Annotated in this window: 51 protein-coding genes, 1 other RNA gene and 1 pseudogene (1 of these 53 only partly in view); 51 read left to right on the top strand and 2 right to left on the bottom strand. The window is 52.6% G+C overall.

Annotated features, from left to right (window positions below; genetic code table 11):
• A protein-coding gene (locus LQ229_RS10545) for a 6-phospho-beta-glucosidase (protein WP_230191673.1) crosses the window boundary here: on the bottom strand, positions 1-556 show its beginning. It extends 749 nt beyond the left edge of the window; the window shows 556 of its 1,305 coding nt (coding positions 1-556); it begins with the start codon at positions 554-556; its stop codon lies beyond the left edge, outside the window.
• Positions 557-824: 268 nt separating this feature from the next.
• Here LQ229_RS10545 and LQ229_RS10540 point away from each other — a divergent pair, with 268 nt between their 5' ends.
• From LQ229_RS10540 to LQ229_RS10450, 19 genes and pseudogenes are all read left to right on the top strand, one after another.
• On the top strand, positions 825-1,688 hold the full coding sequence (locus LQ229_RS10540) for a MurR/RpiR family transcriptional regulator (protein ID WP_216536176.1): 864 nt from the start codon (positions 825-827) through the stop codon (positions 1,686-1,688).
• 201 nt (positions 1,689-1,889) lie between these two features.
• Positions 1,890-2,804: an N-acetylmuramic acid 6-phosphate etherase gene (murQ, locus tag LQ229_RS10535; RefSeq protein WP_216536177.1), complete on the top strand. Its 915-nt coding sequence runs from the start codon at positions 1,890-1,892 to the stop codon at positions 2,802-2,804.
• Between the two features lie 51 nt (positions 2,805-2,855).
• On the top strand, positions 2,856-4,343 hold the full coding sequence (locus tag LQ229_RS10530; protein ID WP_230191672.1) for an extracellular solute-binding protein: 1,488 nt from the start codon (positions 2,856-2,858) through the stop codon (positions 4,341-4,343).
• An 82-nt stretch (positions 4,344-4,425) separates the two neighbouring features.
• Positions 4,426-5,328 carry a sugar ABC transporter permease gene (locus LQ229_RS10525; protein ID WP_216536179.1) on the top strand — a complete coding sequence of 301 codons (903 nt, stop codon included), beginning with the start codon at positions 4,426-4,428 and terminating at the stop codon, positions 5,326-5,328.
• 25 nt (positions 5,329-5,353) lie between these two features.
• Positions 5,354-6,214 (top strand): carbohydrate ABC transporter permease, encoded by an 861-nt coding sequence (locus tag LQ229_RS10520; protein WP_230191671.1) that lies wholly within the window; start codon positions 5,354-5,356, stop codon positions 6,212-6,214.
• 147 nt (positions 6,215-6,361) lie between these two features.
• Complete coding sequence (gene hrcA / locus LQ229_RS10515) at positions 6,362-7,387, top strand: heat-inducible transcriptional repressor HrcA (protein WP_216536181.1); 1,026 nt, start codon at positions 6,362-6,364, stop codon at positions 7,385-7,387.
• Positions 7,388-7,409: 22 nt separating this feature from the next.
• A complete protein-coding gene (locus tag LQ229_RS10510) occupies positions 7,410-8,966 on the top strand; it encodes a TCP-1/cpn60 chaperonin family protein (protein WP_230191670.1) in 1,557 nt (518 codons plus the stop codon).
• A gap of 24 nt (positions 8,967-8,990) precedes the next feature.
• Positions 8,991-9,572, top strand: coding sequence for a nucleotide exchange factor GrpE (gene grpE, locus LQ229_RS10505; RefSeq protein ID WP_216536354.1), 582 nt, complete (start codon positions 8,991-8,993; stop codon positions 9,570-9,572).
• Positions 9,573-9,616: 44 nt separating this feature from the next.
• Positions 9,617-11,470 carry a molecular chaperone DnaK gene (gene dnaK / locus LQ229_RS10500; RefSeq protein WP_216536183.1) on the top strand — a complete coding sequence of 618 codons (1,854 nt, stop codon included), beginning with the start codon at positions 9,617-9,619 and terminating at the stop codon, positions 11,468-11,470.
• A gap of 99 nt (positions 11,471-11,569) precedes the next feature.
• Positions 11,570-12,688, top strand: a complete 1,119-nt coding sequence (gene dnaJ, locus LQ229_RS10495; protein ID WP_216536184.1) for a molecular chaperone DnaJ — start codon at positions 11,570-11,572, stop codon at positions 12,686-12,688.
• A 157-nt stretch (positions 12,689-12,845) separates the two neighbouring features.
• Entirely contained in the window at positions 12,846-14,039 is a 1,194-nt protein-coding gene (locus tag LQ229_RS10490; protein ID WP_216536185.1) for an MFS transporter, read from the top strand.
• A 525-nt stretch (positions 14,040-14,564) separates the two neighbouring features.
• Positions 14,565-14,723 carry a YfhD family protein gene (locus LQ229_RS10485; protein ID WP_216536186.1) on the top strand — a complete coding sequence of 53 codons (159 nt, stop codon included), beginning with the start codon at positions 14,565-14,567 and terminating at the stop codon, positions 14,721-14,723.
• Positions 14,724-14,728: 5 nt separating this feature from the next.
• A complete protein-coding gene (locus tag LQ229_RS10480) occupies positions 14,729-15,109 on the top strand; it encodes a hypothetical protein (protein WP_216536187.1) in 381 nt (126 codons plus the stop codon).
• Between the two features lie 120 nt (positions 15,110-15,229).
• Positions 15,230-16,207, top strand: coding sequence for a 50S ribosomal protein L11 methyltransferase (gene prmA / locus LQ229_RS10475; protein WP_230191669.1), 978 nt, complete (start codon positions 15,230-15,232; stop codon positions 16,205-16,207).
• An 8-nt stretch (positions 16,208-16,215) separates the two neighbouring features.
• Positions 16,216-16,905, top strand: coding sequence for a site-2 protease family protein (locus LQ229_RS10470; RefSeq protein WP_216536189.1), 690 nt, complete (start codon positions 16,216-16,218; stop codon positions 16,903-16,905).
• Positions 16,906-17,000: 95 nt separating this feature from the next.
• Positions 17,001-17,765 carry an RsmE family RNA methyltransferase gene (locus tag LQ229_RS10465; protein WP_216536190.1) on the top strand — a complete coding sequence of 255 codons (765 nt, stop codon included), beginning with the start codon at positions 17,001-17,003 and terminating at the stop codon, positions 17,763-17,765.
• A gap of 4 nt (positions 17,766-17,769) precedes the next feature.
• Positions 17,770-19,122: a tRNA (N(6)-L-threonylcarbamoyladenosine(37)-C(2))-methylthiotransferase MtaB gene (mtaB, locus tag LQ229_RS10460; RefSeq protein WP_216536191.1), complete on the top strand. Its 1,353-nt coding sequence runs from the start codon at positions 17,770-17,772 to the stop codon at positions 19,120-19,122.
• Between the two features lie 72 nt (positions 19,123-19,194).
• Complete coding sequence (locus LQ229_RS10455) at positions 19,195-19,626, top strand: NUDIX hydrolase (protein WP_216536192.1); 432 nt, start codon at positions 19,195-19,197, stop codon at positions 19,624-19,626.
• Positions 19,627-19,781: 155 nt separating this feature from the next.
• Positions 19,782-19,940: pseudogene (locus tag LQ229_RS10450) on the top strand (2-deoxyribose-5-phosphate aldolase); the annotation flags it as partial.
• On the opposite strand, the gene LQ229_RS10445 reads toward LQ229_RS10450, so the two are convergent.
• Entirely contained in the window at positions 19,873-20,838 is a 966-nt protein-coding gene (locus LQ229_RS10445) for a Na/Pi symporter (RefSeq protein ID WP_216536193.1), read from the bottom strand. The pseudogene LQ229_RS10450 and the gene LQ229_RS10445 overlap by 68 nt on opposite strands.
• A gap of 100 nt (positions 20,839-20,938) precedes the next feature.
• On the opposite strand from LQ229_RS10445, the gene LQ229_RS10440 reads away from it, so the two are divergent.
• The 32 genes from LQ229_RS10440 to rnpB all read left to right on the top strand — a co-directional run bounded on the left by LQ229_RS10440 (position 20,939) and on the right by rnpB (position 56,400).
• The gene (locus LQ229_RS10440) at positions 20,939-22,309 is read left to right on the top strand and encodes a class I SAM-dependent rRNA methyltransferase (protein ID WP_216536194.1); all 1,371 of its coding nucleotides are present in this window, start codon (positions 20,939-20,941) and stop codon (positions 22,307-22,309) included.
• A gap of 106 nt (positions 22,310-22,415) precedes the next feature.
• Complete coding sequence (locus LQ229_RS10435; protein ID WP_216536195.1) at positions 22,416-23,237, top strand: radical SAM protein; 822 nt, start codon at positions 22,416-22,418, stop codon at positions 23,235-23,237.
• A 727-nt stretch (positions 23,238-23,964) separates the two neighbouring features.
• On the top strand, positions 23,965-27,531 hold the full coding sequence (gene addB / locus LQ229_RS10430) for a helicase-exonuclease AddAB subunit AddB (protein WP_230191668.1): 3,567 nt from the start codon (positions 23,965-23,967) through the stop codon (positions 27,529-27,531).
• Positions 27,532-27,571: 40 nt separating this feature from the next.
• Positions 27,572-31,696 carry a helicase-exonuclease AddAB subunit AddA gene (gene addA, locus LQ229_RS10425; RefSeq protein ID WP_216536196.1) on the top strand — a complete coding sequence of 1,375 codons (4,125 nt, stop codon included), beginning with the start codon at positions 27,572-27,574 and terminating at the stop codon, positions 31,694-31,696.
• Between the two features lie 101 nt (positions 31,697-31,797).
• Entirely contained in the window at positions 31,798-32,073 is a 276-nt protein-coding gene (locus LQ229_RS10420) for a hypothetical protein (RefSeq protein WP_216536197.1), read from the top strand.
• Positions 32,074-32,596: 523 nt separating this feature from the next.
• Positions 32,597-32,959 (top strand): histidine triad nucleotide-binding protein, encoded by a 363-nt coding sequence (locus LQ229_RS10415; protein WP_216536198.1) that lies wholly within the window; start codon positions 32,597-32,599, stop codon positions 32,957-32,959.
• A 121-nt stretch (positions 32,960-33,080) separates the two neighbouring features.
• Positions 33,081-33,254 carry a 30S ribosomal protein S21 gene (rpsU, locus tag LQ229_RS10410; protein ID WP_005547957.1) on the top strand — a complete coding sequence of 58 codons (174 nt, stop codon included), beginning with the start codon at positions 33,081-33,083 and terminating at the stop codon, positions 33,252-33,254.
• A 16-nt stretch (positions 33,255-33,270) separates the two neighbouring features.
• The gene (locus LQ229_RS10405; RefSeq protein WP_216536199.1) at positions 33,271-33,714 is read left to right on the top strand and encodes a GatB/YqeY domain-containing protein; all 444 of its coding nucleotides are present in this window, start codon (positions 33,271-33,273) and stop codon (positions 33,712-33,714) included.
• A 160-nt stretch (positions 33,715-33,874) separates the two neighbouring features.
• On the top strand, positions 33,875-35,242 hold the full coding sequence (locus LQ229_RS10400) for a nodulation protein NfeD (RefSeq protein ID WP_230191667.1): 1,368 nt from the start codon (positions 33,875-33,877) through the stop codon (positions 35,240-35,242).
• Between the two features lie 47 nt (positions 35,243-35,289).
• Positions 35,290-36,291: a flotillin-like protein FloA gene (gene floA / locus LQ229_RS10395; RefSeq protein WP_216536200.1), complete on the top strand. Its 1,002-nt coding sequence runs from the start codon at positions 35,290-35,292 to the stop codon at positions 36,289-36,291.
• A gap of 8 nt (positions 36,292-36,299) precedes the next feature.
• On the top strand, positions 36,300-36,773 hold the full coding sequence (locus LQ229_RS10390; protein WP_230191666.1) for a hypothetical protein: 474 nt from the start codon (positions 36,300-36,302) through the stop codon (positions 36,771-36,773).
• A 91-nt stretch (positions 36,774-36,864) separates the two neighbouring features.
• Complete coding sequence (locus LQ229_RS10385; protein WP_230191665.1) at positions 36,865-37,539, top strand: endonuclease domain-containing protein; 675 nt, start codon at positions 36,865-36,867, stop codon at positions 37,537-37,539.
• A 596-nt stretch (positions 37,540-38,135) separates the two neighbouring features.
• The gene (gene yqfC, locus LQ229_RS10380; RefSeq protein WP_216536203.1) at positions 38,136-38,429 is read left to right on the top strand and encodes a sporulation protein YqfC; all 294 of its coding nucleotides are present in this window, start codon (positions 38,136-38,138) and stop codon (positions 38,427-38,429) included.
• Positions 38,426-39,610, top strand: coding sequence for a sporulation protein YqfD (yqfD, locus tag LQ229_RS10375; RefSeq protein WP_216536204.1), 1,185 nt, complete (start codon positions 38,426-38,428; stop codon positions 39,608-39,610). The genes yqfC and yqfD overlap by 4 nt, the downstream gene beginning before the upstream one ends.
• Positions 39,611-39,641: 31 nt before the next feature.
• On the top strand, positions 39,642-40,610 hold the full coding sequence (locus LQ229_RS10370) for a PhoH family protein (protein WP_216536205.1): 969 nt from the start codon (positions 39,642-39,644) through the stop codon (positions 40,608-40,610).
• Between the two features lie 63 nt (positions 40,611-40,673).
• On the top strand, positions 40,674-42,872 hold the full coding sequence (locus LQ229_RS10365) for an HDIG domain-containing metalloprotein (RefSeq protein WP_216536357.1): 2,199 nt from the start codon (positions 40,674-40,676) through the stop codon (positions 42,870-42,872).
• A complete protein-coding gene (ybeY, locus tag LQ229_RS10360) occupies positions 42,869-43,366 on the top strand; it encodes an rRNA maturation RNase YbeY (RefSeq protein ID WP_216536206.1) in 498 nt (165 codons plus the stop codon). Before LQ229_RS10365 ends, ybeY begins: the two co-directional genes overlap by 4 nt.
• Positions 43,366-43,737, top strand: a complete 372-nt coding sequence (locus LQ229_RS10355; RefSeq protein ID WP_216536207.1) for a diacylglycerol kinase family protein — start codon at positions 43,366-43,368, stop codon at positions 43,735-43,737. Before ybeY ends, LQ229_RS10355 begins: the two co-directional genes overlap by 1 nt.
• Positions 43,737-44,150 (top strand): cytidine deaminase, encoded by a 414-nt coding sequence (cdd, locus tag LQ229_RS10350; protein WP_216536358.1) that lies wholly within the window; start codon positions 43,737-43,739, stop codon positions 44,148-44,150. The genes LQ229_RS10355 and cdd overlap by 1 nt, the downstream gene beginning before the upstream one ends.
• A gap of 23 nt (positions 44,151-44,173) precedes the next feature.
• A complete protein-coding gene (gene era, locus LQ229_RS10345) occupies positions 44,174-45,079 on the top strand; it encodes a GTPase Era (protein WP_230191664.1) in 906 nt (301 codons plus the stop codon).
• A gap of 96 nt (positions 45,080-45,175) precedes the next feature.
• Positions 45,176-45,316, top strand: coding sequence for a YqzL family protein (locus tag LQ229_RS10340; protein WP_216536209.1), 141 nt, complete (start codon positions 45,176-45,178; stop codon positions 45,314-45,316).
• Between the two features lie 33 nt (positions 45,317-45,349).
• Positions 45,350-46,096 carry a DNA repair protein RecO gene (recO, locus tag LQ229_RS10335; RefSeq protein ID WP_216536210.1) on the top strand — a complete coding sequence of 249 codons (747 nt, stop codon included), beginning with the start codon at positions 45,350-45,352 and terminating at the stop codon, positions 46,094-46,096.
• 95 nt (positions 46,097-46,191) lie between these two features.
• On the top strand, positions 46,192-46,317 hold the full coding sequence (locus tag LQ229_RS27100) for a hypothetical protein (protein ID WP_290370024.1): 126 nt from the start codon (positions 46,192-46,194) through the stop codon (positions 46,315-46,317).
• Between the two features lie 221 nt (positions 46,318-46,538).
• The gene (gene glyQ / locus LQ229_RS10330) at positions 46,539-47,426 is read left to right on the top strand and encodes a glycine--tRNA ligase subunit alpha (RefSeq protein ID WP_230191685.1); all 888 of its coding nucleotides are present in this window, start codon (positions 46,539-46,541) and stop codon (positions 47,424-47,426) included.
• A complete protein-coding gene (gene glyS, locus LQ229_RS10325) occupies positions 47,419-49,497 on the top strand; it encodes a glycine--tRNA ligase subunit beta (RefSeq protein WP_230191663.1) in 2,079 nt (692 codons plus the stop codon). The genes glyQ and glyS overlap by 8 nt, the downstream gene beginning before the upstream one ends.
• Before the next feature lie 127 nt (positions 49,498-49,624).
• Positions 49,625-50,095, top strand: coding sequence for a YaiI/YqxD family protein (locus LQ229_RS10320; protein WP_216536360.1), 471 nt, complete (start codon positions 49,625-49,627; stop codon positions 50,093-50,095).
• 45 nt (positions 50,096-50,140) lie between these two features.
• Positions 50,141-51,964 (top strand): DNA primase, encoded by a 1,824-nt coding sequence (gene dnaG / locus LQ229_RS10315; protein WP_230191661.1) that lies wholly within the window; start codon positions 50,141-50,143, stop codon positions 51,962-51,964.
• Positions 51,965-52,003: 39 nt separating this feature from the next.
• On the top strand, positions 52,004-53,128 hold the full coding sequence (rpoD, locus tag LQ229_RS10310; RefSeq protein WP_216536213.1) for an RNA polymerase sigma factor RpoD: 1,125 nt from the start codon (positions 52,004-52,006) through the stop codon (positions 53,126-53,128).
• An 89-nt stretch (positions 53,129-53,217) separates the two neighbouring features.
• A complete protein-coding gene (locus LQ229_RS10305; RefSeq protein ID WP_230191660.1) occupies positions 53,218-54,042 on the top strand; it encodes a hypothetical protein in 825 nt (274 codons plus the stop codon).
• Between the two features lie 3 nt (positions 54,043-54,045).
• A complete protein-coding gene (locus tag LQ229_RS10300) occupies positions 54,046-54,816 on the top strand; it encodes a class I SAM-dependent methyltransferase (RefSeq protein WP_230191659.1) in 771 nt (256 codons plus the stop codon).
• Positions 54,792-55,907, top strand: a complete 1,116-nt coding sequence (locus LQ229_RS10295; RefSeq protein WP_216536216.1) for a Nif3-like dinuclear metal center hexameric protein — start codon at positions 54,792-54,794, stop codon at positions 55,905-55,907. Before LQ229_RS10300 ends, LQ229_RS10295 begins: the two co-directional genes overlap by 25 nt.
• Before the next feature lie 91 nt (positions 55,908-55,998).
• An RNA gene (rnpB, locus tag LQ229_RS10290) (RNase P RNA component class A) lies at positions 55,999-56,400 on the top strand.
• Positions 56,401-57,671 lie beyond the last annotated feature (1,271 nt).

Below are 57,671 nucleotides of genomic sequence, written 5' to 3'. Positions count from 1 at the left end.
ACTGAAGTTTTTCGCGAATGCTTTTGAACATATTGAACGGAACGTTGCATAGCCCGAGCATCTTCACTTCGGTATGATTCAGCAGCGCTTCCGTAATGATTCCGGCCGGGTTGGAGAAATTAATGAGCCACGCTTCCGGACATAACGCTTTCATCCGTTCCGCGATTTGCAGCATGACCGGGATGGTGCGCATCGCTTTGAAGAAGCCGCCGATGCCGCAAGTTTCCTGGCCGATCAAGCCGTATTTGAGCGGGATTTTCTCGTCGAGAACTCTCGCGGGCAGCTTGCCTACGCGAATCTGACCCAGCACAAAATCGGCATCCCGGAGCGCTTCGTCCAAGCTTTGCGTCATCACGACGCGGCAAGGGATCTGTTCCGCCCGGATCATGCGCTCGCATAATTTGCCGACGATTTCCTGCTTTCTCTCATCGATATCCATAAGCGCCAATTCGCCTATCGGAAGCGAGCCTTTGCGTTTGATCATGCCTTCGATCAACTCCGGCGTATAGGTGCTGCCCGAGCCGATAATGGCGATCTTCAATTTATTGTTCTTCATCACGTCCACCCTCATGCCCCTTTAGACTGGAATTCCATATCGATTTGGCGCTATTATAGCATGGCGGCCGAATCCTTTACAATAAAATTCAGAATAAAATTTTATTATGATTGATATATTTTGAAATAAAAATTCGGAATCGATGCATATTTTCTTTATTTATTCAACTTTCTCTATCTTGTCATTTGCGAGAAATACGCTTAATATAAAATAGAATTTCAGTTCGGTACGGAAGCGGGGAAATATTCTATGCAAATAGGAGGAAGCTATGGCGATACACGATAATATTTTGATCAAAATTCGGGACATGAAGGATAGCTTGACGCCGGTAGAGAGAATGGTGGCCGAGTATATATTGGCCAATTTGGAGGAAATTCCGCATCTGTCGATTAAAAGCTTGGCGCAATTGAGCAAGACGAGCGACGCGTCCGTCCTTCGTTTCTGCAAAACGATGGGTTACAGCGGTTACCGCAGTTTTATCGTCAGCATTTCCGCTTCTTTAGGTTCGATGGACGAGGAACATAAGAACCAGTACACGGACATCCAGCCGGGAGACGATCTGTCCACGATCATCGCCAATATTTCTCTTAACAATATCAAGTCTATCGAAGATACGCTTAGCGTTATGAATCGCAATGAAGTGGCTCGCGCGGTGAAGATACTGCGAACTTGCAACCGCATCGTCTTTTTCGGCGTCGGCGCTTCCGGGCTCGTATGCAAAGATGCGGAACAGAAATTTTCAAGAATCAATAAAATATGCCATTCGTATACCGACGGACACGGCCAGTTGACTGCCGCTACTTTGATGGGCAAAGGCGACGTGGCGATCTTTATCTCCAATTCCGGCGACACGGTGGAAATTCTCGACTCGCTCGAAATCGCCAAGAAGAACGGCGCAAGCACGATTGCCATTACGAAATACAACAAAAGCGAGTTGGCGGATAAATCGGATATTTTGCTCAGCATCTCTACGCCGGAGATTTCAATCCGCAGCGGCGCAATGGGATCGCGAATCGCGATGCTGACGGTTGTCGACATTTTATTCGCCGGGGTGGCGAGCGCGGAATATCAGAACGTGAAAAAATATTTGACCAAAACCCACAATATATTAGCGAGCAAGCATCGAAAATGAACAATGAAAGACATCGGCTATATCCAAAGACGGTGTCATTTTTTGTCCTAAAAAAGAAATTTAAAACCGACAATTATTTTTATAATAAAATTTTATTTCAAATTGTATTGACGAAATGATAGTGCTTCCATTAATATTAACTCAAACATCTTTATCGAGAGATTGATCAACTCATGCAACATTGAGGGTAGGAGAATAGGTATGAATGAATATTTCGCTGGACTGACAACGGAGAAGATTAACCAGAGTACTCAGATGATAGACGAGTGTACGACAGAGGAAATGCTCCGACTCCTCAACCAGGAAGATGCTAAGGTTCCAGCCGCAGTAGCTGCAGAAATTCCGCAAATTATGAAAGCGGTTGATATTCTGCATCAAGTACTTAAAAACGGCGGCAGAATGTTCTACATAGGCGCTGGGACTTCAGGCAGAATAGGTGTGCTCGACGCATCCGAATGTCCGCCGACGTTCGGCGTTGACCCTAGCATGGTGCAAGGGCATATAGCCGGAGGCGATGTGGCGCTGCGATTGGCTGTCGAGGGTTTCGAAGACAATAAAGAGGAGGGGATAGCGCTCATTGAACGCTGCGGCGTGACGAATCGGGACGCTGTGATCGGAATATCCGCCAGCGGAAGCGCGAATTTCGTTATTGCCGGTTTGCAGAAGGCCGCCGAGATCGGGGCCGAAACGATAGGTGTTACCAATAATAAAAATTCAAAATTGGAGGGTGTCTGCAAAATTTGCATTGCGCCCGTCGTCGGACCGGAGGTCATTGCGGGGTCTACGAGACTGAAGGCAGGCACGGCGCAAAAATTGGTCCTCAACATGCTTACGACTTGCACGATGGTGAAATTGGGAAAAACATATAATAACCTCATGGTAGATTTGAAAGCGAGCAATAACAAATTGTACGACCGCTCGATCCGCATCATCAAAGCTGCTACCGGAGCGGATTCGGAAACGGCGATTCATTTTCTTGAAAAGGCTTCCATGAACTGCAAGCTTGCCATAATGATGATGAAAACCGGGTTGGATGCGGAGAGTGCGGAACGAGCGCTGGGGCAGCATGACGGGAAATTGAAAGCGGCGATTCGTTCTTGCATGAAAGTGCTTTAGGCAGTCATGATTTTTTATATAAATAGATATTTTGAAGAGAGGGTTATTTCGATGAAAAGAAAAATACGTGTTTTCGCATTTATTATGGCTCTCATGATGCTGCTTGGGACGATGGCGGCATGTTCATCCGGCGGAGGCGGCGGCTCCACCACGACGCAAGGCAATGAAAATCCGCCGGCCGCCGCGACGGAACCGGATAATTCGAATTCCGGCGAGACGCCGAAAACGGAAGAGAAAGATACGATTACCGCGCTGCTGCCGCCGGTAACACTTGAATTCCAGGACCGGTTCGAAGAAATTCAAAAGGAATTTAACAAACTATATCCTAACTTGACCTTGAAATTGGAGCCTGCCAGCTGGGACGATATGACGCAGAAGCTCGATACGCAAGTCAATGCGGGCAATCCGCCGGATCTTGCCTTTATTTCGTCCGCGGCGATTGCCAAATACGTTCAGCAAGGCATGCTGATGGATATTTCCGATGCGGCGACGCCGGAAATGTTTGAAGATTTCGACAAAGCTCCGTTAGATTATATGAGAAACGGGGACGGCATTTACGGCTTCCCGGCTTATATGGAAGTTCATGCGATCGGCGGAAACAAAAAGTTTATGGAAGATGCGGGAATCGACTACAAAACGGTGCAGAAAAACGGCTGGACTTATGAAGAATTCCGCGAGGCGATCAAAAAAGGAGTCGTCAAGGACGGCAATAAAACGAGCCGTTACGGATTCGTATTTGCTACGGCCGGCGCCGCCACGGCGAAAGATTATTTGAGCATCTTAGCGAAAAACGCCGGAATGCCGGCCGCATTCGATGAAAACTTGAAATTCGCTTACACCAGCAAAAACTATTTGGTATTATTGAAAGCGATCCGGGAAATGATCGACGACGGTTCGATGCCGAAAGAACTAAGCTCCATCGACGCCGGCAAACGCTGGAACATGTTCCTGACAGGCCAGACGATGATTACGGGCAAAGGACTCGCCACCTTCGAAAACTTGGCCAATAAAAACAACGAAAAGATTAAGGCCAACGACGGCAGCGCGGTGAAAGACAGTATCGAAGTAGAATATATTGTTCTGCCTGTTCCTACGTTCGCGGGACAGAAGCTGCAAGCAAGCACGGTCGTTGACGGATACGTCACTTTCCGCGGCAAGAAGGAACCGACGCCGGAACATAAGGCGAATGTTGTCAAAGCGGCTTATTTCCTGGCTAGCGGCAAAATTGCCGCCCTCACGAATAACGATATCTTCGCGGCTCATATTACGAAGAGCGCCAAAGAAGCTGCCGCAAGCATGGAAACGAATAGAAACCCCGACAATGTCGCTGCAGTCGAATTTATGCTAGCCAATGCAACGCCGGCCCGTCCGGATATTCCGACCGATTTGGGCGCGAAGGCGATCAAAATCGAGGATGAAGTCATCGTTCCGAAATTCCAGGCGCTGCTCGCCAATGAAATTACGCCCGAACAGATGTATGATGCGGTGAAAGAAGCCGCCGTCAAAGCGTTCGGCGAAGACGGAATCGTCAAAGATTAAGATCCGAATCGGATAGCCGCATATCGGATGCGGCTATCCGATCCATGTTCATGAAAAGTGATAAAAAAAGGGGACCGGTGGTATGATTCAACCAATGATATCGACGAGAAAACGGAAAAATAGAGGAGACGTGGCATGGGCCTGGGCGTTTATCGCTGTGGCGTTGGTTGTCTATGCGTTGTTTACGGCGTATCCGGTTGTCAGCGCTTTCATTATCAGTTTTCAGGAATATAATCCGTTAGGGTCCACCTTCACCGGTTTGGCGAATTATGCGAACACGTTTCAAGATTCTTTATTCTGGAAATCGATAGGCAATACGGTCGTTTACACCGCTTTAACCGTGCCGGTCAACCTGATCCTGTCCTTCGGCGTGGCGATTCTGGTTTTGCCTTTGAAGAAATGGGCGCAAACGACGTTCAAGGCCATCTATTACTTGCCTATGGTCGCTTCCGGCGTTACCTTGGCCGTCGTATGGCTTTGGATTTACGACCCGCTGCCTGCCGGCATCCTGAACGAGTTCATCGGGGTATTCGGCGCGGAGAACAAAAACTGGCTCGGCACAAGCGCCTATGCTATGTTTTCGCTTGTTCTGATGTCATGGCTGTCCAGTCACGGCACAAGCATCATTATTTATTTGGCTGCATTGATGGGGATCGACAACAGTTATTATGAAGCCGCCGAACTGGACGGCGCCTCTTTCTTGCAAAAACTATGGTATATCGTTATTCCTTTTCTAAAACCGACGACATTATTTTTGTTGGTAACCGGAGTCATCGGTTCGTTCCAAGTATTTCAGAACGCCTTCCTCATGACGGGCGGCGGGCCCGATAATGCGACAACCATGGTAGGTTTGCTCATTTTCAACAACGCGTTTAAATATTTCGAATTCGGCAAGGCGGCTGCGCAATCGTTGCTGTTGGCGCTCATTATCGCCGGAATCTCATTGGTTCAATTCAAATTCCTCGGCAAAGATGTAGAATATTGATCGGGAAGGAAGGGGAGAACGGCATATGGCGCTGTATCATAATCATGTAGGCAGACCTGCAGTTAAATATATTAGAAACACCGTTATTGTTATCATCCTTCTGCTCTTTGCGTTAGCGACTATTTTTCCTATTTACTTTATGGTGATCTCATCGTTCGGCGATCCCGTTGAGGCGGCAGCAATCAATTATGCAATCTTCCCTGAGAAAATTTCGCTTGCTTCCTATAAATTTTTCTTCGATTACAGCGAACATTCGGTGAGATGGCTTGTTAACTCCCTCATCGTGGCGACCAGCGTTATGGTGACGAACGTCGTCTTCGCCAGTATGGCGGGGTACGCTTTCTCGAAAATTCGCTTCAGGGGAAGCGGCTTGCTGTTTGCGATATTGCTATGCGCCATGATGATCCCGTATCAAGTGACGCAAGTGCCTTTGTACATTTTATTCGTCAATATTTTCGAGCTGCAAAATACGTATGGCGCGTTAATTTTTCCCGGCATTGTTACGGTGTACAATATTTTTCTGGCCAAGCAATTTATGAGCTCCATCCCTTCGGAAATATTGGAATGCGCCAAAGTGGAGGGCTGCAATCAATTTCAAATTTATTTGAAAATTATATTGCCGTTGTCCAAAACGGTCCTCGCCGTGATGGCCATCCTGACCTTTATGGATAGCTGGAACACCTTCTTCTGGCCGCTGCTTGTCACGAATACGATGGATATGCAGACGATTCAGGTCGGGTTAAAAAATTTCCGCTTTGCCAACTCGACGTATTTCGCGCCGATGATGGCCGGGGCTACGATCGCCGCTCTGCCGATGTTCGTGCTCTTCTTCAGTCTGCAAAGATACTTCCTCGAAGGCGTTACGGTAGGGGCGGTCAAAGGATAATCGCCTGATTTATGAAATAGCCGCTGTAAAGATACTGAACCGACTTGACAATCGTCTTGTCAGTTTGGTATTTTTGTATTATCGGTTAGCACTCAGTGGGTAAGAGTGCTAACGAATTGAACGAAACGGGCAGGGGAGGGGTTAGGCATGCTAACGGAACGTCAAAGAATGATTTTAACCGCAATCGTGGACGACTACATTCGTTCTGCAGAGCCGGTAGGCTCCCGAAGCATTTCCAAGCGGGGGGAAGTCGGTTTCAGCCCTGCGACGATTCGCAATGAAATGTCCGACCTGGAAGAACTCGGTTTTCTGGAACAACCGCACACGTCTGCGGGCAGAATTCCTTCTCATAGAGGATACCGCTATTATGTGGATCATTTGGTGAAATTCGGCGAGATCGATGAAGAAGATTTGAACCTGATGAAATCTTTTTTTGCGGAAAAGATAAGTGCGATGGAACAATTGATCCAGCACGCCGCGGCTATTTTGTCCAATATGACTAAATATACGTCGATCGTCCTGGGGCCCGAAGTGTTCGACACTTCGTTGCGCCATTTTCAATTGCTGCCGCTGAGCGAGCATACGGCCGTAGCGATTATCGTGACGAATACGGGCCATGTGGAGAATAAGACGTTAACGTTGCCTGCGGGCGTCTCCGCATCGGAACTGGAGAAGATCGCCAACATATTAAATCATAGGCTGACGGGCGTCCCTTTATATAAATTGAAATCGAAATTAATCAACGAAGTCGGGCGGGAAATGCGCAAATACGTGTCGCATTACGAGGAACTGATCGACGTCGTCGAGCAAGCCTTGGAAGGCGGCGGCGATCATCGCGTCTTCTTGAGCGGAGCGACCAATATGTTGAATCAGCCGGAATTCCGCGACGTCGACAAGGTGAAGACGATTCTCGATTTATTGGAAGAAACGCCGACAATTACGAAAATTATTTCCTCGGTTCCCGACGGCATTCAAGTTCGAATCGGCACGGAAAACAACCATCAGGCATTTAATAACTGTAGTTTGATTACGGCTACGTATACCGTCGAAGGCAAAACGATGGGGACGATCGGCATACTCGGTCCGACGCGAATGGAGTATGGCAAAGTGCTCGGCCTCCTCAATTATTTGTCGAAAGATTTGACAATCGTTTTGGAACGCTGGTTTAAATAAGGTTGAGAGGGGAGCGGCGGGTATGAGTCAAGGGAAACCAAACGCGCTCGATAGCGACGAGCGTTATGCGGCGCTGATTAACAATGCGGGCGCGATCCGGGCCGTATGTTCCGCCGTTGAAGGCACGCTCGGCCCGAAGGGGCTGGATGCGATGCTCGTCGGTACTAACGGGGAGATTATCATTACGAATGACGGGGTCACGATATTGGATAAGATGGATGTGACTCACCCCGCTGCCAAACTGTTGATTCAGGTCGCACGTTCCCAGCAGCGGGAAGTCGGGGACGGCACGACGACGGCGACCGTGCTCGCGGGCGCCATGGTGCAGGAAGGCGTCTCCCAGGTGACGCGCGGCGTCCCTCCTACCAAAGTCGTGTCCGGTTTGCAGCGCGGCGTCGCTCTGGCGATCGAAGCGCTGCAGCGCCGGGCCCGTCCCGTTACCAGCTTGGACGATCCGCTGCTAAGGCAAACGGCTTACATCGCCGGGCGCGAACAAGCGGACATCGTCCATTTGGTGATGGAAGCGGCGCAGCGGCTCGGCAAGGACAAATTGCTGGACCCGCAATTTCATTTGGCCGACGCCGTATCGGCGCATGAAAAGGCGGACAACGAAGTATGGCCGGGCATACTGCTTCGGTACAAGCCGGTTCACCGCCATGCCGTAACGGCTAGAACGGACGCGCGCGTGTTAGTGCTGCGCGACGCGCTCGAGCCGGAGCAGTTCGGCGAAGAGTTGATGGCGACGGAAGCGGGCTTGGCGCGATATATGGAATTGCGCCAACATTTCGAGGCGCAGCTCGAACGGCTCCGGGCGCTCGATATCGGGCTGATCGTGCTTGAACGGGGCATTCATCCGGATGCCGAGCAGTTCTGCCACGATCATCGAATGATTGTCCTGCAAAGGGTGAACCGGGACGAAATCGCGCGCATATGCCGCCTGACCGGAGCCGTTCCGATGCGCCGTACGGCCTTACATAAGTCGGAAGAAGAAATCGGACGCATGCTAGGCACTGTGGGCAGCGTACACTATGACGAACGGCTCGAACGCGTTCGGCTGGCGGCGAGCGAGCAGCGGATCGAGGGAGCGATAGACGGCCAGACGGTGACGATCATCGTCGGCGCCAGCACCGCCGAAGTGGTAGGCGAGCGCGCGCGGATCGCCGCCGATGCGGCTTCCGCCGTTCAAGCCGCCGTGAAGCGGGGCATTCTGCCCGGCGGAGGCACGACGGAATTGGCCGTCGCCGCCGAGCTCGAGCGTCATCGGGATACGGTCAAAGGAATGGAAACGTTCGGACTGATGGCGGTGGCGCAAGCGCTCAGCAAACCGATGGCGCAAATCGTCTTGAACGCCGGATTTAATCCGCTCGAGAAGGTGGAGGAGGCGCGGGCGGCGCAGCTCGAGCAAAATTGCGATTCGATCGGCGTCGATTGCGATACAGGCGGCTTGATCGATTACGCCGAACTGGGGATCGTCGATCCCGCATTGGTGAAAATACACGCGCTGCAGGCCGCGGGCGAAGTGGCGGCCGCCGTGCTGCGCATTCATAATGTCATCAAAATGCGTCAAGGAGGTGAATGAATCGTGAATCGGAAAGAGAATACGATGGATAAGAAGGTGGACGAGACAATGGAAGAGACGAATGATCAGCAACAAGAAGTTGCTTCTTCACATACAGAATCTCCGGCAGAGGAGCGGACGGAAACGGAAGCGAACGCAGAGCAGCCGACGGAGCAAACGAATGAATTGGAACAGTTGCGCGCATTGGCCGAAGAGAACAATCAACGGCTGCTGAGAGCGCAAGCCGATTTCGATAACTTCCGCAAACGTACGCTGAAGGAAAAAGAAGAATTGGCCAAATACGCTTCGATGAAACTGATCGACCAATTGCTGCCGGTTGTCGACAATTTCGAACGAGCCTTGCAGGCAGGCCAGGACAATCCCGAAATGTCCTCCTTTTCCAAAGGGGTGGACATGATTTTCCGCCAGTTCCTTCAAGTGTTGGAACAGGAAGGACTGCAAGCGATGAACGCGGTCGGCCAGCCTTTCAACCCCGAATTCCATCAGGCGATTATGCAAGTGGAATCGGACGATCATGAAGAAGGCATCGTGGTCGAAGAAGTCCAAAAAGGATATATGTTGAAGGATAAAGTATTGCGCCCGGCTATGGTGAAAGTAAGCGGGTAACCGAGATGTGGAAATAGCTCACAATATATTCAGGAGGTAGTAGTATGGGTAAAGTAATCGGTATCGATTTAGGAACGACAAACTCTTGCGTTGCGGTAATGGAAGGCGGCGAGGCGGTCGTTATTCCGAATCCGGAAGGCAACCGGACGACTCCTTCGGTCGTCGGATTCAAGAAGGACGGCGAGCGTATCGTCGGGGAAACGGCGAAACGCCAGGCGATTACGAATCCCGACCGCACTATCATTTCGATTAAGCGCCACATGGGCACGAATCATAAAGAAACGATCGACGGCAAAGATTATACGCCGCAGGAAATTTCCGCGATTATTCTGCAAAAGCTGAAAAGCGATGCCGAAGCGTATTTGGGCCAACCGGTCACGCAAGCGGTCATTACCGTTCCGGCTTATTTCAACGACAGCCAGCGCCAAGCGACGAAAGACGCCGGCAAAATCGCCGGCCTGGATGTGCTTCGCATCGTGAACGAACCGACGGCGGCCGCTTTGGCATACGGGATGGAAAAAGCGGACGATCAAACGATTCTCGTCTTCGACCTTGGCGGCGGAACGTTCGACGTATCCATTCTGGAGCTTGGCGACGGCTTCTTTGAAGTGAAGGCGACGAGCGGCGACAACCATCTGGGCGGCGACGATTTCGACCAAGCGATTATCGACCATTTGGTAGCCGAGTTTAAAAAGGAACAAGGCATCGACTTAAGCAAAGACAAAGCTGCGGTTCAACGTTTGAAAGACGCGGCGGAAAAAGCGAAGAAAGAATTGTCCGGCGTCATGACGACGACGATCTCGCTTCCGTTCATTACCGTCGTTGACGGAGTTCCGCAACACTTGGAATTGAATTTGACACGCGCCAAATTCGAGGAATTGACCGAATCGCTCGTCGAACGGACAATGGGCCCGACAAGACAAGCGTTAACCGACGCCGGCTTAACGCCGAACGATATTGATAAAGTCGTGTTGGTCGGCGGTTCCACCCGCATTCCGGCCGTACAAGAAGCGATTAAACGTTTGACGGGCAAAGAGCCGCACAAAGGCGTGAACCCGGACGAAGTCGTCGCGCTCGGAGCGGCGGTTCAGGCCGGCGTATTGACAGGGGATGTAAAAGACGTAGTTCTGCTCGACGTGACGCCTCTGTCGCTCGGAATTGAAACGGCCGGCGGCGTATTTACGAAAATGATCGAACGCAACACGACGATTCCGACAAGCAAATCGCAAATTTTCTCCACTTATGCGGACAATCAGCCTAGCGTTGAAATCCACGTATTGCAAGGGGAACGCGAAATGGCTGCGGGCAATAAAACGCTCGGACGCTTCATGTTGGGCGACATTCCGCTCGCACCGCGCGGCGTGCCGCAAATCGAGGTTACTTTCGATATCGACGCGAACGGGATCGTCAACGTATCGGCAACCGATAAAGGAACAGGCAAAAGCCAAAAAATTACGATCACTTCCTCCAGCGGCTTAAGCGACGAAGAAGTCGAGCGCATGATGAAAGACGCCGAGCTGCATGCCGAAGAGGACCGCAAACGCAAAGAGCTCGTCGAAGCGAAAAATAACGCGGACCAACTCGTCTACACGACGGAGAAAACGTTGAAAGATCTCGGAGACAAAGTGGATCAAGGAGAGATCGACAAAGCGAACGCCGCGAAGGACAAAGTGAAAAAAGCGGTCGAATCGGATAACATCGATGAGATCAAATCGGCTTCGGAAGAGTTGACGCAAATCGTGCAGCAATTGTCCGTCAAGCTGTACGAGCAAGCGGCTCAGGCGCAGCAAGCGCAAGGCGGGGCAGACGCGGGGCAAGACGGCGGCGCAGCCAAAGGCAAGGACAATGTCATCGACGCCGATTACGAAGTCGTTGACGATCAGAAAGATCAAAAATAAGTTTCAGCAACGCAAACGTACGTTGAAACGGCATAGTCAAAGCCAGGCGCAAACTTGGCTTTGACTTTCGTTTTGTAATCATAAGATGGGGGTTGACTAATGGCAAACAAGCGGGACTACTACGAAGTGCTCGGCGTCGGGAAGAACGCGTCCGAAGATGAGATTAAGAAAGCGTACCGCAAGTTGGCACGGCAATATCACCCGGACGTCAATAAGGCCGCGGACGCAGAAGAAAAGTTTAAAGAAGTGAAGGAAGCGTACGACGTGCTGAGCGATACGCAAAAACGCGCCACGTACGACCAATACGGCCATATCGATCCGAACCAGGGAATGGGAGGCGGCTTCGGCGGCGCGGATTTCGGCGGCTTCGGCGACATCTTCGACATGTTCTTCGGCGGCGGCGGACGGCGCGATCCGAATGCGCCGCAGCGCGGCAACGATTTGCAATATACGATGACGATCGAGTTCAAGGAAGCGGTATTCGGCAAGGAAACGGACATTAAGATACCGCGTACGGAAAACTGCGACACTTGCTTCGGTACGGGGGCGAAACCGGGCACCAAGCCGGAAACCTGCTCGACATGCCGCGGGACCGGCCAACAGGAAGTGGTGCAGAATACGCCGTTCGGCCGGATGGTCAACCGCAGGGCTTGCTCCACATGCGGCGGAACGGGCAAAATCATCAAAGAACGTTGTACGACATGTCACGGCGCGGGCAAAGTGAAAAAACAACGCACCATTCACGTCAAAATTCCGGCAGGCGTCGACGACGGCGCGCAACTGCGCATGTCCGGCGAAGGGGAGAGCGGTTTGCGCGGCGGACCGCCGGGGGATTTATATATTGTCTTCCGCGTCAAGCCGCATGATTTCTTCGATCGGGAAGGCGACGACATCTATTGCGAAGTGCCGCTCACGTTCGCGCAGGCGGCGCTCGGCGACGAGATTGAGATTCCGACCTTGACCGAGAAGGTGAAGCTGAAGATTCCGGCCGGAACGCAGACAGGAACCTATTTCCGCTTGAAAGGAAAAGGCGTTCCGCGCTTGCGCGGCATCGGGCAAGGCGATCAGCACGTCAAAGTCGTGATCGTTACGCCGACGAAATTAAGCGAGGAGCAGAAGGAATTGCTCCGCCAGTTTGCCGGATTAGACGGCGAACATACGCATGAACAGCAGCAATCATTTTTTGACCGGATGAAAAGAGCGTTTCGCGGCGAATAATTCGCCATCCGTCCCGTTCCACAATGCCATCGTGGAGCGGGATATTTTTTATATGTCGGGCGTTTTCCTAAACAGCAAATTGGAATGATTTGTATTGATTTTCTCGTAAAAAGATTTATAATATGGGGATTACGAATCGAATGCGGGAGCGTAGCCAATGAACAGACTAATTTGGATGGGATGTTTATCGTATTTATTAATCGGATTGGCCCATGTCGTCATCGGATCGGTTTTGGTCGAGATGGTCGGGCGTTACGGCGTCAATTACGGCGTCGGCGGACAACTCGTATTCGCTCAATTCAGCGGTTTCCTTGTGGGAGTGCTGGCGATTCCGTGGTTATCTTCGAGATGGGGCAAGCGCAGCTGTTTAGTCGTCTTGTCCGCTTGCTTAGGCGTTGCCGAACTGGCGTACAGCTTCCTTCCCGCCTGGGAATGGATGTACGCGATCGGATTTGTCGCCGGGTTCGGGTTCGGCGGCATCGAGGCGGTTGTCGGCGCGTTGATCATCGATTATATCGAAGAGAAGAAAGCGGTCGTCATGAGCAGGCTGGAAGTGTTGTTCGGCGTCGGCGCGCTTGTTATGCCGCTGATCGCCAGTTGGTTGATTTTACGGTCGGCCTGGCAGTATTCTTTTATCCTAATTGGCGTATTTTCTTTGATTATGGCTTTATGCTGGGCGCTATTGCCGCTTGGCAAAGTAGACCGCGACATCGCCAAATCGGCCCGCGTTTCCGCGGCTAAGACCGGCACAGCGGCATATGTTCGGCGGGAACTTCCGCTTCTCGTTATATTCGCTTGCTTCTTTCTCGTCTATGTCGGCGTCGAGATGAGCATCGTCAACTTCGTCCCTGCCGTTTTGATCGATCATATTAACATCACGCCGGCCGCCGCATCGCTAAGCGTCACGTTTTTCTGGATTACGATGGCGATCGGGCGCTTATTCGCCGGCTTCATCGCCGAGAAGATCCAATACGCCAATTATTTGCTTTGGAGCACGCTCGGATCGCTCGTCATTTTTATCGCTTTCGGCTTCGCTCCGAACGGATGGAGCTCGTTCGCGGCCATTATGGCGTTGGGCTTGACGATGTCGGGCATTTTCGCGATAGCGCTCATCTACGCCAATGCGCTGCTGCCGGGCAGAACGGAGCGAACGACCAGCATTCTCATCGCTTGCGGCGGGATTGGCGGCGCGCTGCTGCCGCTTGCCACCGGCTGGACGATCGAGCGCCTGACGATGGGCGCCGCGATTGGATTATTGGCAGGAGGATTCGCCATATTGCTCCTGCTTAGCATCGTCGCTTTCCGGTTGAAGAAGCGCGTCGTACCGCAAACGATTACGGAGTCCGCTTAAGCAGACAATCCGGCACTCCCTGAGGGGGCCGGATTGTTTCAATCTTGCCCGTTGCCGATTTGCCCGCCGCCGAATCGCTCGCAGACATGTTGTAAGAAATACAACATTTCGGGCGGAGAGAAGGCGGAATGGGGCGCTATGCTGCATAGAATGCAACATAATCGGGGTTGAAATCGCTTCAAGCCCCGCTCTAAAGGCAAAATGTTGTATAAACTGCAACATTGCCAGCATTTTTATCAGGAGAAGAAACGAAATGTTGTATTTTATACAGTATAGATCCCCGTTTCTGAAGGCAGGCTGAAATTTTGGAACAACGCGGAAGCAAAGCACCCTCAAGCCCTTTCTTCGTTCGCCGAAGTTCGGCCCGCCGTCGAATAAATGCGACGGAAGATCGCCTGCTCAAGCCGGAATCGCCCCGGATGGCGGGCGATCTTCGCCTTCCGGTTAAAATCTTTTTGTTTGAAGCATTCTATAGGATAAGCAAGGCTTACCATCAATAGAATGAAACAGCTAAGGAGAAGACCGATGAACAACAATAACGGAAAAAGACGCGCAAATCCTAACAACCGTTTGCCGGTCGCGAAAAACGAAGATGTCGAGTTTGCGCAAGAGCTCGCGGATCAGGCGGATGTAACGGCGCAGCGCCGCGCGGCGGAAGCGGACCGGCGCCAGGAAGCGGAGTGAGAGCCATGAGCGAAGCGCAGTTGAAAGCGGCGTTCGTGCGGGAGGCCGACGCGGAAGCCGCAGCCAATAAGTTGAAGGCGCTGCGAATCGAGCAAGTGTCGTTCAACCGGACGGGCGGCCGCGCGGACGATGCCGGACTTTCGGACGAAGAAGGGTATTATGCCGCCGCCGCCCTCGGAGGCATGGGCTATATGCCGGGATCGACCGCATCCGCATTGGGCGGAATGATTCCGTTCGCTGCCGTTTCCGAACTGGGAGACGCGCTCGGGGACGACGGCAACGGCGGCGCTCCGCAGCGCCATATCGTACTCTCGGCGAGCGTCAGCGACGAGATGCGTGACAAGGCGGAGCGAATTATCGAACTGGAAGGCGGCACCCTTCTTTAAGCGGTGCTGAAAAGCTGACTTTTGGAACACGCATTTTAACTCCCGACCACGGGAGTTTTTTTGTGAAATATTATATTGTATAGTACAATAAAACGATAAAGCAATTTGGGGGGAACATCGATGTTGTGGCATGAAATAACGATACATACGACCGAGGAAGCGGTGGAGATGATCTCCAATTTTTTGCATGAAGCGGGTGCGGGCGGCGTATCGATTGAAGAATCGGGAACGTTGAACAAAAAGCGGGATACATCGCTCGGGCAATGGTACGAGTTTCCGCTGAACGATATTCCGGAAGGACAAGCAGTCATTCAAGGTTACTTCGCCGAGGAAACCGATATGGACGAAATCGCGGAGCAAATACGGCCTCGCATCGAGCAGCTGCGCGAATTCGACATCGATCCGGGCCAATATACCATTCGTTTTCGCACTGTGAACGAGGAAGATTGGGCGAACGCCTGGAAGCAATATTTCAAGCCGATTCGCGTATCGGATACGTTAACCATTAAGCCGACGTGGGAACAATACGCGCCTAAGAGCCAAGACGAGAAAATAATCGAGCTCGATCCCGGCATGGCGTTCGGAACCGGCACGCATCCGACGACTTCGCTTTGCCTGCGCACATTGGAGAGCGTCATTCAAGGCGGCGAAGAGGTTATCGACGTCGGCACCGGTTCGGGCATTTTGGCGATCGGAGCCGCGAAGCTGGGGGCGAAGCAGGTGCTCGCGCTTGATTTGGACCCGGTGGCGGTGTCGAGCGCCGGGGAGAATGTGCGTTTAAACGGATTGGAACATCAAATTACCGTTCATTTGAGCGATCTGCTTCAAGTGTTGAACGATGCAAACGGCGAGGAAGGTGCCAAGCTCGGCGTTACGCTGCCCGTTCAGGTGGTCGTCGCCAACATTTTGGCCGAGATTATTCTGCTGTTTATTGACGATGTATATCGGGTTCTGCAGCCGGGCGGTACGTACATCGCCTCCGGCATATACAAAAATAAAGAGCAAGTCGTTGCGGACGCTCTGGAAGCAGCGAACTTCACGATCGTGGAACGGTTCCGCGACGAAGACTGGATCGCGTTTGTCGCGAGAAAGAAGTAGGTGAATCTATGGAAATGTTGCAGCAGCTCGTCCGTTTTCCTCTAGAGCATGTACCCTTTATTTTTCTCGTCTTAATGGTCGCATTTACGGTACATGAATTTTCGCATGCTTATTTTGCGTACAAATTCGGCGATCCTACGGCGAAGCTGCTCGGGCGGGTTACGTTAAACCCGCGCGTGCATCTTGACGTGCTCGGTACGATTTTGTTGTTCGTCGCCGGCTTCGGCTGGGCGAAGCCCGTTCCCGTCAATCGGGACAACTTCGCCAATCCGCGCCTGATGGGGATCGTCGTCTCGGCGGCAGGACCGATGAGCAATTTATTCGTCGCGTTCATCGGGACGATGCTCTACTATATTCTATTCCGGTTTCATTTGGCCGAATGGATCTTATCGCAAAATGTCCGCGTATACGAAGCGATCGACATTTTCCTAGGCTATTTGGTCAATATCAATATTTTATTGTTTCTGTTTAATTTGATTCCGCTGCCCCCGCTTGACGGGTACCGGATTTTGGAGGATTTGGCGCCTCGCGGCCTGCGCGGGAAGCTGCAGCAGTTGGAGAAATGGTCTATTTTCATTTTTTTGATTATCGTCTTTATCCCGCCGATCCAGAAGGTGACGCTCGTGCCGCTATTTTCGCTGATTCAGCCGATTCATGTCGGTTTCTACCGTTTCTTCACGACATTGTTCGGCACGTAGATCGTTCTGTGGTAAATGTTATAAACGCTAGATTTTGCGGGGCAAAAGAGTTATGATGTTGTTTGGTGATTTAGAGCGATTAAAGGTTGATGAACATGCAGCGTTATTTTATTGCGCCGGACCAATTCGGCGAACATACGGTGACGATCGTCGGCGACGATGCGCGCCATTTGACGAAAGTGATGCGTGCCCGAAGCGGCGAGAAGATCGTTGTGTGCGACGGGGTATCGCGCGAGGCGGTAGCCGAGATTGCGAATATCGGCACGGGCAGCGTCGAAGCGAAAATTATCGAGCTGCGGCCCGTTACGCAGGAGCCTTGGCTGCAGGTAACGGTTGCGCAAAGCTTGCCCAAAGGCGATAAGATGGAGACCGTCATTCAGAAATGTACGGAAATCGGCGCCGTGCGTTTTATCCCGTTCGTATCCGAACGGACCATCGTCCAGTACGATGCGAAGAAAGAAACGAAGCGTCTGGAGAGATGGAGCAGAATCGCGAAGGAAGCCGCGGAACAAGCGCATCGCGGGCGCATTCCCGAAGTGGAAGAGACGAATGCTTGGAAGCAATTGCTGCATCGTTTCGCGTCGTACGATCTTGTTTTGTTTTGCTATGAAAAAGAACAATCCGGCAAATTGCGCGAATGCATCTCGCCTTTGATCCATAAAAGGGACGGCGGCGGAACGTTAGACGTTCTGCTCGTGATCGGCCCGGAAGGCGGGTTCGCCGAGGGCGAATGCTTGGCCGCGGAAGCGGCAGGGGCGAAGCCGGTAGGGTTGGGAGCGCGAATATTGCGCACGGAAACGGCCGCGATGGTCGGTTTGACGTGCCTATTATATGAATCCGGAGAGATGGGAGGAGTTTGACCAAATGCCGTCGGTAGCATTTTATACATTAGGTTGCAAAGTCAATTTTTACGATACGGAAGCAATATGGCAGTTGTTCAAAAACGAAGGCTACGAGCAAGTCGATTTCGAACAAACGGCCGACGTTTATTTGATCAACACATGCACAGTCACGAATACGGGCGACAAGAAAAGCAGGCAAATTATTCGCCGCGCCGTTCGCCGCAATCCCGACGCGATTATCGCCGTGACGGGCTGCTATGCGCAGACGTCCCCGGCCGAAATTATGGACATCCCGGGTGTCGACCTCGTCATCGGGACCCAAGACCGGGATAAAATGATGCCGTATATCGAGCAAATTCAACGAGAACGCAAACCGGTCAACGCGGTGCGCAACATTATGAAGACGCGCGAATTCGAAGAGCTTGACGTGCCGGATTTTGCGGATCGGACGCGGGCGTTTTTGAAAATTCAGGAAGGCTGCAACAATTTCTGCACGTTTTGTATTATTCCGTGGTCGCGCGGCCTGTCGCGCAGCCGCAATCCGGAAAGCGTCATTGAGCAAGCGAAACAGCTCGTAGCCGCCGGCTACAAGGAAATCGTCCTGACGGGCATCCATACGGGCGGTTACGGCGACGATTTGGAAAATTACCGCCTTGCCAATTTATTGTGGGATTTGGATAAAGTCGATGGGCTGGAGCGCGTGCGCATCAGTTCGATCGAAGCGAGCCAAATTACCGAAGAAGTGCTTGAAGTGCTGAACAAATCGGCCAAAATGTGCCGCCATTTGCACATTCCGCTGCAAGCGGGCGATGACGAAGTGCTGAAGAGAATGCGCCGCAAATATACGGTGGCCGAATTCGCCGAGAAAATCGAACGGATTCGCGAAGCGATGCCGGATGTAGCGATTACGACCGACGTCATCGTCGGGTTTCCGGGGGAAACGGACGAAATGTTCCGGAACGGCTACGAGTTTATGGTAAAAATGAATTTTTCCGAGATGCACGTATTCCCTTATTCGAAACGGACCGGTACGCCGGCGGCGCGGATGGAGGATCAGGTGGACGAAGAAGTGAAGCATGCGCGCGTGCATGAACTGATCGACTTGTCGGAGCGAATGCAGCTTGATTACGCCAAGCGATTCGTCGGACAGGTGGTTGACGTCATTCCGGAACGCGACTATAAAGGGGCGCCGGGAACGGGCAAACTGATGGGTTATTCCGACAATTACTTGCAAGTCGTCTTCGACGGCGACGAGTCGCTCATCGGCAAGCTGTGCCGCGTGAAAATTACCGAGGCGGGAGTCAACGAAAGCGAAGGCCGGTTGGTGCGCGTGATCGACGACGCAGATTACGCTCCGAGGGCGGCCAATAGTTAAACATGGATCTCAACCGCCCCGTCTGGCTAAGACGGGGTGATTGTTATTTCGAGAGGCGAAGGAGGAATTCGAATGCAGGAAATTTCCGCAGGCGGCGTCGTATTCCGCAAACGGGCGGATCGGCTTGAAATTCAACTGATACAGGACCGGTACGGCAAAATTTCTTTGGCTAAAGGGAAAATGGAACCGGGAGAAACGGTGGAGCAAACGGCGCTGCGCGAAATCGCGGAGGAAACCGGGATTACCGGCCGCATTGTCGAGCCGATCGAACGGATTGCCTACCAATACAGCAAGGCGGATGGACAAACGGTCGATAAAATCGTTCATTATTTTTTGGTGGAAGCGGTCGAAGGCTCTTTGCAGGCGCAAACGGAAGAAATTGAGGGCGTAGCGTGGTATGCCCCGGAAGAAGCTTGGGACAAACAGAAGCAACACGGCTATTCGAATAACGATAATGTCTTGCGGAAAGCGTTTGAAAAATTGGGACAAAAGGCGGGACAGTAAAGGATGTGCTTACAAAACAGCTGGAAGCGAAGCGGCACGGCTTCTACAGCGTTTGTGTAAACGCGTCTGGGTGCCGGCACGCCGCGAACTGCCGGTCCGATCCGGGCGCCGTCGCCGCGGCATGCGGGCTTTCCTATCGCGCATATCTGGGGGAAGCGTCCGGCGGCGTGCGCGATACCGACACGGCGGTGCCAACGATCGAAGCGGACGCAATCCGCATCGGCACAAGTTCGGGCGCGGCGATCGTCAACCGAGCTTCTTCCATACCGGGAGGTAGCACAGCGGAAGGGCAAGCAAAGAACATACAATATTGAAGATCGTTTGCGCATGGGCGATTTGCCCGGCGGGATCGGCCGAAATCCAGGCGGAGGCGGCTTGCAAATGTCCGATCAACGGATAGAACAGGATCGCGCCTCCGACGTTGAGGGCGATATGAGACCATGCAACGAAGCTTGCGGATCGGCTCCCCCCGAAGGAGGCCATTAACGCGGTCACGCAAGTGCCGATGTTGGCGCCGAGTACGATCGCAACGCCGAGATCGATAGGAATGGCGCCCATGGCCGCCAGTCCCATCGTCATGCCGATCATCGCCGCGCTGCTGTGGATGATCGCGGTGAGGCAGGCGCCGGCGGCGATGCCCCACAGCAAGCTTTGTCCCGAACGTTCGAGAAACCAGGCGAACATGCCGTAGGATTGCAATACGGAGCCGATGGACTGCATATAGCGGATTCCGATCAGTACGAGCGCGAATCCGGCAACGGCAATCGCCGCATATTGCATCGGCTGAAGCCAATGCGCGATCCGTTCGAACGGACGAGGTGCGATTTCCGCCGCGACGACGGCCAATATCCATAAGGCGACGGCTGCTGACAGGAGCGGCCCGCCCAAATGATTAATATTCAACCCGATTAATTCGGTCGTTAAACAAGTGCCGATATTGCTGCCGAGAATAATGCCGAGCGTGCGCGGAAACGAGAGTAGCCCGGCATTGACAAGTCCGATCGAGATAACGGTAATCGCCGTGCTGCTCTGGAGCAAAGCCGTCGCTCCGGCGCTCACGACCATGCCGTGCACGGGCGTTTGCGTCGAAGAATGGACCAATTGGATCATTCGCGGACCTGCCCATAAATGCAAAGCAAATTCCATCATTTTCATGCCGAACAAAAAAACGGCCAATCCGATGCAGAGGGGTAAAATAATATCATGCAACATTTGCGGGTCTCCTTTGCGGCATAGTTATACATACTTATGAAACAAGCAAGACAACCATGACAAGCATTTCGGCATCGTTCGATGCCGGTTAGGAGGATATATGGCATCCGTCATTTTGCAGCGAAGCCGGAAGAAAAGATTGGAACAAGGGCATCCTTGGATATTCGAGAATGAAATCGAACGGGTGGAAGGGGAGCCGGTTGCCGGCGATTTGGTCGAAGTGTCGAATCATCAAGGGCGATACCTCGCGACAGGTTATTTCAATCCGCAATCGAAAATAACGGTGCGCATCGTCTCGTACGCGCCGATCGAACGGATGGACCGTTCATTTTTTGCCGAACGCTTCCGCCGCTGTCTGGAACATCGTTCGCGCTTTCTCGGCGAGGCGGACGCTTATCGGCTCGTTTACGGGGAAGCCGATTTTTTGCCCGGATTGATCGTGGACCGATTTGCGGATGTGCTGGTCGTGCAACTGCTGACGCTCGGCATGGATCGGCGGCGGGAAGAGATTGTCGGGGCGCTGGTTGACACGGTGCGGCCGAAGGGCATCTATGAGCGCAGCGACGTGGCGATCCGGGAATTGGAAGGCTTGGAGCAGAGAACGGGCGAGTTGTACGGCGAATGTCCGCGCCATGTCACGGTTACCGAGAACGGACTGAAGATCGAGGTAGACATTGTGGAAGGGCAAAAAACGGGCTACTTTTTCGATCAACGCGAAAATCGCGCCTCGATCGCGCCGTTAATGGCCGGCTGGGGAGCGCGCAGCGGGATTGCGCTGCGGGAGGTCGAGGAAGACGGCGTGCTGCAGCGCCGGCCTGTCAATGCGAACGGCAAAACGGTTACGTTCCCTTATTGGGACGGAGCAACCGTTCTGGAATGTTTCTCCCATACGGGCAGCTTTACGCTGCACGCATGCAAATACGGCGCCAAGAAGGTAACCTGTTTGGACATCTCCGAGCATGCGATCGAAAGCGCGCGGCGCAATGTAGAATGGAACGGATTTACGGATCGGGTCGAATTCGTCGTCGCCGACGCATTCGATTATTTGCGCAGCCAGGTGAAAGGCTTGGAGGAACGGACCGAACGCGGGGAGGGACAGCGCGGCAAAGTGGATACTTCCAAGCCGTTGACGGCCGGCGGCGGACGCACTTGGGATGTCGTCATTCTCGATCCGCCCGCGTTTGCCAAGACGAAGAGCGCAGTGGCGGGCGCTTGCCGCGGGTACAAGGACATTAATTTGCATGGCATGAAGCTGGTCAACGAAGGCGGATATTTGGTGACGGCAAGCTGTTCGTACCATATGCGCCCGGACTTGTTCCTGCAGACGATTCAAGAAGCGGCCGCCGACGCGGGCAAAATATTGCGCCTGATCGAATGGCGGGCCGCGGGCAAAGACCATCCGCAAATTCTCGGCGTCAACGAAGGGCATTACTTGAAGTTCGCGATTTTCGAAGTAAGAAGCCGGTTGTAAACGGCGATGCGTCGAAAGCGTCGGTAAGCCGGTAAGGATGTTAGACAATAAGGATGTTAGATGATAACAGACAGTTAGGTTCGAACTTGAATGGGAGGCGGAAAACATGAAAATCGAGGAGACGCGGAAGCCGCCGAGCCGCATTTTGACTGCGACGGGCGGTTTTCTGGCAGGCTATAGCCATTCTCTCAATCCATACGCCGGATGTTCGTACGGATGCTCCTATTGTTATGTGCGCAAGCTGCCGGTCGCCATGTTTCGCGGATTGGAGTGGGGCGAATGGGTCCATGTGAAGGAAGGCGCATCGGAGCGGCTGCGCAAAGAGCTTCTTTCGGCGAAAAAGAAAGGGCCTGTCACGATTTTCATGTCTTCCAGCACCGATCCTTACCAACCGATCGAGCATCGTGAACGATTGACGAGATCGCTGCTGGAGACGTTGGCGGAAAATCCGCCCGAATTTTTATTCGTACAGACGCGCAGTCCGCTCGTTGTAAGAGATATCGATTTATTCGCGCAATTCGGGGACAACATTCGCATTAGCGTGACGATCGAGACCGATTCGGACGAGATGCGGAAGCTGTTTGCGCCGGCGGCGCCACCTATTGCGGCGAGATTTGCCGCTTTGCGGAAATTGTCGGCTGCGGGACTGCAGACCCAAGCGGCGGTCGCCCCGGTGCTTCCAAGCTCCGATCGTTTCGCCTCCAAGCTTGCGGAAGTGACGGAACGGGTGTGCCTGGACGATTATTTCCAAGGCGACGGCAGCTTCGGCAAACGGACGGAGCAGCTCGGCATCCGCGCCATTTACGACCAACACGGCCTGTCGGAATGGTATTCTCCCAAGGCGACGGCCAAAGTGCTGGAACGATTGCAAGCCGTATTCCGCGACGATCAAATCCGTTTGAATCAGGAAGGGTTCGCGCCTTCTTGATCGACCGGAGGCATCCGTCTGCTGGAATCGGTTGCATAATAGATCGTACCTGAACTCCCGTAGATTGTAACGGACTTCGGATACGTTCCCATATGAACGAAACCTGTCAACCCCTAGCTCGTACGACGATTTTTTTACGCTTTAAAGTAAGCCTGTACGTAACGCGCAAAATGACGAGTCGGTTTCGTTCATTGTAACGAATCGACGTGTCAAGGACCTTTCGGCAATGCTAATAAGCGCATCTGTGTGTCCGTGTTAAACGAACAAACGGCTCAAATCCGATTTGTGTACAAAATTTCGAACAAAATCGACTGGTTCGATGCGTGCTCCGCTTGTTTTGTACGATTTTTCGCATACAATTACAGGATGAGGGCACAAATCATCGTTTGTGTATGAAATTTCGAACAAAATCGACTGGTTCGATGCGTGCTCCGCTCATGTGTATGATCATTTTGCCCGCTTTTCCGGCAAATCGTTATAATGAACGAAACCGACTCCGATCGAAATGGAGGTCTTTCATTGCCTCAGAATCTACCATCCCGCGAATCTCCTTCGCTCTTATTGACGAACAAACTGCCTGCAACCTTTCGGTCAACCGCTGGATGATTTCCATAGAGTTGCCTTACCAGAATGGAATCCAACTTTCTCCACGCCCAAATACGGTGCATTTTACAGCAATTATGTTAAAATAGGGCTAATCTATTCTATGTCGAAAGAGGGCGGAATGATGTCGATTCAATTTGTCATTGGCCGCTCGGGAAGCGGGAAAACGCGGCATTGCTTGAATCGGATCCGCGATAAGCTGCGAAGCGATCCGGACGGGAATCCGTTAATTATTCTCGTCCCCGAGCAAGGGACGTTTCAAGTCGAGCATGCGCTCGTCAGCTCGCCGGAATTGCAGGGAACGATCCGGGCGCAAGTGCTCAGCTTCCGCCGTTTGGCGTACCGGGTCATGCAGGAAACCGGGGGAACGGCGTTCGTTCCGATCAATGATGACGGCAAGAAGATGCTGCTGTACAAAATGATTCACCGCTCCAAACGGGAACTGCGTCTTTTCCATACGGCGGCGGATCAGATGGGGTTCATCGACCGCTTGAACGATCTGTTCAATGAATTGAAACGCTATTGCATCGACCCGGAACGTCTGGACGAGCATGCGCAGTTTGCGGCGGAGCATATGAAGGGGCATACGCTGATCCAGGATAAGCTTCACGATATATCGCGAATTTATCGCGAATTTACCGGCGCGCTCTCGCAGCATTATGTCGATTCGGAGGACATGCTCGCCATGCTGGCGCAAGGGATGGAGCATTCGGCATACATACGCGAAGCGGAAATATGGATCGACGGCTTTCACGGTTTTACGCCGCAAGAGCTGCAGGTGCTGGAGCAGTTGATTCGGACCGCTGCCGGCGTAACGGTCACCTGCTGTCTGGACAAACCGTACGATCACGGGGAGAAGCCTCATGAGCTGGAGCTGTTTCACCCGACAGCCACGACGTATATCCAGCTGAAAGAGATGGCGGAACGATCCGGCGTGGCGATCGAGGAACCTGTCGTATTAACGGAGACGCCGCTGCCCCGATTCGCAGACAATGAAGCGCTGGCCCATTTGGAGCGGGCTTACGACCGCCGTATTCCTTGGAAAGCGCCGCATGCGAAGGCATTGACCTTCGGCGGCCCGGAATGCGGAATATCGCTGCATGCCGCGGCAAGCCGCCGGGCGGAAGCGGAGGGCGTCGCGCGCGAGATGCTGCGGCTTTCGCGGGAGCGAGGCGTTCGTTGGCGCGATATGGCCGTTATGGTGCGGAATATCGCCGATTACGAGCCGTTGATCGCAACTGTATTCGCGGATCATGAGATTCCGTATTTTCTCGACCAGAAGAAAAACGTGCTGCACCATCCATTGATCGAATTTATTCGCTCCGCCGTGGAAATTGCGGTCCGCCATTGGCAGTACGACGCGGTGTTCCGCTGCGTGAAGACGGATTTCCTGCTGCCGGAGGACGGTTCGATCGGAAGAGACGATATGGACCGGCTGGAAAACTACGTGCTTGCGGCGGGCATCCGCGGCTCGCGCTGGACGGACGGCAAGCCTTGGCGGCCGCTCTATTCGTCTCTCGATCCTGATCAGCCCGAGGAGCGGGAGCCGGAGGGACAAGCGCCCGAATCGATCGAACGATGCCGCATGCAAATTGTCCGGCCGCTGCATGCGTTCGAGAAAGCGTTGAAACATGCCGCCAACGTTCGCGGAATGTGCGAAGCGGTCTACAGTCTGCTCGTTCGGGTCGAAGCGCCGCAAAGGCTGGACCGGTTGAGCCGCCGCTGTATTGCGGAGGGCCAGCCGCAAAAGGCGAAAGAGCATCGCCAATTATGGGGCGGCGTCTTGGACGTATTGGATCAAATCGTCGAGATGATGGGCGACGAACAACTCGCGCCGGAGTTGTTCGCGGGAATACTGGAAACCGGCTTGGAAAGTTTGAAGCTGGCGCTCGTTCCCCCCGCGCTCGATCAGGTTTTGATCGGAAGCATGGATCGGACGCGTGCCGGGCAGGTGCAATACAGCTTCTTGCTTGGCGTGAACGACGGCGTTATTCCGGCGCGGGCGGTAGAGGACGGAGTGCTGACCGAACAGGAGCGCGAGCGGCTGGCTGGTATCGGTATGGAACTCGCTCCTGGCATTCGCCGCAAGCTGCTAGACGAACGCTTCGTCATCTATAACGCGATTACGGCGCCGAGCCGGCATTTATGGGTCAGCTATCCGCTGGCGGACGAGGAAGGGAAATCGTTGTTGCCGTCGGAACTGATGCGCCACCTGCGCACGATCTTTCCGGGCATTCGCGAACGATTCCTGGCGGGCGAGCCGCATGCGCAACTGAGCGTGAAAGAACAATTGGATTATATCGCCCATCCGGAACGAGCGCTGTCTTATTTGATTGCGGAACTTCGAGGCTGGCGGCGCGGCATAGCGATGTCCGACGTATGGTGGGAGGCGTACAATTGGTTTTGCAGCCAGCCGGCCTGGCGTCCGAAATTGCGCATGCTGCTGCAGTCGCTGTTTTATAAGAACGGCGCGGAATCTTTGCAGGAGCGGACAAGCCGCAGCTTGTACGGCAAACATTTGCGGGCGAGCGTCTCGCGCATGGAACGGTTCGTCTCGTGTCCGTTCGCGCATTTCGCATCCCATGGACTTCGGTTGAAAGAAAGGCAATTGTACCGGCTGGAAGCGCCGGATATCGGGCAGCTGTTTCACGCGGCGTTAAGCCAAATGGCCGTACGAATGAAGGAGGACAACCGGCGCTGGGGCGATTTGTCGCCGGAAGAGTGCAAGCAGGCCGCAGGGAATGTCGTCGATATGCTGGCTCCGCGTTTGCAGGGCGAAATCTTGAACAGCTCCAAGCGCTATCGCTATATTGCGCGCAAGTTGAAGGATATCGTCGGCCGGGCCGCGATCGTGCTCGGCGAACATGCGCGCCGCGGCTCGTTCGAACCGGTCGGGCTCGAGATCGATTTCGGGCCGGGCAAGCCGTTGCCGCCGCTGCAATTTACGCTCGACAACGGCTGCACGATGGAAATTATCGGCCGCATCGATCGCGTCGACAAGGCGAAAGGCGAACAAGGCGTATTGCTGCGCGTCATCGATTATAAATCGAGCCAGACGGATTTAAGGCTCCATGAAGTTTATTACGGATTGTCGCTGCAAATGCTGACGTATTTGGACGTGCTGCTCACCCACGCCGAGACATGGCTGGGGGAAACGGCGCTGCCTGGGGGCGCGCTCTATTTTCACGTACATAACCCGCTGCTGCAAACCGCGAACGGAATGTCGCGCGATCAGGCGAACGAGCAGTTGTTCAAACGCTTCAAAATGAAAGGGCTCGTGCTTGCGGACCGCGAAGCCGTGTCGCTGATGGACGCGACGCTCGATAAAGGATATTCGCAAGTGATTCCGGTCGCGGTGAAAGCGGATGGCGGCTTTTACAGCAATGCGGCGGTGGCGACGCCGGAACAATGGGATACGCTGCGGCAAGCGGTACGGGGCACGATCCGCCGCATCGGCACCCGAATTACGGACGGCGAGGTTGCGATCGAGCCGTACCGCATCGCGCACAAAACCGCATGCGCCCATTGCTCGTTTAAGCCGGTTTGCCAATTCGACGAGTTGATCGAAGGCAATGAGTTCAATTCGCTCTTGAAGCCGGACAAAGAACAAGTGTGGTCGCTGCTGGAAGATGCGGGGAAAGACGGCTCCGCCGCGGCGGCGGAAAGCGCCGAGCGGCCGAAGCGGGAGTAAACCGGCCGTGTCATGTTACAGAAGCGAAGGAGGACCGGCGATGGACATGATCGCAAAACCTGAGAACAGCCAATGGACCGACGACCAGTGGCAAGCGATTGCGCGGCAAGGCGAGAATATTCTGGTTGCGGCGGCGGCGGGATCGGGCAAAACGGCGGTGCTCGTTGAACGGATCATCCGTAAAATATGTTCGGAGGACGAGCCGATCAACGTCGATCAACTGCTCGTGGCGACCTTTACGAAAGCGGCTGCCGCGGAAATGCGCGAACGGATTCGCGAAGCGTTGGAGAAACAGCTCGAGCTGCGGCCGGAAGCGGAGCATTTGCGCCGACAGCTCGCCTTGATGAACCGCGCCTCGATTACGACGCTGCATTCATTCTGTTTGGAGGTTATCCAGCGTTATTTTCAATTGATCCCTCTCGACCCGGCCTTTCGGATCGCCAACGAGACCGAGGCGGAATTGCTGCGGCAAGAAGTGCTCGAAGAGCTGTTCGAAGACCGTTATGCATCCGAGCCGGAAGAGAGCGGGTTTCGCCGGCTGGTCGACTGGTTTAGCGGGGAGCGCAGCGACGAGGCGATGTTCCGTCTCGTGCAAGGACTGTATGATTTTTCGCGCAGCCATCCGTGGCCGGACGATTGGCTGCGAGCCATGGCGGCGTCTTTCGGCGTCCAAGATGTGGAATCGTTGGGGCGGAGCGCTTGGGCCGCCAGCATTATGGCCGATGTCCGGCTGGCGTTGAACGGCGCGGCCGGCCTGTTGGAACAAGCGAGGCAAATTGCCGGATTGCCCGGCGGCCCTGTTCCTTATACCGAGAATTTAACGGAAGATATGAATGTCGTATCGGCGCTGCGCGCCGCGGCGGAACGGCAGCCGTGGGAGACGATGCACGAAGCGTTCGCCCAAGCCGAATTCGGCAAGCTGAAGGCGTGCAGGGGAGATCAATACGACAAAGAGCTGCAGGACCGGGTCAAGCAATTGCGCGAACAAGCGAAAAAACAAATCGGGGAATTGAAGGAACAGCTGTTCCGGCGGCCGCCTGAGGCGTTTTTGGCGGAAATGCAAACGATAGGCCCGTTAATGGCGGAATTGTCGGAGTTTGTCATCGAATTCGGCAGCCGATACGAACAGGCGAAACGAGATAAAGGTTTTGTCGATTTTTCCGATTTGGAGCATTATTGTTTGAAAATTTTGCGCCATCCGGACTCGACGTTCGAACGAACGCTGCCTTCGGCCGCGGCGCTGGAATACCAGACGCAATTTGCGGAAGTGCTGCTCGACGAATATCAGGACACAAATATGGTGCAGGAAGCGATCGTGGAATTGATTTCCCGGCCCGGGGCGGGCAACCGCTTTATGGTCGGCGACGTGAAGCAGAGCATTTACCGGTTTCGGCTTGCCGAGCCGGGACTGTTTCTGCAGAAATACAAGCAATACCCTACCGTAAGCGAAGGAGTCGGCTTGCGCATCGATTTGGCGCGCAACTTTCGCAGCCGCCAAGAAATTGTCGACAGCGTAAACTGCATATTCCGGCAGACGATGAATGAAAGCGTAGCGGAAATTTCCTACGACGAACGCGCCGAACTCGTATGCGGAGCGAACTATCCGGTCGGGGAGGCGGCATTCGGCCAAAATTACGCGGCGGAGCTTCTGCTCATCGAGCGCGCGGGATCGGGAGATGCCGGCGAAGAGGTCGAACGGGACATCACGGGAGGATCCGAGCCGGAGACGGAAGAAGAAGAGGACGGACAAGGCGCTCCCGCCAAGCTCGATAAGGAGGAGATGGAAACGGCGCGGCTCGAAGCCCGCGCCATAGCGGCCCGGATTCGCAGCCTGACCGGCGAGAACGGGAAGCCGTTCCAGGTGTTCGATAAACAAACGAAATCGATGCGTCCCGTTACGTACCGGGATATCGTCATATTGCTGCGGGCGACGCAGCAATGGGCGCCTCTCATGATCGAGCAGTTGCGGCTCGAAGGCATCCCCGCCTATGCCGAACTGAACACCGGATATTTCCAGGCGACGGAAGTGGAAGTCGTTCTGTCGCTGCTGCAAACGATCGACAATCCGCAGCAGGATATTCCGCTAGCCGGCGTGCTGCGCTCGCCGATGTACGGATTGTCGGCGGAGGAGTTGGCGCAAATCCGCATTCAAGGGAAAGGGATGCCTTTCTATGACGCCGTGCGGCAATGGGTCGACTCGGACGCGATAGCAGCGTCAGGCGGAGTTTCGGAAGAGGCGCGCGCGGATATTGCGTTGGCGGAAGCGGCCGCAGCCGTCGAGGATGCCGGCGCCGCAACGCAGCGTCTTGCCGCAGACGAATTGTCCCGTGCGGCCAAGGAGCGGGCGGCATTCGCTGCGGTTGACGCGGATACGGCCGGCCATGAGAACCTGAGCGGGAAGCTGACGCGGTTTCTGCGGCAGCTCGAAAGATGGCGCGACGAGGCGCGCCAAGGCTCTTTGGCCGAGCTTATTTGGCGCATATACCGGGAGACGGGATATTACGATTGGGTCGGCGGATTGCCGGGCGGGACGCAAAGACAAGCCAATTTAAGAGCGCTCTACGACCGGGCCCGCCAATACGAATCGACCTCGCTGCGCGGATTGTTCCGTTTCTTGCGCTTTATCGAACGAATGCGGGATAGCGGCGGAGACTTGGGTACGGCCAAAGCGCTCGGCGAGCAAGAAGACGTCGTGCGCATTATGACGATCCATAAAAGCAAAGGCTTGGAATTTCCCGTCGTTTTCGTCGCCGGATTAAACAAACGATTTAATCAGCAAGATATTAGCTCCGCCTTTTTGACTCATAAACAGCTTGGATTCGGGCCCAAGTTCGTGGATCAAGAGCTGCGAATCAGCTATCCTACATTGCCGAGTTTGGCGATCGCCCGCCAAATGAAGATGGAACTGCTGGCGGAAGAAATGCGCGTCCTCTATGTTGCGCTGACGAGACCGAAAGAGAAGCTGTATTTGGTCGGTACGGTCAAAAATATGGAGAAAACGGCGCAAGCCTGGGGACAAGCGCTCGACCGCGAGGAGCTGCTGCTCCCGGACTATATGCTGGCGAAAGGACGCAGCTATTTGGATTGGATCGGCCCGTCGCTTGTTCGTCATCGCGACGCCGAACCGTTGCGCCGGTTCGGAGGCATGTCCGGCCCCGGAGCGGCATGCCTTGCCGAGGATCGCTCCTTATGGCGCATCACCGTGCTGCAAGCCGGCGAAGTGCAGCAATGGGACGCTGCGGGAGCCGCAGCCGTCGATCAGGATGAAGAGTATGCGGAGAAGCTGCATGCCGTTATAAATTTGGAGCCGTACGTTGCGGCGCCTATATCGGATCGCGAATCGACAGACCCCTTGGCTGCGGACGATCCAGCGAAGGATCGGACGGAGATCGCGCGCAGGCTCGAATGGACATACCCGCATCGGCGCTGGAGCGGAATCGCCGCAAAGTCGTCGGTGTCGGAGATGAAGAGGCTGCTGGACTGGGAAGACGAAGAAGGAATTCCTAACCTGCTGACGGATATGGCGATGGAGAAGGAAGCGCGGCAAGAAGCTGCGGACGATTCGCTTTCCCTTCATTTGCGGCGGCCGCGTTTTATGGAGAAACGGAAATTGACGCCGGCCGAACGGGGAACGGTGTATCATCTTGTCATGCAGCATATGCCGATTGCGGCGGCTGCGGAGGTGCCTGTCGTCGAGCAAACGATGGATGAGTTGATTCTGAAGAAGATGTTGACGCAAGAGCAGCGGGAGGCGATCGACGCATCCAGTGTGGCCGCGTTTTTCGCGGGCGAAATCGGCCGGAGAATGGCCCGGGCCGAGTGGGTGAAGCGGGAGGTGCCGTTCAGCTGCGGATTGCCGGCGCATATCGTCTATCCTCAAGTCGCTTCGGCGGGCCAGGACGATCCCCGGGCGCAAAATTCGGACCATGAAACGGTGCTGATCCAAGGCGTGATCGACTGTATTTTTGAAAGCGAAGGCTCGTTAGTGCTGTTGGATTATAAAACCGATCGAATCGCCCCGGGCGGGGAAAACGTACAAGCGGCGGCGGAACGCCATCGTTTCCAATTGGAACTGTACGCGCAGGCGATCGGGCAAATCTGGAAGCGGCCCGTACGGGAGAAGATTATATACTTTTTCGACGGTTGCCATATCGTTTCGTTGTAGGGCGCACGACGCTAGCCTATTTCCCTTCGCTCCGGTAGCCGCAGGCCTATAGATGAATATCATAGAGTATCAGAATTCATCTTGGGAGGTTAAACGGTCGTATGGAAAAAAGTCATGCATATGAAATATGCGTCAAACATATTCATCGCTACGTCCGTGTGCAGATGAGGGACGGCTGCTATTACGAAGGGATTATCGAGAAGGTTGACGAGAAATACTTATATTTGGCCGTTCCGATCGGCGGCGAACCGTATCCGATGCCGAGAGCCTTTACTCCTTATGGATACGGATTTTACCCGTATTATCCGATTCGCTTCAGAAGGTTGATTCTTCCCCTTGCGGCTTTGCTGGTGTTATCGTTAATTCCTTATTATTGATTGCGATTTGTTCTGAACCTTTAAGCGTCGAGCTTAAAGGTTTTCTTATAAAGGGGAAGAAGGGGGGAGAAGTCTGTTGTCTGGAAGGGGGGCGAAAATGGCCGATTATCCGTCGCTTATTGGAATTTATCCAACCGAATTACCCTTTTCGACTCCACCCCCCCACTCTCCATTGGAATCTGTCCAATAAAATCTTCTTAAATAGAATGAAAAAACGAAAATTGGCTTGGGTTTATTGGATATTTTCCAACGGTGGCGTATTGTTAATCCTAAAATTTCCAATCATATTGGGCATATTCCAATGATCGACCGCCGCTGTCCGGAAGATTGCCGAAAAGCTGTATTCGACTCACAGCGCCCCGGTTGGCTCGTCTGGATCCGCATGTTAGACGGAGCGAACAGGCAGGACAGCGGTTCTCCCCCTTTTGCTCGATAAGACGTTGCGTCTGCCTTCCTCTTGAATGTGACGATGCAAATTAGGTATGATGGAGGGAAAGAAAATACGAATGGGGGTACATAATTGATGGATTGCATTTTTTGTAAAATTGTCGAAGGTTCGATCCCGTCCCGCAAAGTGTTCGAGAACGAGCTGGTGTTGGCTTTCCACGATATCCAGCCTGCGGCGCCGACGCATGTGCTCATTATTCCGAAGAAGCATATCGCCGCGATGAACGACGTGCAGGACGAAGATTTGGCGTTGATCGGAGAAATTCACCGCGTGGCGAAGCAGATTGCGAAAGAGCTCGGCATCGCGGATTCGGGATACCGTCTCATCAACAATTGCGGCCCGGACAGCGGCCAAGTGGTATTTCACATCCACTACCATCTGCTCGGGGGCGCAAAGCTTGGCGCGCTGGTCGGAACTTCCGCGTCCCATGCGGAGTGATCGGTTCCGAGGAAAACGATGTACGGGCGAGGTTGACACTCTATTTCTTTTTAACATATAATGTAGTTTGATGAACCGTGTTATTCGTCTTGGACGGTCTGGTCGGAGGGAGGGAAAACTGGTGTCTGAAACGAAAGTTCGCAAAAATGAGACAATTGATGCTGCACTTCGTCGCTTTAAGCGCTCCATCGCTAAGGATGGCGTATTGGCTGAGGTGAAGAAACGTAAGCATTATGAAAAGCCAAGCGTAAAGCGCAAGAAAAAGTCCGAGGCTGCTCGTAAGAGAAAGTTTTAGGAGGATCTACACAACGATGAACTTAAGCGAACGATTGAACGAAGATATGAAGCAAGCGATGAAAAGTCAAGACAAGTTCAAACTCTCCACCATTCGAATGGTTCGTTCGGCGATTAAAAATCTTGAAATAGATTTGAAAAGAACTTTGGATGACAATGAAGTGCTTGAAATTCTAGGTCGTGAAATCAAACAGCGAAAAGATGCCCTCCAAGAATTTGAGAAGGCGGGTCGTGACGATCTTGCCGAACCTTTAAAAGCAGAAATCGAAATTATTGGTCAATACCTTCCTGAGCAGCTTTCCGAAGAAGAAATTCAAGTGATCGTACAGCAGACCATCCAGGAAACCGGTGCTTCTTCGAAAGCGGAAATGGGAAAAGTAATGAGCGCCTTGATGCCGAAAGTGAAAGGGCGCGCGGACGGTAAGACGGTGAACCGTTTGGTTCAACAATTTCTGCAATAAACGATTCCAAATTAAAAACACTCCTAGCGATAGGGGTGTTTTTTTCATTTTTTCGCAACTGGACGTTGGAGATTCGCGATGTTGTGATACAATAAACACGAAACGACTTGGGTGATCTTGCGTATTACGTAGTAACTTGAAAGGAGGATCGCGCTTGCATATGATGATGAAACGCCTCGGTTTTGCCGTTGTCGCCGTATTGATGACGCTTCTTGTGACGGCAACCGTTTTTACGGGCCGGCCTGCCGCCGCTTTTGCGGAGGGAGCGAACGGGTCCGTTGACGGATACGTGTATGTGATCCCGGTAAAGCAGGAAATCGATTCCGAATTGCAAAGGTTTATGGAGCGGGCTTTTGCGGAAGCGCATCAAAATAAGGCCGGCCTAATCCTGCTAACGATGGACACGCCCGGAGGCCATTTAACCAATGCTGAGCAGATCGGCGCCTTAGTGGAAAGCTCGAAAATTCCGACCGCTGTATTTATTCAGGGCAAAGCGGCTTCCGCAGGAAGCTATATCGCTTTGAACGCGGATAAAATTATGATGACGCCGGGAAGCGTTATCGGCGCCGCCGCGCTCGTGGACGGCTCGGGCAAGCTTATTGAAGATCCGAAGTTGATCGGGCATTGGTCCGCTGAAATGCAGGCGGCGGCCGAGGCGAACGGACGCAACAAGGCGATCGCCGCAGGCATGGTCGAAGTAAACGCCGTCGTGGAAATGAAAGAAATTAACAAAACGAAACAAAAGGGTGAAATTATTTCGTTAACGGCCGCCGAAGCGCTGCAGGTCGGATTTTCGGACAAAACCGCCAATTCGCTTGAGGAAGCGCTGCAGTGGCTTGGAGCGTCGCCGGATCGGCTCGTTCACGTCGAGTTGACATTTTCGGAGAAATTGGCGGCCTGGCTCACCAGTCCGGTCATTTCGACTCTCTTGTTGTTTCTTGGGATAGCCGGCGTTGCCATTGAGTTGATCGTCCCCGGCTTCGGCGTTCCCGGAATCGTCGGACTGCTGTCGTTCGGCTTATATTTCTTCGGCAATTATGCAGCGGGATTTGCCAAGAACGAATCGCTGCTACTGTTTATCGTCGGCATCGTTCTGCTCGTATGCGAGCTGTTTATCCCCAGCTTCGGCATACTGGGCATACTAGGCTCCGTCAGCTTGATTGCCGGCGTCGTTACGGCGGCCTACAGTACGTCGAACGCGCTCGTATCGCTCAGCATCGCTTTTGCGGCCGCGCTTGTCGTCGTAATCATATTCGCGATTGTGTTTAAACGGCGCGGCGTATGGAATCGATTTATTTTGAAAGACCAGCTAACGAAGGACGCCGGTTATATTCCCGCAGAGTCGAAGGAATCGCTGCTTCACAAAGAAGGGATCAGCGTGACGCCGCTTAGGCCGGCCGGTTCCGCGTTAATCGACGACGAGCGAATCGACGTGGTGACGGACGGAACGTTCGTTCAAGCCAACAAACCGATTATTGTGGTGAAAGTCGAAGGAACCCGCATTGTCGTCAAAGAGCGTAAAGAGTAAGCCGGGAACGGCGTAGAATGAACAATTTTTAGGAGGTATATGTTTGAATGGAGCCGTCAACGATTAGCTTTTTACTTATTGCCGCAGTAGTGATTATCGTTTTGTTCGTGTTTTTAAGCTTTTTCCCGATTATGCTGTGGATTTCGGCGCTTGCGTCCGGCGTGCGCATCGGTATCATTACGCTGGTGGCTATGCGTTTGCGCCGCGTTATTCCGAGCAGAATCGTCAATCCGATGATTAAGGCAACCAAGGCGGGACTTGGTTTATCGATCAACCAGTTGGAAAGCCACTTCCTCGCCGGAGGTAACGTCGACCGCGTCGTCAATGCGTTGATCGCCGCGCAGCGGGCCAATATTCCGCTAGAGTTCGAGCGGGCGGCAGCGATCGATTTGGCGGGCCGCGACGTATTGATGGCGGTGCAGATGAGCGTTAACCCGCGCGTCATCGAGACGCCGACGGTCGCCGCCGTCGCGAAGGACGGCATCGAAGTGAAGGTCAAGGCGCGCGTAACGGTACGCGCTAACATCGACCGCTTGGTCGGGGGCGCCGGGGAAGAAACGATTATCGCCCGCGTCGGCGAGGGAATCGTTACGACCGTCGGTTCCAGCGCATCGCATAAAGACGTATTGGAAAATCCGGATTTGATATCCCGCACCGTTCTCGATAAAGGGCTGGATGCCGGAACGGCGTTCGAAATTTTGTCGATCGATATCGCGGACGTCGACGTAGGCAAAAATATCGGAGCGAACTTGCAAACCGAGCAAGCGGAAGCGGATAAGCGAATCGCGCAAGCGAAGGCGGAGGAGCGCCGCGCGATGGCGGTGGCGCAGGAGCAGGAGATGAGAGCTCGCGTCGTCGAAATGAGAGCGCGAGTGGTCGAATCCGAATCCCAAGTGCCGATTGCGATGGCGGAAGCTTTGCGCACAGGCAAGATTGGCGTAATGGATTACATGAATTTGAAAAACATCGAAGCGGATACGCAAATGAGAGGTTCCTTGGGCAAAATGGGCGAATCGGGCCAAAACAACAGCACGAACGATGAAAGTTAGGCTACGCGATGGAAAAAATACTCGATTGGATCATTAGCAATCCGTACCTGTTCGTCGTGCTGATCGGCGCGCTGCTCGCATCGTTGTCGAAGAGCAACAAATCGAGAAAACCGACGAACCGTATGCCCACCTTTGGCGGAGACAACGGCCGTATGCAGGAGCCGGACCGGTCCGATGACGCAGGTCCCGGCGGAGAATCGGCGTTTCCCGATCGGTGGGAGAGGGAGCCGGAGGTGCGGCAGCAATCGGTTTTCCGCGACGAGAGACCGAGAGATTTGGAGACGGAGCGCCCTTCGATCTTGTCCCAACCGGTACGAACGTCCGGCCCTATTGCCGCGTTGTCTGACCATGAGGCAACTTCCGGGAGCGTCCGTCCATCCGACATCGCTCCGTCGTCCGAAGAATTGGCCAAAGGAGTGATATGGGCCGAAATTTTAGGCCCGCCTCGCGCCAAGCGCCCTTTCAATGCGAGAAGAAAGTGAGTTTATTTTATAACGTAAAGTGACGAAGAACGTCCTACCATCGTTTTTGATGGATTAGGGCGTTTTTTTATTGTAACGGAGGTGTTTATTTATGGATTTTGAAATTGCCCATGCCGCTTGGATTCGCTCCCATCTCGATCGGAGGGCGGGGGAACGGAAAGGAAGGCTGGAACGCGGACATCGCCATGGGAAACTATCGTTTCTGCTCCATGTATGGTGGCCCCTCGTCGGACATTTCGATCATTTGCATCCCGAATACGAAGTGCTGGATTGGCGGGGGAGGTCTTATTTCGCCGATTTCGCCTGGCTGCCGCATCATACGAAAATCATTTTCGAGATCAAAGGCTTCGGTCCCCATGTGCGCGATATGGATCGAAAGCGTTATTGCGACGAATTGAACCGGGAGACGTTCCTGCAAACGATGGGATTCCGCGTCATTTCCTTCTCTTACGACGATGTGGCGGATCGTCCCGAGCTATGCATGACGCTGCTGCGTATGCTGCTCTCGCGCTATCAAACCTTGCAAGCTTCCGACGTTCTCGCCGACCGCGCCGGCAAAGAAATCGTTTTGCTCGCATTCGAGCTGGCGCGTCCCATTCGCCCTAAGGATGTGGAGAACCATCTGGGAGTGGATCACCGGACAGCGGTCCGACATTTGGACGAGCTTTGCAAGAAAGGCTGGCTGAAGCCGCTTCCGAGCGGGAAAGGGCTGCGTATTTTCAATTACGGATTAGCCCGGACGAACTGGCAGGAGTGGGAGTGGTGACGGCGCGAGAGTACGACGAAGAGAAAGGCGTCGAAGGAAGGATGCGGATGTAGAAGAAGCGGTGAAGAGAAAAGCGTAGAAGGAGCTATGCTATGCGGATGTGGTAAACGAAGCGGGCGAAGCGGTGATTTAATGACTCGGTTGCAGGATCGCCATCGTCGCCGTTTATATCGGGAATCAATTGAGTAACTGCAAAAATCCAGTAATTTGGGTGTGAAAATCGTTTTTAGTACGCAGCAACTGCAAATATCCATCTAATTTTTTCATTTATGCGATTTTATTGTCATTTTGGCAGAAATAAATGGAAAATTGCAGTTACTCAGGCGAATTTCATCTAAATCGGCTTATGTAAATGGATTTTTGCAGTTACATCGGCGAGGGAACGGGGGATAAGCCGTTTTCGCGACGACGGCGACGGCAAACGAGCGGCAGCCGAGCAAAATTAGCACCTGAGCACCAACAACATGGAATGCCGTCAAGCGCCGCGGCTGCGGGCGAAGCTTCCGCCAAAACGACGAAAGCTTCATAAATCAAATACTCCAAGCATATTTTGTAAAGTACATAATGTATTGCTACAGGGGAGGTCTTACGCGAATATGCGCCGTATCGCTCGCAAATTACGGAAAATGACCGCAGAGCTGCTCGATTTGCCGCAAGACGTCGTCTTCGATTTGCCGCGGTTCACGATGATCGGCAACATGCAGCTGTATATCGAAAACCATCGCGGTGTGCGCCATTTTTCCAGCGAACAATTAAGGCTGACCCTGACTACCGGAGAAGTGGAAATCCAAGGGAGCGATCTGGTGATTCGCTCTATTCTTGCGGAAGAAGTGTTCGTTGAAGGCAAAATCACGAATATTCGATATTATGGAACGGGGGAAGCGAAATGAACTCACCGACATTGGCGAAATTTCGCGGTTATGTAACGATTGCCGTCCGCGGCGAAAATCTTGAAACTTTCGTCAACGAGGCAACGTTTAAACAAATAGAGATCTGGAATATCCGCCGCATTTCGGACCAAGCCGCTTCGATGAATGTACTGCTGCGCGATTTTTTTAAGTTGCGTCCGCTTTTAAAGCAGACAAGCTGTCGAATCCATGTAGAGGAGCGTGTCGGTTTTCCGTTTCTGTTGGACAAACTTGGCAAAAGGAAGGCTTTAATCGCAGGCGGGCTTCTTTTTATGGCCGGATTGTACTTGCTCTCCTCGCTTGTATGGGATATAGAGGTGAGCGGCAATGTCAACATTCCGAAGGAAGAAATTTTGCAAGCCGCGCGCGAGGAAGGCATCTATCCTTTCCAATGGACTTTTCGGCTGGATAGCCAGGAAACGCTTTCGAAATCGCTGGCGCGGCGTTTGCCCGATACGTCATGGGTCGGCGTGGAGAAAAAAGGGACGACCATCTCGATACAGATCGTGGAATCGACCAAGCCCGAGCGGCGACCGTTGCTCAATCCGCGTCATCTCGTATCCAAAGCGGATGCGGTCGTTACGCATATTTATGCCGAGCAAGGCCAAGCGGTAGTCGGCAAACATAGCCGCGTCAAAAAAGGAAGCGTGCTTATATCCGGAATTATCGGCGAAGCGGGCTATCAGCGGACGGTCGTAGCGAAAGGCAGCGTACGAGGGCTCGTATGGCATGAATACAATATTGCTTCCCCGCTCGTCCGCAAGCAAAAAACGTATACCGGCGAATGGCGGGAACGGAAGTATATCGTGGTCGGCAACCGTGCCGTGCAAATATCGGGATACGGCCAACTTCCTTTCGAGCAATTCGAGACGGTGGCCGAACGGGAACAAGCCCGGGTTGGCAACAGGACGCTTCCGTTCGGCATCATGACCGAAAAAATAATGGAGGTTCGGTACGTAGAGCAGCCGCTGAGCGAAGAGGAAGCGAAAAACGTCGGTCTGGAACTGGCAAGAGCCGATATATCGCGAAAAAACGGTGCGGATGCTAAAATAGAAGCGGAAAAAATTTTGCATCAAAAGACGGACAATGGTAAAGTTTATATGAACGTACTTTTTGAAGTGGAGCAGGCGATTGCGGAAGAGCTCCCGTTAGTTCAGGATTAATGACAATCATTGTTAAGGAGACTGAGGTTTTTTGTCAGAAACGAATACGGTAAAAATCCCGCTGCAAAGTCCGGCGGAAGGGCTTTCGCTTTTCGGCCCGCAGGACAAGTTTTTGCGTTTGATCGAAAGCCAGATCGAAGCGAAGATCGGTTCACGCGAAGAGGAAATCGTCATTCAAGGTCCGAAAATGCAAGTCGAATCGCTGCGCCAACTGTTCGAAGTGCTGCTGCAGTTAATTCGCAACGGCTATATTCTTACGGAAAGAGACGTTTTATACGCCTCGGATTTGGCGAAAGAGTTGAAAGCCGATCAATTATTGGATTTATTCAAAGGTGAAATTACGACAACGTTTCGCGGCAAGCCGATTCGTGTCAAAACGATCGGCCAGCGCCACTACGTTTCCACGATTCGCAAGAAAGACATCGTCTTCGGCATCGGTCCCGCGGGAACGGGGAAAACGTATTTGGCGGTCGTTCTTGCCGTCGCCGCTTTGAAGGAAGGCTCGGTCAAGCGGATTGTGCTGACGCGGCCGGCCGTGGAAGCAGGAGAGAATCTAGGCTTTCTTCCCGGCGATTTGCAGGAGAAGGTCGATCCGTATCTGCGCCCGCTGTACGACGCTCTGTACGACGTTATGGGGCCGGATCAAGTGGCGAAGGCGCTGGAGAGGGGCTTGATCGAAATTGCGCCGCTTGCCTATATGCGCGGCCGTACTCTGGACGATTCGTTTATCATTTTGGACGAAGCGCAAAATACGACGCCCGAGCAAATGAAAATGTTTTTGACTCGTTTAGGATTCGGTTCTAAAATGGTCATAACGGGCGACGTTACGCAAATCGATTTGCCCAAGGGCAAAAAATCGGGACTGGTCGAGGCGAGGACGATTCTTCACGAAATCGAAGAGATCGGATTCGTGCAATTTGCGGAGCAGGATGTTGTTCGACATTCTTTAGTACAGAAAATTATAGTCGCTTATGAGAAGGATTCCGAAAAACATGGATAGAGAGGGCTGTTCTCTATGTTCCAACACGACTCTCCCAAGAAGGGAAATACACTTCAATATCGGATGACAGGATGGAAGTATAGCGCGATGGCGCGCTTTCTTCTGTTTTTGTTTTTAACTTTAGTCTTTTACGTGAGTCTCGCCCCGAATTTGGTGCCGGAAAAATACGACATAAAAGTCGGAATGCCGAGCGATAAGCAAATATTGGCCCCGGCGCAAATTCCGAACAATAAAGCGACGCTGAAGGCGCAAGAAGAGGCGGCGGAACGAATTCAGCCGATTTATACGTTTGTCTCGCTGCGAAACGACAATTTGCTCGACACGATTATTACGCGTATTGAAACGTTAAATCAGGACGACTCCATTTCGTTTTCGGAAAAAGTGGAAATATATCGTAAAGATATTCCCGGAAGAGTCGAACAATTCATAACGAATTTCATTTCCGTAAACCGCAACAAATATCCGGACAAATTGCTGGATGAGATGCGGCAGAAAGTTACGGAGCAATCGTATCAAATTCCGGAAGAGACGTTTATTAAAATCGCCCGTTTAACGCAAGACGACATTTCGCAGTTAAAACCGGTGGCCATCGATATCGTTTCCAAGCTGATGAACGACCAAGTGCTGGATGCGCATACGGCGCGCTCGAAAGTGGCGGAAGCGGTTAATACAAGCTCGCTTACAAAGCGCGCGACGCGCGAGGTCGTTCAGGAGCTGGCGCGGTTCGTCATTACGGCGAACAAGTTCTACGACGAAGAGGCGACGAAGGAAGCGAAGGTTCAAGCGCGTGAGAATACGCCGCCCGTCTATATTAAGCAAGGCGACGTTCTCGTTCACAAAGGCGAAGTCATTACGCAGGAGACGTACGCGCTGTTGAACGAACTCGAGCTGCTGAAGAGCGATGTCAATTATTGGCCGCAGCTCGGCGTTACGCTAATGTCCGCTTTATTCTCGCTGGCGTTATATATGTATATCCGTTATACAAGCGCAGGAACAGTATTTAAATATCATAACGCGCAGTTGTTGATGCTCGTGCTGATTTTCTTGTTAAACATCGTAGCGATGCATATCGTCGGATTCGTGCAAACCGAGGAAGCGCCCTATATCGGCTATTTGGCTCCCGTCGCTATGGGAGTTATGCTTGTGACGCTGCTGCTCGACATGTCGCTGGCCTTTGTCTGCGCCATTATTTTCGGCATTTTGGCCAGCATCATTCTAAACGTTCAGCAAGGCGGCATTTTCGACTTCCAGTTCGGATTTGTCGCCGTCGTGGTCTGCTTCGCCTCCATCTTCGTCATTCATAAGGCGAGCCAGCGCTCGATGATTTTGAAGGCCGGAATTATGGCCTGCTTATTCGGCGCTTTGGCGGTCGTGACGCTGGTCATGCTGAACGGAGAACCTCTCGGCAAAATCGAGACGCTGTATGCGGCGGGCTATGCGTTCGTCAGCGGGCTGTTGACCGCTGTGCTGGTGCTCGGTCTCATGCCTTTCTTCGAGATTACGTTCGGCATTCTGTCGGCGCTCAAACTGGTCGAACTGGCCAACCCGAACCATCCGCTGCTGCGCAAGCTGCTGACGGAGACGCCGGGAACGTACCACCATAGCGTGATGGTCGGCAATTTGTCCGAAGCGGCGGCGGAGGCGATCGGAGCCGACGGATTGCTATGCCGCGTCGGGTCGTTCTATCACGATATCGGCAAGACGAAGCGGCCGAGCTATTTTATCGAAAATCAAACAAATATCGAAAATCCGCATGACTCGATCGAGCCGCAATTAAGCAAATCGATCATCGTCGCCCATCCTCGGGACGGCGTAGAGATGTTGAAGGATTACAAAATTCCGAAACCGATCCGCGACATTGCCGAACAGCATCATGGCACGACGTTTCTGAAATACTTTTACTATAAAGCGCTGAAACAGGCGGAAGAGCAAGGAATCGAGCCGGATTTCACGGAGGACGACTACCGCTATCCGGGCCCCAAGGCGCAATCGAAAGAAGCGGCGATCGTCGGCATTGCGGACTGCGTCGAGGCGGCGGTACGAAGCTTGCGCAACCCGACAGTGGACCAAATCGAGTCGATGATCAGCAAAATTATTAAAGACCGGCTGGAAGATCAACAATATAACGAATGCGATCTGACGATGAAAGAATTGGATGTCGTCGCCAAATCGTTGAAAGAAACCGTCATGGGAATTTTTCATTCCCGGATCGAATATCCGGAAGAAGTGAAGCTTAAGGCTAAAGGAGCCGATGAATCTTGAGTTTACAGTTGGAATGGAATAACGAACAAGAAGAAATGGATATACCGGATTCGTTGATCGAAAAGCTGCAAACCGCGCTGCAGCATGCAGCGGAAGCGGAAGGGATCGAAGAAGGGCTGGTCGATCTGACGTTCGTCGACGACGAGCAAATTCATCAACTGAATCGGGAATATCGCGGCATCGACCGCCCTACGGACGTGTTATCCTTTGCGATGAACGAATCGCTGGATGAGGAGCCGGACATTATTTACGAGGTCGAAAGCGAAGACGAGCTTGCGCCCTTGGGAGAGATGCTCGGCGATATCATCATTTCTGTGACGCGCGCCAAAGCGCAGAGCGAAGAATACGGGCATTCCATCGAACGGGAAATCGGCTTTTTGTTCGTACACGGTTTTTTGCATTTGCTCGGTTACGACCATCAAGACGAACAAAGCGAACGAACGATGATGGACAAGCAGGAAGCGGCTTTGGCGAAAGTCGGGCTGACCCGGTAATGTCTGGCCGCCGTTCCTGGTTTGATACGTTCAAAGTCGCGTTTCTCGGCATCGGATACGCATTCCGGCATGAGCGTAATATGAAAGTTCACGGCGCGGCGTCCGTCGCTGTCATTGCCGCCGCCGCCTATTTTCGCGTATCGGCGGTGGAATGGCTGTTCCTGCTGCTGGCAATCGCTCTCGTCATGACCGCGGAAATGATCAATACCGCCATCGAAAGAGCGGTCGATCTGCAGGTGCATGAGCCGCATCCGCTTGCCAAAGCGGCCAAAGACGTCGCTGCCGGCGCGGTATTGCTGACCGTGCTGTTCGCTGTCATTGCGGCGGGCGTCATTTTTACGAAACCGGTTATCTCTTTATTAGGAGGATGATGTACATGTTCGACGCGAAAAAATTGATGGAAGAAGCGGCGAAAGCGCGCAGCCGCGCTTACGTGCCCTATTCGAATTTTCAGGTGGGGGCCGCGCTCGTAGATGAAGACGGCAATATCCATTACGGCTGCAATATTGAAAATGCCGCTTACGGCCCTACAAACTGCGCGGAACGGACGGCTGTATTCCGCGCGATTGCGGACGGCCATCGCCCGGGAAGCTTCAAGGCGATCGCCGTCATCGGCGATACCGACGGGCCGATCGCGCCGTGCGGCGTATGCCGCCAAGTGATGGTCGAGCTATGCCCGAGAGATATGCCGGTCATTATGGGCAATCTGAAGGGAGATATCGTTCAAATGACGGTCGGCGAGTTGTTGCCCGGAGCATTTGACAAGACGAGCTTAAAAGGGTAGAACAGAGGAGGCAACTGCAGAACGTGCAACAATCAAAATCGTTTAGATCCGGTTTCGTCGCGATTATCGGGCGTCCGAACGTCGGCAAATCGACACTGATGAATCAAGTGATCGGACAGAAAATCGCGATTATGTCGGACAAGCCGCAAACGACGCGCAACAAAATCCATGGCGTCTATACGACGGAAACGTCGCAAATCGTCTTTTTGGATACGCCGGGCATTCATAAACGCCAATCGAAGCTTGGCGATTATATGAACCAGGTGGCTCTGAATACGCTGAACGAGGTCGAGGCGGTTCTCATGCTGGTCGATGTGGCGGAAGGACTCGGCGGAGGCGACCGGTTTATTATCGAACAGCTCAAAACCGTTTCCACCCCTGTTATTTTGGTGCTTAACAAAATCGATCAAGTCCATCCGGAGCAATTGCTGCCGGTTATCGATCAATATAAACAATTGCACGACTTTGCGGAAATCGTGCCGATCTCCGCATTGAACGGCAATAATGTGGGCGCTCTGCTGGAACAAATTACGAAATATTTGCCCGAAGGCCCGCAATACTACCCGGAGGATCAAGTAACGGATCATCCGGAGCAATTTGTTTGCGCCGAACTGATCCGCGAGAAAATTTTGCATTTGACCCGCGAAGAAGTGCCCCATTCCATCGCCGTTACGATCGAGGATATGCGGGTTCAGGATAATGGCGTCGTATACATTTCAGCGGTTATATTCGTGGAGCGCGATTCGCAGAAAGGAATCGTCATCGGGAAGCGGGGAGCGCTGCTGAAGGAAGTCGGCAAGCTTGCCCGGCAAGATATCGAAAATTTGCTAGGTTCGCGCATTTATCTTGAGTTGTGGGTCAAAGTGAAAAAGGATTGGCGCAACCAAGAACGCATTTTGAAAGATCTCGGTTTTCGGCACGACGAATAATCGTCATTCCAGTTATTGTGAGGGATAGGTTGCCTGAATTCGCACATCCTAACTATTGAATTCATTTCTCATGATCAATGGAAGGGATGAATACCTATGCGGGATTTTGTATGGAATTACTTTGCGAGAACGGGCGATGTCGATGCTTATATGCTGTACAAAGAAATGAACGGAAGAGACGATGCCGAATCATTAGAGAGCAATATGGAACAGGTACCCGATGAGACGGCAGAATGACCGGTATTTTATGGAGTTGATGGGGGAAGAGGCGTGCTATACAGGGTGGAAGGGATTGTCATCCGCAGCATGGACTACGGCGAAGGGAACAAAATCATTACGCTTTGCACAAAAACGAACGGAAAAGTAGGCGTGCTGGTCAGGGGAGCCAAAAAAGTAAAAAGCAGGCATGCGGCCATGACGCAATTGTTTACTTACGGAGAATATGTTTTTTTCAAAACAGGACAGCTCGGCACGTTGAATCAGGGTGAGATTTTCGAATCTCACCATCTTTTGCGTGAACAGCTTCATTTGGCCGCCTACGCTTCTTATGTCGCCGAATTGCTAGACCGAGGGCTGCAGGATACGGATGTCGGCAGCTTTTTATTCGAACAGCTCAAGGCATGTTTGGCCGCGTTGTCGGAAGGGAAAGATCCGCAAGTAACGGTGCATCTGTTCGAGATGAAAATATTGCAGGCGTCCGGATACGGTCCCGAGCTTCATTCATGCGTCAATTGCGGCCGGGAGGATCAGCCGTTTCTTTTAAGTCCGCGGCTCGGAGGAACGCTCTGCCTGTATTGCCGCGCGAAAGATCCCGCGGCGATTGCCGTTTCGGAAGGAACGCTCAAGCTGCTGCGCATATTTGAGAAGCTGGATCTTCGCAGATTGGGCAATATTAGCGTCAAAGAAGAGACGAAGACGCAGATGAAGCAATGCATGCGGGAACTGATGGATATGCATTTGGGCTTGCGTCTGAAATCGCGAAATTTTCTCGACCAAATGGATAAATACGATATTTGAATGCACCGGAAGGAAGCTTGCAATTTGATGTTGCTTTCTAGGCCGGGTAACGATATAATATATAAAGTTTTAAACCAATCAGGAATATACGTGGTATGGAGAAAGTAATCGATTATGTTTCGATGCAGCGAACGGGGATGGTGGGAGCCCGGACGAACCGATCGATGAAACGGCACTCCATTGCGACAGCCACAATGATGGAAAAAGAGGATCAAGCTTGAGACGGGGGTCGTTTTAAGCAGGTCAAGTAGGGTGGAACCGCGGGAACATATCTCTCGTCCCTACGTCTGTACGGCAGGCGTAGGGCGGGAGTTTTTTTGTCGTATAGAGGAGTTGACTTTTCGAACACTATTTGAACACGCTTATAAATATTTCCCGCAGCGTTTTTCAGGTAGGAAGGTTTATTTCAATTTCAAAAGTAAAGGAGCTGCGCAACGTGTCAATGAATTTTCAACAAATCATTTTGACGCTGCAACATTTTTGGGCGGAACAAAACTGTGTCATCGTACAGCCTTACGATGTCGAGAAAGGAGCGGGGACGCTCAATCCGATGACGTTCCTGCGATCGATCGGTCCCGAACCTTGGAATGTGGCTTATGTGGAGCCTTCGCGGAGACCGGCCGACGGGCGGTACGGCGAGAATCCGAACCGGCTGTACCAGCATCATCAGTTCCAAGTCATCATGAAACCTTCCCCGGACAATATCCAAGAAATGTACTTGGAAAGCTTGAAACGGCTCGGCATCGATCCGCTGCGGCACGATATTCGCTTTGTTGAGGATAACTGGGAGCATCCGGGGCTCGGAGCATGGGGACTCGGATGGGAAGTATGGCTTGACGGCATGGAAATTACGCAATTTACGTACTTCCAGCAGGTCGGAGGGATCGAGACGAATCCGGTCGCCGTTGAAATAACGTATGGATTGGAGCGCCTCGCCTCTTATATTCAGGAGAAAGAAAACGTATTTGATCTTGAATGGGTGGAAGGCGTCACGTATGGGGATGTATTCTTGCAAGCCGAATATGAGCATTCCAAGTATACGTTCGAGACGTCCGACGTGAAAAAGTTATTTGAATTGTTCAATACGTATGAAGAAGAAGCGAGAAAAACGATGGAGCAAAATCTTGTCTATCCGGCATACGACTATGTGCTGAAATGCTCGCATACGTTCAATTTGCTCGATGCGCGCGGAGCGATCAGCGTTACCGAACGAACGGGCTATATCGCGCGGGTCCGCAACATGGCGCGCCAAGTGGCGGCGACTTATTTGGCGGAGCGCGAAAAGCTCGGCTTCCCGATGCTGAAGAAAGGAGTGGAGCAGCATGGCTAAAGATTTATTGCTGGAACTCGGTATGGAGGAAATTCCGGCCCGCTTCATTCGCCAGGCGATGGAGCAGTTGAAGGAACGGACTGCGAAATGGCTGAACGATTCCCGTATCGAATTCGAACAAGTACAAGCCTATGCGGCGCCGCGGCGCATCGCGGTGTTGGTTGGCGGCGTGGCGGAGAAGCAGCAAGACGTGCAGGAAGAAGTAAAAGGCCCTTCCAAGAAAATCGCGCTGGACGAAAACGGCGGCTGGAGCAAAGCGGCGTTAGGCTTCGCGCGCAGCCAAGGCGTCGACCCGGAACAGTTTTACTTTAAAGAATTGGGCGGCGTTGAATATATCTACGCGAATAAGAGCAGTATCGGAACGGAAACGTTCTCGGCGCTGTCCGACGGTTTGATGCAGATCATAACGGCGATGAATTTTCCGAAAAATATGCGTTGGGGCGGATATGAATTCAAGTTCGTTCGTCCGATCCGCTGGATCGTTTCTTTATTCGGCGATCAGGTTGTGCCGATGGAAATTTGCGGCGTGCGCTCCGGCAACGTGACGCGCGGCCATCGTTTTTTGGGCGGCGAAACGGCTATCGCGCAGCCGTCCGAATATGTCGAGCGATTGCGCGAGCAGTTCGTGATCGCGGACGTCGAAGAACGCGAGCGGCTGATCGTCGGCCAAATTACGGCATTGTCCGAGGACAAGGGGTGGAAAATCGCCGTTAAGGACGATTTGCTTGAAGAAGTGCTATTCCTCGTCGAATACCCGACTGTATTGTTCGGTACGTTCGATCCTGCGTTCCTGCATATTCCGCAAGAGGTGCTTATTACTTCGATGCGCGAGCATCAAAGGTATTTCCCTGTGTTGGACGATGGCGGGAAGCTCTTGCCGTATTTCGTCACCGTACGTAACGGGGACGCGAAGTCGCTCGATCTTGTGGCGAAAGGGAACGAGAAGGTGCTGCGCGCCCGTCTGTCCGACGCGAAATTTTTCTATGAGGAAGATCAGAAATTGGCGATCGCCGACGCCTTGGCGAAGCTGGATTCGATCGTTTTCCATGAAGAATTGGGTACGATCGGCGATAAAGTGAGACGCATTCGCGCCATCGCGGATCGTCTGGCCGGAATGCTGCATGCGGATGAAGAGACGGCTCGCTACGTGTCGCGGACGGCGGATATTTGCAAGTTCGACCTTGTCACGCAAATGGTATACGAATTTCCGGAACTGCAAGGCGTCATGGGAGAAGATTACGCCCGCAAGGCCGGCGAACCGGAACAGGTCGCGCGCGCCATATTCGAGCATTATCAACCGCGTTTTGCCGCGGACGGCACGCCGGCGTCGCTCACAGGAGCCATCGTCAGCATCGGCGATAAAATCGATACGATTGTCGGTTGCTTCTCGCTCGGCATGATTCCGACCGGTTCGCAAGATCCGTACGCATTGCGCCGCCAAGCCGCAGGCATCGTGCAGATCATGTTGGATCGGAAAATGGCATGCCTGTTGTCCGAACTGTTCGAGCTGGCATTGCAAGTGCATGAAGCGAGCGGATTGCTGAAACGTTCCGCGGACGAAGTGCGTAAAGATTTATACGACTTCTTCGGCCTGCGGGTGAAGAACGTTCTATCCGACACGGTGCGCTATGATGTTGTCGACGCGGTCATGGCGGCAGGATTCGACGATATTGCGCAAACGGTATTGCGCGGACAGTACTTGATGCAAGCCGTAACGGGACAATCCGATTTTAAAACGATTGTGGATTCGTTCAATCGCGTGAACAATTTGGCCGCCAAATCTACCGGCGCGGCGGAGGCGAATCCGGCCTTGTTCGCACATGCGGCGGAGAAGCGGTTGTATGAAAAGGCGATCGATGTACGATCCCGTTACAAAGAGGCGCTGGCGGCAGGCGATATCGGGAAGGCGTTGGCCGAATTAAGCAGTTTGAAGCAACCGATCACCGAATATTTCGATCATGTCATGGTCATGGACGAGAACGAAGCGGTTCGCGCGAATCGTCTTGCAACATTGGCCGGCATTGCGGCCGATCTGCAAACTTTTGCCGATTTTTCCAAGCTCGTTTGGTAATGAAAGGGTCGGCGGCAATAACAAATCGTCGATTGCCGTCAATTCTTCGCTACCTTCAAGCAGGATTTTTCAAATCTTCATCGTATATAATATTACGGTAGATTTTTATAAAAGCGGGTGATTCCTCATCCATGCGCCAAATTACCAAATCATTGTAGATGCCGATGCTTGTCCCGTAAAGCAAGAGATCGTGTCCGTCGCCAGATCGTTCTCCGTCGGCGTACTGATGGTCGCTTCCTTCGATCATCGTTTGCCGGAAGAAGCCGGCGTTCGAGTCGTGCAGGTGGACCGATCGGATCAGTCGGCGGATTTGTACATCGCGAATCATATTCGCGCGGGGGATGTGCTGGTTACACAAGACTTTGGCCTCGCGACGATCGGGCTAGCAAAGCGCGCGATCGTTTTATCACCGCGCGGTCAGCGCTATACGGACGAAACGATCGATTTTTTGCTGGATCGCCGGCATCATCAGGCGAAACAAAGGCGGGGCGGCAAGCATTCGAAAGGGCCCAGGCCGTTTACGGATGAGGATCGACATTATTTTCAACATAAGCTGACAAAAGTTTTAAAGAATTTGCAGGAGAATGTTGTCCTGTAGCGAATAGTAATACGTGCGTGTCTTAAAGAGATGAAGGTGGTAGGGATGAGTACCGGACACGGCAACATTCCGGACGAGGTCATTGCCGCGGTCATCGCAAGGCATGACATTGTGGATACGGTAAGCAAATACGTTCATCTGACCAAGCAAGGCAAGTATATGAAAGGACTATGTCCTTTTCATTCGGAGAAGACGCCGTCGTTTACCGTAACGCCGGAAAAACAAATTTTTCATTGCTACGGATGCGGCAAAGGCGGTAACGTTATCCGCTTTCTAATGGATATCGAAGGATATTCGTTCCCCGAAGCCGTCAAATGGATGGCGGAGGAAGCCGACATCCCGGTTTCATGGGAATTATCGGATCATCGTTCTCCCCGCAATCAAATGCGCGATATATTGCTGCAAGCTCATGAATGGTCGGCCAAACTGTATCATTTCCTGCTTAACAATACCGATCACGGCCGGCCGGCTATGGACTATTTGCGGGCAAGAGGAATTACCGACAAGCTGATCAACCAGTTTCAGATCGGGTATGCGCCGAACCGTTGGGATACGCTGACCCAGTTTTTGACGAAGCGCGAGTTCGATCTCGCCCTGATGGAGAAAGGCGGATTGCTCTCGCAACGCACCGACGGAACGGGATATATCGATCGGTTTCGGGATCGCATTATCTTCCCGATCTGGGATCAACACGGCAAGGTGATTGCGTTCGCGGGCAGATTGATGGGCGAAGGACAACCGAAGTATTTGAATTCGCCGGAGACGCAGTTGTTCAATAAAAGCCGCAGTTTGTACCATTTCCATCAAGCGAAGGCGTCCATTCGCAAATCGCGCGAGGTCGTCCTGTTCGAAGGCTATGTCGATGTGATACAAGCCTGGGATGCGGGCGTAACGAACGGAGTCGCTTCAATGGGAACGGCGCTGACGGAGGAGCACGTCCGATTTCTGAAACAGCAGGCCGAACGCGCGATTATATGTTACGACGGAGACGAAGCGGGCAAAGCCGCGGCGATGAAAGCTGTACCGCTGCTTGAAAAGGCCGGACTGGACGTTCGGGTCGCGCTGCTTCCCGACCGGATGGATCCCGACGAGTACGTCAAAACATACGGCAAGGAACGTTTCCGGAGTCAAATCATCGAATCGGCAGTATCAGTCACGAAATTTAAGCTTATATATCTGAAAAAAAACCATATACTGCTAGAAGAAGAAGGCAAAATCCGTTACGTCAAGGATGCGGTTAAGGTCATAGCCGAGATAAGCTCTCCTACGGAACGCGAAGTGTATTTAAAGGAACTGTCTCACGAATTCAAGATCGAGTACGAAACGTTGAAGCAAGAATGCAACGAACTGCGTCTATCTTTGCAAAAATTAAGGCAAGCTGGGGATAATAAAGACAATTTGTGGAATAATGTTATGAATGAAAAACGAGCAACCCCTCCCCATTTGCTTCCTGCTTACCATAATGCCGAGCGCAGTTTACTCGCCCTCATGTTTCAGGACGCCGAGGTGGCTCGTTACGTACAAGATCGTCTCGGAGATCGATTCAACGTGGAAGATCATGCAGCACTCGCTGCTTATCTATATGCATATTACGCGCAAGGCAAAGAACCGGACATCAGCAGATTCATTTCCTCTTTGATGGACGATCGATTGGAAAAGGTCGCCAGTTCCATTTCCATGACCGATCTGCGAATTGAGTTTAACGCTCAAATGTTGGACGATTACATTCGGGAAATTGGAAAAGTACCGAAGCTAGCGGACATCGAACGCAAAAAAGAAGAAATGCTGCATGCGCAGCGGTCCGGAGATTCTGTGCGCGCTGCACAAATTGCAAGTGAGATTATTGCCCTAGAGAGAGACCTGAAATGAAGTTATGATCGCAGTTTCTAGGGAGGAGGGAGTCGAAATATGGCGAATGATCAACATACTGAACTAGAAACAGAATTGACATTAGAGCAAGTAAAGGAACAGTTGATTGAATTAGGCAAAAAGAGATCTTCGTTAAGCTACAAAGAAATTATGGAGAAAATGTCGACCTTTGACCAAGACCCGGAGCAAATGGACGACTTCTTCGAACAATTAAGCGATTTGGGCATTGAAGTGCTGGGCGACAGTGACGAAGAGTTGACAATGCGCGATAACAGCGACGAACGCGAACACGACGATTTCAACTTCGACGACGATCTGGCGCTGCCTCCGGGTATTAAAATTAACGATCCGGTTCGTATGTACTTGAAGGAAATTGGCCGGGTACCGCTGCTTTCGGCCGATGATGAGGTGGAACTGGCCAAACGGATTGAGAACGGAGACGAAGAGGCGAAGCGAAGATTGGCGGAAGCGAACTTGCGGCTTGTCGTCAGCATTGCGAAACGTTATGTCGGGCGGGGCATGTTGTTCCTGGATTTGATCCAGGAAGGGAATATGGGTTTAATTAAAGCCGTAGAAAAATTCGACTATGACAAAGGCTTTAAGTTCAGTACTTATGCGACATGGTGGATTAGACAGGCGATTACCCGCGCGATCGCAGATCAAGCGCGCACCATCCGCATTCCTGTACACATGGTTGAGACGATCAACAAACTGATTCGCGTTTCCCGACAATTGCTCCAAGAATTGGGGCGCGAACCTACGCCGGAAGAGATTGCGGCCGAGATGGAATTAAGCACGGATAAAGTTCGTGAAATTATGAAAATTGCACAAGAGCCGGTATCGCTTGAGACGCCGATCGGCGAGGAAGACGATTCCCATTTGGGCGATTTCATCGAAGACCAGGAAGCGCTGGCCCCGGCGGACGCGGCGGCGTACGAATTGTTGAAAGAACAATTGGAAGACGTCCTCGATACGCTTACGGAACGCGAAGAGAATGTTCTGCGCTTGCGATTCGGACTTGACGACGGACGAACGAGAACGCTTGAGGAAGTCGGCAAAGTATTTGGCGTTACCCGGGAGCGTATCCGGCAAATCGAAGCGAAGGCGCTGCGCAAGCTGCGCCACCCGAGCCGCAGCAAGCGACTCAAAGATTTTCTCGAATAATGCGTTATGCTGACCTTCTGCGCCATGCAGCAAGGTCTTTTTCTTAACAGGGCGGTTAACCCGGTAATCAAAGGGAGGCGAACGGGCCAGTGGATCAGGAAAAACGGAAAATTATCGTGAAAGAAATCGAACATTGGCGAAGCAGCAGATTGCTGCCGGAGCAGTATTGCGATTTTTTGCTTAATCTGTATACGGAACAAAAGCCTGCGAACCGTTCGTTTTCCTCTTTCGCCGCTACCGCCGTGAAACAAGGAAATTGGATCTACTGGTTGTTCGGATTTGCAATTATTTCCTTGTTTTACATTGTTGTACTTCATTTTAATGCTTTTCATCCCGGATTGCAAATTTTGACCTCCACAATTTTTGTTGCGCTCTGCTACGGGGCGGGAGCGATCGCGCGCCGCAAAAGCCAAGTCTTCGGGCTGCTCGCGATCGGAGCCGGCAGCATATTCATGTTGTTTATCGGAATCTATTTGCTGCGTTTGCACGCCATCGACGGGAATCATTGGATCGTCCTCCATATAGCGCTTTGCAGCATCGTATGGATCGTCGCGGGATACCTTTTGCGTTTCGGGATGCTTCATTTTTGCGGTTGGTGCGGGCTCGTTCTGTTGTATGCCGGATTTTTGTCTCAAACGCTGCCGAATGCGAGCGGCTTGGAGCTGCAGTTGTACTGGCTGCCGGCAAGCGTTGCGTTTCTTTGGTTGAGCTGGTTGCTTCGCAGGCGGAACAAGACGGTTGGCGCCGTTTTTTTCCTGGTCGGTGCGTTGCTATGGTTTATGCCGGAAGTCGGTCAGATGATCTTTTACGATGCGACAGTCGCGCTATTGCAATGGGCTTTGTTTGCGAAAATGGGTTTGGCGGCCGTTGCGCTCTTTATATTACGAAAAAAATGGATTGAGTGGGTATTGTAACATATGAAAATAACGAAATTGTCTGCAAGATTACTGAAAATCGCCCAAAAGGTGCCGCAGGGGAGCAGATTGGCCGACATCGGTTCCGATCATGCGCTGCTGCCGGCCTATCTCGTTGGAAACGGTACGGTGCCTGCGGCGATTGCCGGCGAAGTGAATGACGGTCCGCTGGAAGCGGCGCGGAAACAAGTCGGAGCGGAAGGGTTGGAACGGCAAATTTCCGTCCGCAAAGGGGACGGGCTTGCCGTCATCGAGCCGAACGAAGTGGATGTCGTGACAATCGCGGGCATGGGCGGCGCTTTGATCGTGAAAATATTGTCGGCGGAGCCGCAAAAGCTGGAAGGCGTCGGGCGGCTCGTATTGCAGCCGAACGTTGGGGAAGATCTCGTTCGCCGCTGGTTGCTCGATCACGATTGGTTTCTGCTCGACGAGGAGATATTGGAGGAAGACGGCAAAATATACGAAATATTGACCGCGGTTCGCGCGGCGGACGCGCAGCGGCAAAATGCCGAGTTATATGGCGCGAATCCGCTGCCGGAATGCGGCATTTCCATGACGCGCGAGCGTTTGCTATATATGGGCCCCTACTTGCTTCGGCAAGGGGACGAAGCGTTTGTGAGCAAATGGCATCAGGAGCTGGATAAGCTGCAGCATATTTGCCGTACGCTTCAGCGTTCGGAAACGGAGGAATCCCGAAGCAAGGAACGGGAATTCAGGCATAAAATGAAGGAAATCGAGGAGGTATTGCAATGTTTGCAAAAGGACAAACCGTAATCCAATACATGGAGCAGATTGCCCCGAAACATTATGCGGTGCCGGACGACAGGATCGGCTTGCAGCTCGGGACGCTGCGCAAAGAGATTCGGAATGTGCTGATCGCGCTGGACGTAACGGAAGAGGTCGTGGAGGAGGCGATTGAGCGGGAAGTCGATTTAATCATTGCGCATCATGCGATCATATACCGCCCGGTGAAGCAATTGAATACCGATACGCCGATGGGGAAATTGTATGAGAAGCTGATCAAGAACGACATCGCCGTTTATATTGCGCATACGAATTTGGACGTGGCGGAAGGCGGAGTCAACGATCTGATGGCTGAAGCGCTAGGAATTCGCGATGGAATTTGCTTGGAAGAGATTCATACCGACCAATTGTTCAAGCTGGTCGTTTTCGTGCCGGAAGCGCATCACGAACCGGTGTTGCAAGCGGTTCTCGATGCCGGAGCGGGCTGGATCGGCAATTATTCGCATTGCAGCTTTAATATAAACGGCTTCGGTACGTTCAAGCCGCAGGAAGGCACCGATCCGTTCATCGGCAGCCAAGGCCGGCTGGAACGGGTGCCGGAAGTCCGTATCGAGACGATCGTGCCGCATAGCATGCGCAAACAAGTGATGCAAGCGATGCTGAAAGCCCATCCGTATGAAGAGGTGGCGTACGATTTGTATCCGGTCGATTTGAAAGGCCGTTCCTTCGGGCTGGGACGCGTCGGAAAGCTTGAGGAACCCATTACGCTGCAGCAGATGATCGAACGCGTGAAAGAGAAATTTGACGTGCCTGTCGTTCGCGCAGTGGGCGACTTGCAGCGCGAAATCCGCAAAGCTGCCGTGCTCGGCGGTTCCGGCGCGCGCTATGTCAAACATGCATTGTTTCACGGGGCGGATGTGCTTGTGACCGGCGATATCGATTATCATACGGCGCATGACGCGCTCGCCGACGGCATCGCCTTGATCGACCCGGGCCATAATATCGAGAAGATCGTTAAGCCGGCCGTGGCGGAGATGCTGCAGCGCAAGCTGGAGAAGGATAAATACGAGACGAAAGTGTTCGCATCCCGCATTCATACGGAACCGTTCCGATTCGTTTAATGTTCGCATTGTTGGAAAAAAAAGCTTCGTCTTCTAGTCGTTTAATATTGTGATTTGCGGCGAATGCTAGTATACTATCTAATGTTGTCGGAAAGTTTGACAGACAATCGCTGGTGACTTCGGTCACGAGAGGAAAGTCCGGGCTCCGAAGGGCAGGATGCTGGATAACGTCCAGTCAGCGCGAGCTGAAGGATAGTGCCACAGAAATGGACCGCCGATGGCCGCTTGCGCGGCACAGGCAAGGGTGGAACCGTGGTGTAAGAGACCACGAGGAACGCTGGCGACTTCGTTCCTGGTAAACCCCATCCGGAGCAAGACCTAATGGAACGCGAGCGGCTTCGAGCCGCAGCCTTTGCCCGAGGCGCGTTCGGGTTGGTCGCTGGAACCGTGCAGCAATGCGCGGTCTAGATAGATGATTGTCGCTTGACGTGGGAGGGTAGTTCCCGTTCAGACCACTACAAGTACAGAACCCGGCTTATGGCAAACTTTCCAAACTGCAACTTTTTTCCTTATACATAATCGAAATGACATTTCGGGCTGATCGCAGTCCAGATGTCATTTTTTTTTGCAATCAATCATATTCGCGCCATACCAATGTAGAGCCAATGAAGCTCCCTTTATTAGAAAAGCTGCGAATGGAGTCGATTTCATAATCCGCCACCGTTGATGTAAAGGCTTTATTGCGCATATAGAAGGCGGTACCTCCCTATTTCGAAGGCGATCCGCGCAGTACTTCTTGTTTGGCGCTAAACGAAACTGACAATCCTTATTGGGCTCAAAATGAAGACGGCGTCATTCTAACGAATGTACAAATCGTTATTCATTGGAAATCGGCGGTTTTTTTGCCTTTTCCCCCTCATTAGCGTGTTTGAGTTTCGTTAGACATTGCAACATGGAGATTTACAAGCGATTAGCGTGTACACGTTTCGTTAGCGCGCTCGATGGGTCGTCAGCCGCCGGCGATATTTTGAGATTAACTCTAATCACCCATCAAAGCCCGTTGCGCGCCCTGAAGAGATTCGTCCCATTGGTCAAATGGATGTTTTCCCATAAATATCGGGCATCCAATCCTTTTGTAACGACGTTTCTCGTGCCTTCTGTCGATATCCCCTTTGTTCAGAGAGGTGCCTTCTGTCGGTATCCCTCTCGTTCAGAGAGCCGATTTCGCAAATCATATTTGAACATTCAAGCATTCTCGTTGCTTGTCCCGGGGCGTCGGTTTGGCAATGAGGTTCTTACATTTTTAACCTTCCGCGGTCAGAGTGAACGGAATTAAGATGAGGCGCTAAGCATGGTTCTGAGTCAAAGGGATTTCTACAAACGGCGCAAACGTGGCTCTGAGCGAACGGGATTTCGACAAAGGGCGTAAATTCGTAAACTTTCTCCTGAAAGAAAGGGATTTCCACAAACGGCACGGTACCAATGAAAAGCAGAGGCTTCTGTGAAGTTCGGTTAGTTGGTATTCAAAGAGAAATTGCGTTTATAATTTCCTTATATAGGATAATATTGGGTAATAGGGGGATTCGCGTGAATAAGTTTGCAAAGAAAATTGGGTGGGTTGTTGTTTTGGTGACCATCATAGCGATAGGAACGCTATTTTACTCAACATGTTTATGTACGCCTATGGCTTGATGTTTGTTCTGTTAGCGGGTTTGATGTTCGCGGGAGAAGTATGTATGATGTTGTCACAAGTATTTGCCGCCGATTCTCAACTGTATTTAAGCAAAACGGCAAGAACCGAAGGGCGCCGGAAAGTCTATCCCG

Source organism: Paenibacillus sp. CECT 9249, from assembly GCF_918697855.1.
GTDB lineage: Bacteria > Bacillota > Bacilli > Paenibacillales > Paenibacillaceae > MSJ-34.
The sequence above is the reverse complement of the archived record's forward strand: the minus strand, read 5'-3'. Positions and strand labels throughout refer to the sequence as shown.

Coding starts and splice junctions, on each gene's coding strand:
- prmA (WP_230191669.1), top strand. CDS start 15,230: ATGTTGTGGCATGAAATAACGATACATACGACCGAGGAAGCGGTGGAG.
- LQ229_RS10340 (WP_216536209.1), top strand. CDS start 45,176: ATGCGGGATTTTGTATGGAATTACTTTGCGAGAACGGGCGATGTCGAT.
- LQ229_RS10525 (WP_216536179.1), top strand. CDS start 4,426: ATGATTCAACCAATGATATCGACGAGAAAACGGAAAAATAGAGGAGAC.
- murQ (WP_216536177.1), top strand. CDS start 1,890: ATGAATGAATATTTCGCTGGACTGACAACGGAGAAGATTAACCAGAGT.
- LQ229_RS10445 (WP_216536193.1), bottom strand. CDS start 20,838: ATGTTGCATGATATTATTTTACCCCTCTGCATCGGATTGGCCGTTTTT.
- LQ229_RS10405 (WP_216536199.1), top strand. CDS start 33,271: ATGAACTTAAGCGAACGATTGAACGAAGATATGAAGCAAGCGATGAAA.
- LQ229_RS10435 (WP_216536195.1), top strand. CDS start 22,416: ATGAAAATCGAGGAGACGCGGAAGCCGCCGAGCCGCATTTTGACTGCG.
- LQ229_RS10420 (WP_216536197.1), top strand. CDS start 31,798: ATGGAAAAAAGTCATGCATATGAAATATGCGTCAAACATATTCATCGC.
- hrcA (WP_216536181.1), top strand. CDS start 6,362: ATGCTAACGGAACGTCAAAGAATGATTTTAACCGCAATCGTGGACGAC.
- LQ229_RS10465 (WP_216536190.1), top strand. CDS start 17,001: ATGCAGCGTTATTTTATTGCGCCGGACCAATTCGGCGAACATACGGTG.
- LQ229_RS10480 (WP_216536187.1), top strand. CDS start 14,729: ATGAGCGAAGCGCAGTTGAAAGCGGCGTTCGTGCGGGAGGCCGACGCG.
- LQ229_RS10470 (WP_216536189.1), top strand. CDS start 16,216: ATGGAAATGTTGCAGCAGCTCGTCCGTTTTCCTCTAGAGCATGTACCC.
- LQ229_RS10400 (WP_230191667.1), top strand. CDS start 33,875: ATGATGATGAAACGCCTCGGTTTTGCCGTTGTCGCCGTATTGATGACG.
- grpE (WP_216536354.1), top strand. CDS start 8,991: ATGGATAAGAAGGTGGACGAGACAATGGAAGAGACGAATGATCAGCAA.
- addB (WP_230191668.1), top strand. CDS start 23,965: ATGTCGATTCAATTTGTCATTGGCCGCTCGGGAAGCGGGAAAACGCGG.
- LQ229_RS10390 (WP_230191666.1), top strand. CDS start 36,300: ATGGAAAAAATACTCGATTGGATCATTAGCAATCCGTACCTGTTCGTC.
- dnaG (WP_230191661.1), top strand. CDS start 50,141: ATGAGTACCGGACACGGCAACATTCCGGACGAGGTCATTGCCGCGGTC.
- floA (WP_216536200.1), top strand. CDS start 35,290: ATGGAGCCGTCAACGATTAGCTTTTTACTTATTGCCGCAGTAGTGATT.
- yqfC (WP_216536203.1), top strand. CDS start 38,136: ATGCGCCGTATCGCTCGCAAATTACGGAAAATGACCGCAGAGCTGCTC.
- LQ229_RS10485 (WP_216536186.1), top strand. CDS start 14,565: ATGAACAACAATAACGGAAAAAGACGCGCAAATCCTAACAACCGTTTG.
- LQ229_RS10300 (WP_230191659.1), top strand. CDS start 54,046: ATGAAAATAACGAAATTGTCTGCAAGATTACTGAAAATCGCCCAAAAG.
- glyS (WP_230191663.1), top strand. CDS start 47,419: ATGGCTAAAGATTTATTGCTGGAACTCGGTATGGAGGAAATTCCGGCC.
- glyQ (WP_230191685.1), top strand. CDS start 46,539: ATGAATTTTCAACAAATCATTTTGACGCTGCAACATTTTTGGGCGGAA.
- LQ229_RS10295 (WP_216536216.1), top strand. CDS start 54,792: ATGTTTGCAAAAGGACAAACCGTAATCCAATACATGGAGCAGATTGCC.
- LQ229_RS10455 (WP_216536192.1), top strand. CDS start 19,195: ATGCAGGAAATTTCCGCAGGCGGCGTCGTATTCCGCAAACGGGCGGAT.
- LQ229_RS10355 (WP_216536207.1), top strand. CDS start 43,366: ATGTCTGGCCGCCGTTCCTGGTTTGATACGTTCAAAGTCGCGTTTCTC.
- addA (WP_216536196.1), top strand. CDS start 27,572: ATGGACATGATCGCAAAACCTGAGAACAGCCAATGGACCGACGACCAG.
- LQ229_RS10530 (WP_230191672.1), top strand. CDS start 2,856: ATGAAAAGAAAAATACGTGTTTTCGCATTTATTATGGCTCTCATGATG.
- yqfD (WP_216536204.1), top strand. CDS start 38,426: ATGAACTCACCGACATTGGCGAAATTTCGCGGTTATGTAACGATTGCC.
- dnaJ (WP_216536184.1), top strand. CDS start 11,570: ATGGCAAACAAGCGGGACTACTACGAAGTGCTCGGCGTCGGGAAGAAC.
- rpoD (WP_216536213.1), top strand. CDS start 52,004: ATGGCGAATGATCAACATACTGAACTAGAAACAGAATTGACATTAGAG.
- LQ229_RS10520 (WP_230191671.1), top strand. CDS start 5,354: ATGGCGCTGTATCATAATCATGTAGGCAGACCTGCAGTTAAATATATT.
- LQ229_RS10385 (WP_230191665.1), top strand. CDS start 36,865: ATGGATTTTGAAATTGCCCATGCCGCTTGGATTCGCTCCCATCTCGAT.
- LQ229_RS10365 (WP_216536357.1), top strand. CDS start 40,674: ATGACAGGATGGAAGTATAGCGCGATGGCGCGCTTTCTTCTGTTTTTG.
- LQ229_RS10510 (WP_230191670.1), top strand. CDS start 7,410: ATGAGTCAAGGGAAACCAAACGCGCTCGATAGCGACGAGCGTTATGCG.
- mtaB (WP_216536191.1), top strand. CDS start 17,770: ATGCCGTCGGTAGCATTTTATACATTAGGTTGCAAAGTCAATTTTTAC.
- LQ229_RS10490 (WP_216536185.1), top strand. CDS start 12,846: ATGAACAGACTAATTTGGATGGGATGTTTATCGTATTTATTAATCGGA.
- LQ229_RS27100 (WP_290370024.1), top strand. CDS start 46,192: ATGGAGAAAGTAATCGATTATGTTTCGATGCAGCGAACGGGGATGGTG.
- LQ229_RS10440 (WP_216536194.1), top strand. CDS start 20,939: ATGGCATCCGTCATTTTGCAGCGAAGCCGGAAGAAAAGATTGGAACAA.
- dnaK (WP_216536183.1), top strand. CDS start 9,617: ATGGGTAAAGTAATCGGTATCGATTTAGGAACGACAAACTCTTGCGTT.
- LQ229_RS10415 (WP_216536198.1), top strand. CDS start 32,597: ATGGATTGCATTTTTTGTAAAATTGTCGAAGGTTCGATCCCGTCCCGC.
- LQ229_RS10540 (WP_216536176.1), top strand. CDS start 825: ATGGCGATACACGATAATATTTTGATCAAAATTCGGGACATGAAGGAT.
- cdd (WP_216536358.1), top strand. CDS start 43,737: ATGTACATGTTCGACGCGAAAAAATTGATGGAAGAAGCGGCGAAAGCG.